This is a genomic window from Rubrivirga sp. S365 (assembly GCF_032248475.1).
In the GTDB taxonomy this organism is placed as follows: domain Bacteria; phylum Bacteroidota; class Rhodothermia; order Rhodothermales; family Rubricoccaceae; genus Rubrivirga; species Rubrivirga litoralis.
The window spans coordinates 1991625-2049146 of sequence record NZ_JAVTTN010000001.1 but is presented as its reverse complement, the minus strand read 5'-3'; the positions used below and the strand labels follow the sequence as shown (position 1 = coordinate 2049146).

General features: G+C 74.1%; 47 protein-coding genes and 1 pseudogene (2 of these 48 running past the window's edge). 25 read left to right on the top strand and 23 right to left on the bottom strand.

Annotation, left to right across the window (positions count from 1 at the left end):
• Both RQM47_RS08845 and RQM47_RS08840 read right to left on the bottom strand, forming a co-directional pair.
• Window positions 1–142 carry the start of a class I SAM-dependent methyltransferase gene (locus RQM47_RS08845; protein ID WP_314008533.1) on the bottom strand. The gene continues 605 nt to the left of window position 1, outside the view, so the window shows 142 of its 747 coding nt (coding positions 1–142); it begins with the start codon at window positions 140–142; the stop codon falls past the left edge of the window.
• Between the two features lie 76 nt (window positions 143–218).
• On the bottom strand, window positions 219–1436 hold the full coding sequence (locus RQM47_RS08840; RefSeq protein WP_314008531.1) for an efflux RND transporter periplasmic adaptor subunit: 1218 nt from the start codon (window positions 1434–1436) through the stop codon (window positions 219–221).
• Between the two features lie 457 nt (window positions 1437–1893).
• Between RQM47_RS08840 and RQM47_RS08835 the strand changes: the two genes are divergently transcribed.
• The 3 genes from RQM47_RS08835 to RQM47_RS08825 all read left to right on the top strand — a co-directional run bounded on the left by RQM47_RS08835 (window position 1894) and on the right by RQM47_RS08825 (window position 6907).
• Complete coding sequence (locus tag RQM47_RS08835) at window positions 1894–3000, top strand: META domain-containing protein (protein WP_314008529.1); 1107 nt, start codon at window positions 1894–1896, stop codon at window positions 2998–3000.
• Window positions 3001–3272: 272 nt separating this feature from the next.
• Complete coding sequence (locus RQM47_RS08830) at window positions 3273–4559, top strand: mechanosensitive ion channel family protein (RefSeq protein WP_314008526.1); 1287 nt, start codon at window positions 3273–3275, stop codon at window positions 4557–4559.
• On the top strand, window positions 4556–6907 hold the full coding sequence (locus RQM47_RS08825) for a patatin-like phospholipase family protein (protein WP_311664581.1): 2352 nt from the start codon (window positions 4556–4558) through the stop codon (window positions 6905–6907). Before RQM47_RS08830 ends, RQM47_RS08825 begins: the two co-directional genes overlap by 4 nt.
• A gap of 28 nt (window positions 6908–6935) precedes the next feature.
• On the opposite strand, the gene RQM47_RS08820 is transcribed toward RQM47_RS08825, so the two are convergent.
• Together RQM47_RS08820 and RQM47_RS08815 are read right to left on the bottom strand one after the other, a co-directional pair.
• The gene (locus RQM47_RS08820) at window positions 6936–7532 is read right to left on the bottom strand and encodes a transposase (protein ID WP_311666088.1); all 597 of its coding nucleotides are present in this window, start codon (window positions 7530–7532) and stop codon (window positions 6936–6938) included.
• Window positions 7529–7882 (bottom strand): helix-turn-helix domain-containing protein, encoded by a 354-nt coding sequence (locus tag RQM47_RS08815; protein ID WP_311666090.1) that lies wholly within the window; start codon window positions 7880–7882, stop codon window positions 7529–7531. The genes RQM47_RS08820 and RQM47_RS08815 overlap by 4 nt, the downstream gene beginning before the upstream one ends.
• 393 nt (window positions 7883–8275) lie before the next feature.
• On the opposite strand from RQM47_RS08815, the gene RQM47_RS08810 reads away from it, so the two are divergent.
• The 4 genes from RQM47_RS08810 to RQM47_RS08795 all read left to right on the top strand — a co-directional run bounded on the left by RQM47_RS08810 (window position 8276) and on the right by RQM47_RS08795 (window position 14043).
• Window positions 8276–8920, top strand: a complete 645-nt coding sequence (locus RQM47_RS08810) for a hypothetical protein (protein ID WP_311664584.1) — start codon at window positions 8276–8278, stop codon at window positions 8918–8920.
• 148 nt (window positions 8921–9068) lie between these two features.
• Window positions 9069–11729, top strand: a complete 2661-nt coding sequence (locus RQM47_RS08805) for a histidine kinase (RefSeq protein WP_311664586.1) — start codon at window positions 9069–9071, stop codon at window positions 11727–11729.
• Between the two features lie 64 nt (window positions 11730–11793).
• Window positions 11794–12624 (top strand): LytTR family DNA-binding domain-containing protein, encoded by an 831-nt coding sequence (locus RQM47_RS08800; protein WP_311664588.1) that lies wholly within the window; start codon window positions 11794–11796, stop codon window positions 12622–12624.
• A gap of 111 nt (window positions 12625–12735) precedes the next feature.
• Window positions 12736–14043: a SpoIID/LytB domain-containing protein gene (locus RQM47_RS08795; protein WP_311664590.1), complete on the top strand. Its 1308-nt coding sequence runs from the start codon at window positions 12736–12738 to the stop codon at window positions 14041–14043.
• 56 nt (window positions 14044–14099) lie between these two features.
• On the opposite strand, the gene RQM47_RS08790 is transcribed toward RQM47_RS08795, so the two are convergent.
• Window positions 14100–15470, bottom strand: a complete 1371-nt coding sequence (locus tag RQM47_RS08790; RefSeq protein ID WP_311664592.1) for an FAD-dependent oxidoreductase — start codon at window positions 15468–15470, stop codon at window positions 14100–14102.
• 42 nt (window positions 15471–15512) lie between these two features.
• A complete protein-coding gene (locus tag RQM47_RS08785) occupies window positions 15513–16616 on the bottom strand; it encodes a cation diffusion facilitator family transporter (RefSeq protein ID WP_311664594.1) in 1104 nt (367 codons plus the stop codon).
• A gap of 271 nt (window positions 16617–16887) precedes the next feature.
• On the opposite strand from RQM47_RS08785, the gene RQM47_RS08780 reads away from it, so the two are divergent.
• Window positions 16888–18057 (top strand): alpha/beta fold hydrolase, encoded by a 1170-nt coding sequence (locus tag RQM47_RS08780; protein WP_311664596.1) that lies wholly within the window; start codon window positions 16888–16890, stop codon window positions 18055–18057.
• Window positions 18058–18241: 184 nt separating this feature from the next.
• Window positions 18242–20095, top strand: a complete 1854-nt coding sequence (uvrC, locus tag RQM47_RS08775) for an excinuclease ABC subunit UvrC (protein WP_311664598.1) — start codon at window positions 18242–18244, stop codon at window positions 20093–20095.
• A 243-nt stretch (window positions 20096–20338) separates the two neighbouring features.
• Here the strand turns inward: uvrC and lepB (RQM47_RS08770) are convergent, their stop codons facing one another.
• From lepB (RQM47_RS08770) to RQM47_RS08750, 5 genes are all read right to left on the bottom strand, one after another.
• Complete coding sequence (gene lepB / locus RQM47_RS08770) at window positions 20339–21457, bottom strand: signal peptidase I (protein ID WP_311664600.1); 1119 nt, start codon at window positions 21455–21457, stop codon at window positions 20339–20341.
• 75 nt (window positions 21458–21532) lie between these two features.
• On the bottom strand, window positions 21533–22660 hold the full coding sequence (lepB, locus tag RQM47_RS08765) for a signal peptidase I (RefSeq protein ID WP_311664602.1): 1128 nt from the start codon (window positions 22658–22660) through the stop codon (window positions 21533–21535).
• 115 nt (window positions 22661–22775) lie between these two features.
• The gene (locus tag RQM47_RS08760) at window positions 22776–23528 is read right to left on the bottom strand and encodes a hypothetical protein (protein ID WP_311664604.1); all 753 of its coding nucleotides are present in this window, start codon (window positions 23526–23528) and stop codon (window positions 22776–22778) included.
• Between the two features lie 132 nt (window positions 23529–23660).
• Entirely contained in the window at window positions 23661–25457 is a 1797-nt protein-coding gene (gene lepA / locus RQM47_RS08755; RefSeq protein ID WP_311664606.1) for a translation elongation factor 4, read from the bottom strand.
• A 241-nt stretch (window positions 25458–25698) separates the two neighbouring features.
• The gene (locus RQM47_RS08750) at window positions 25699–26304 is read right to left on the bottom strand and encodes a Uma2 family endonuclease (protein WP_311664608.1); all 606 of its coding nucleotides are present in this window, start codon (window positions 26302–26304) and stop codon (window positions 25699–25701) included.
• Window positions 26305–26434: 130 nt separating this feature from the next.
• Between RQM47_RS08750 and RQM47_RS08745 the strand changes: the two genes are divergently transcribed.
• On the top strand, window positions 26435–27295 hold the full coding sequence (locus RQM47_RS08745; protein WP_311664610.1) for a DUF3667 domain-containing protein: 861 nt from the start codon (window positions 26435–26437) through the stop codon (window positions 27293–27295).
• A gap of 17 nt (window positions 27296–27312) precedes the next feature.
• On the opposite strand, the gene RQM47_RS08740 is transcribed toward RQM47_RS08745, so the two are convergent.
• From RQM47_RS08740 to RQM47_RS08730, 3 genes are read right to left on the bottom strand one after another with little or no spacing between them, the layout of a single operon-like run.
• Window positions 27313–27522 (bottom strand): hypothetical protein, encoded by a 210-nt coding sequence (locus tag RQM47_RS08740; protein ID WP_311664612.1) that lies wholly within the window; start codon window positions 27520–27522, stop codon window positions 27313–27315.
• Window positions 27509–27799, bottom strand: coding sequence for a hypothetical protein (locus tag RQM47_RS08735; protein WP_311664615.1), 291 nt, complete (start codon window positions 27797–27799; stop codon window positions 27509–27511). The genes RQM47_RS08740 and RQM47_RS08735 overlap by 14 nt, the downstream gene beginning before the upstream one ends.
• Entirely contained in the window at window positions 27792–29750 is a 1959-nt protein-coding gene (locus RQM47_RS08730) for a DNA topoisomerase IV subunit B (RefSeq protein WP_311664617.1), read from the bottom strand. The genes RQM47_RS08735 and RQM47_RS08730 overlap by 8 nt, the downstream gene beginning before the upstream one ends.
• A 305-nt stretch (window positions 29751–30055) precedes the next feature.
• On the opposite strand from RQM47_RS08730, the gene RQM47_RS08725 reads away from it, so the two are divergent.
• A complete protein-coding gene (locus RQM47_RS08725) occupies window positions 30056–30994 on the top strand; it encodes an SDR family NAD(P)-dependent oxidoreductase (protein ID WP_311664619.1) in 939 nt (312 codons plus the stop codon).
• A 72-nt stretch (window positions 30995–31066) separates the two neighbouring features.
• On the opposite strand, the gene RQM47_RS08720 is transcribed toward RQM47_RS08725, so the two are convergent.
• The 3 genes from RQM47_RS08720 to RQM47_RS08710 all read right to left on the bottom strand — a co-directional run bounded on the left by RQM47_RS08720 (window position 31067) and on the right by RQM47_RS08710 (window position 35202).
• On the bottom strand, window positions 31067–32227 hold the full coding sequence (locus RQM47_RS08720; protein ID WP_311664621.1) for a hypothetical protein: 1161 nt from the start codon (window positions 32225–32227) through the stop codon (window positions 31067–31069).
• Between the two features lie 363 nt (window positions 32228–32590).
• A complete protein-coding gene (locus tag RQM47_RS08715; protein ID WP_314008522.1) occupies window positions 32591–34780 on the bottom strand; it encodes an ATP-dependent DNA helicase RecQ in 2190 nt (729 codons plus the stop codon).
• Window positions 34781–35073: 293 nt separating this feature from the next.
• On the bottom strand, window positions 35074–35202 hold the full coding sequence (locus tag RQM47_RS08710) for a hypothetical protein (RefSeq protein WP_311664625.1): 129 nt from the start codon (window positions 35200–35202) through the stop codon (window positions 35074–35076).
• Between the two features lie 45 nt (window positions 35203–35247).
• On the opposite strand from RQM47_RS08710, the gene hisB reads away from it, so the two are divergent.
• Complete coding sequence (gene hisB, locus RQM47_RS08705) at window positions 35248–35844, top strand: imidazoleglycerol-phosphate dehydratase HisB (protein ID WP_311664627.1); 597 nt, start codon at window positions 35248–35250, stop codon at window positions 35842–35844.
• Between the two features lie 129 nt (window positions 35845–35973).
• Here the strand turns inward: hisB and RQM47_RS08700 are convergent, their stop codons facing one another.
• Window positions 35974–36297: a metalloregulator ArsR/SmtB family transcription factor gene (locus RQM47_RS08700; protein WP_311664629.1), complete on the bottom strand. Its 324-nt coding sequence runs from the start codon at window positions 36295–36297 to the stop codon at window positions 35974–35976.
• A gap of 110 nt (window positions 36298–36407) precedes the next feature.
• Here RQM47_RS08700 and RQM47_RS08695 point away from each other — a divergent pair, with 110 nt between their 5' ends.
• The 3 genes from RQM47_RS08695 to RQM47_RS08685 all read left to right on the top strand — a co-directional run bounded on the left by RQM47_RS08695 (window position 36408) and on the right by RQM47_RS08685 (window position 39100).
• Window positions 36408–36974: a YeeE/YedE family protein gene (locus RQM47_RS08695; protein WP_311664632.1), complete on the top strand. Its 567-nt coding sequence runs from the start codon at window positions 36408–36410 to the stop codon at window positions 36972–36974.
• A 4-nt stretch (window positions 36975–36978) separates the two neighbouring features.
• Window positions 36979–37572, top strand: coding sequence for a YeeE/YedE family protein (locus RQM47_RS08690; RefSeq protein ID WP_311664634.1), 594 nt, complete (start codon window positions 36979–36981; stop codon window positions 37570–37572).
• Window positions 37573–37660: 88 nt separating this feature from the next.
• Window positions 37661–39100, top strand: coding sequence for a rhodanese-like domain-containing protein (locus RQM47_RS08685; RefSeq protein ID WP_311664636.1), 1440 nt, complete (start codon window positions 37661–37663; stop codon window positions 39098–39100).
• Window positions 39101–39196: 96 nt separating this feature from the next.
• Here the strand turns inward: RQM47_RS08685 and RQM47_RS08680 are convergent, their stop codons facing one another.
• A complete protein-coding gene (locus RQM47_RS08680; protein WP_314008519.1) occupies window positions 39197–40696 on the bottom strand; it encodes a SulP family inorganic anion transporter in 1500 nt (499 codons plus the stop codon).
• Window positions 40697–41028: 332 nt separating this feature from the next.
• Between RQM47_RS08680 and RQM47_RS08675 the strand changes: the two genes are divergently transcribed.
• Window positions 41029–41439, top strand: coding sequence for a hypothetical protein (locus RQM47_RS08675; protein ID WP_314008516.1), 411 nt, complete (start codon window positions 41029–41031; stop codon window positions 41437–41439).
• 11 nt (window positions 41440–41450) lie between these two features.
• Here RQM47_RS08675 and mazG read toward each other — a convergent pair whose 3' ends face one another.
• Window positions 41451–42350 carry a nucleoside triphosphate pyrophosphohydrolase gene (gene mazG / locus RQM47_RS08670; RefSeq protein WP_311664642.1) on the bottom strand — a complete coding sequence of 300 codons (900 nt, stop codon included), beginning with the start codon at window positions 42348–42350 and terminating at the stop codon, window positions 41451–41453.
• 377 nt (window positions 42351–42727) lie between these two features.
• Between mazG and RQM47_RS08665 the strand changes: the two genes are divergently transcribed.
• The 6 genes from RQM47_RS08665 (at window position 42728) to RQM47_RS08640 (ending at window position 48659) form a co-directional block, all read left to right on the top strand.
• Complete coding sequence (locus tag RQM47_RS08665) at window positions 42728–43255, top strand: single-stranded DNA-binding protein (RefSeq protein ID WP_311664644.1); 528 nt, start codon at window positions 42728–42730, stop codon at window positions 43253–43255.
• Window positions 43256–43420: 165 nt separating this feature from the next.
• On the top strand, window positions 43421–44779 hold the full coding sequence (locus RQM47_RS08660; protein ID WP_311664646.1) for a hemolysin family protein: 1359 nt from the start codon (window positions 43421–43423) through the stop codon (window positions 44777–44779).
• Window positions 44780–44827: 48 nt separating this feature from the next.
• Complete coding sequence (locus RQM47_RS08655; RefSeq protein WP_314008514.1) at window positions 44828–45748, top strand: penicillin-binding transpeptidase domain-containing protein; 921 nt, start codon at window positions 44828–44830, stop codon at window positions 45746–45748.
• A 144-nt stretch (window positions 45749–45892) separates the two neighbouring features.
• Complete coding sequence (locus RQM47_RS08650; protein ID WP_314008512.1) at window positions 45893–47476, top strand: hypothetical protein; 1584 nt, start codon at window positions 45893–45895, stop codon at window positions 47474–47476.
• Between the two features lie 287 nt (window positions 47477–47763).
• A complete protein-coding gene (locus RQM47_RS08645) occupies window positions 47764–48210 on the top strand; it encodes a hypothetical protein (protein ID WP_314008510.1) in 447 nt (148 codons plus the stop codon).
• Between the two features lie 62 nt (window positions 48211–48272).
• A complete protein-coding gene (locus RQM47_RS08640) occupies window positions 48273–48659 on the top strand; it encodes a hypothetical protein (protein WP_314008508.1) in 387 nt (128 codons plus the stop codon).
• 189 nt (window positions 48660–48848) lie between these two features.
• On the opposite strand, the pseudogene RQM47_RS08635 reads toward RQM47_RS08640, so the two are convergent.
• Window positions 48849–49936: pseudogene (locus RQM47_RS08635) on the bottom strand (ISAs1 family transposase).
• A 220-nt stretch (window positions 49937–50156) separates the two neighbouring features.
• On the opposite strand from RQM47_RS08635, the gene RQM47_RS08630 reads away from it, so the two are divergent.
• Entirely contained in the window at window positions 50157–51743 is a 1587-nt protein-coding gene (locus tag RQM47_RS08630) for an amidophosphoribosyltransferase (protein WP_311662496.1), read from the top strand.
• Window positions 51744–51998: 255 nt separating this feature from the next.
• Here the strand turns inward: RQM47_RS08630 and RQM47_RS08625 are convergent, their stop codons facing one another.
• Together RQM47_RS08625 and RQM47_RS08620 are read right to left on the bottom strand one after the other, a co-directional pair.
• Window positions 51999–52823 (bottom strand): LytTR family DNA-binding domain-containing protein, encoded by an 825-nt coding sequence (locus tag RQM47_RS08625; RefSeq protein WP_314008507.1) that lies wholly within the window; start codon window positions 52821–52823, stop codon window positions 51999–52001.
• Window positions 52816–54024, bottom strand: a complete 1209-nt coding sequence (locus RQM47_RS08620) for a sensor histidine kinase (protein WP_311662498.1) — start codon at window positions 54022–54024, stop codon at window positions 52816–52818. The genes RQM47_RS08625 and RQM47_RS08620 overlap by 8 nt, the downstream gene beginning before the upstream one ends.
• Before the next feature lie 148 nt (window positions 54025–54172).
• Here RQM47_RS08620 and RQM47_RS08615 point away from each other — a divergent pair, with 148 nt between their 5' ends.
• Both RQM47_RS08615 and RQM47_RS08610 read left to right on the top strand, forming a co-directional pair.
• Window positions 54173–56593: a TonB-dependent receptor family protein gene (locus tag RQM47_RS08615; RefSeq protein WP_311662499.1), complete on the top strand. Its 2421-nt coding sequence runs from the start codon at window positions 54173–54175 to the stop codon at window positions 56591–56593.
• A gap of 131 nt (window positions 56594–56724) precedes the next feature.
• Window positions 56725–57522, top strand: the 5' portion of a protein-coding gene (locus RQM47_RS08610; RefSeq protein WP_311662500.1) for an efflux RND transporter periplasmic adaptor subunit. 354 nt of this gene lie beyond the right edge of the window; 798 of the gene's 1152 nt are visible here — the first part of the coding sequence; the start codon lies at window positions 56725–56727; its stop codon lies beyond the right edge, outside the window.

The following is a 57522-nucleotide window of genomic DNA, read 5'->3' as shown; positions in this document are numbered from 1 at the left end:
CGTACGTCGGCGCGGCGCGGTCGTAGAGGGCGCGGACGGCGTCGGGGCCGAGCGCGGGCGGGGCGGCCGTGCGCTGCCCGCGGCGCCACGCGAGGACGACGCCCGCGGCGGCGGCGAGGAGGAGCGGGGCGATCCGGTTCACCGGCGTCGTGCGAGGTCGGGAGGAGCGGGCACCGCCCCGCCCCGGTTTCGAAGCGGGGCGGAGTGGCGGTCCGGCGTCAGTGGCTGTGCCCGGAGAGCTCGCCGCGGCTGCGGAAGCTTTTGAGCGCGAACACGCCGTCGACGACGACGCGCTCGCCGGGCTCCAGGCCCGCCGTCACCTCGACGCGGTCGCCAGTCGCCCCGCTCAGCGCGACGGCGCGGCGAGCGTAGGTCCGCGGCTCGCCCGGGACCGGCACGTAGACGAACGCCTGCCCGCCCTCGCGCTCGACGGCCTCGGCGGGGACCGTGACCGCCCCGCCCGCGCCGCCCGCCGGGGCCTCCACCTCGAAGGCCACCGTCACGAACGTCTCGGGCCGCAGCTCGGCCGTCGCGTTCGCCACGCGGAGGCGGACAGTGGCCGTGCGCGTCTCGCCGGCCACCGCGGCGCCGACGAACTGGACGGTGCCGCGGTAGCGCCGCCCGCCCGGGGCCTCGATCACGGCCGCGTCGCCCTGGCCGATGGCGGCGGCGGCGGCCGGGTCCACGCTCGCGTCGGCGTAGACCTGGCCCGGCGCGACGACCTCGTAGAGCGGGGCGGCGGCCTGGACGAAGGCGCCGAGCTCGGCCTGCCGCGCCGACACGACGCCCGCGATGGGCGACGCGACCGTCACGCGCCCGGTCACCCCGCCCGGACCGGACGGCGCGGTGCCGCCGTGGGACCGGATCTCGCCGGCGAGCGCGGCCGCCTGCGCCTCGGTCGCGCGGGCGTCGGCGACGGCCTGTTCGAGGAGCGTACCCGAGATGAGGTCCTCGGCCGCGAGCTGGCGCGACCGCGCAAGCTGCTGCTCCGCCTGCGTCGCGCGGGCCTGCGCCTGGAGGTACTCGCCCTGGAGGCGCGCGACCTCGGGGCTCTCGATCGCCGCGACGGCGGCGCCCTGGCGGACCGCCTGGCCCTCGGCCGCCAGCAGCCGGACGACGCGGCCGTCGACGAGCGCGCCGACCTGGGCCTGCCCCGTCTCGGTCGGGACGATCCGGGCCGGTACGCGGAGCTCGTCCGCGAGCGGCCCGGCCTGGGCGGCGGCCGTCTCGATTCCGGCCGCGGCGGCCTGCGCCTCGGTGAGCGCGATCTCGCCCTGGGAGTCGTGCCCGTCGTCGCTGTGCCCGTCGTCGTGCTCGGCGTCGCCGTGCTCCTCGTGGTCTGTGTCGTCGGCGGGCGCCGCCCCGAACTCGGAGCCGCACCCGGCGAGCGGGGCGGCCGCGAGGAGGAAAAGGAGGATGTAGAGGGGCCGGTTCATCGGGGGCGGCGTCGGGGCCGCTGTGGCGTGGGAGGTCGGGCGGGGTGGCCGGGGCGCCAGGGCGGATTGCGCCGACGCCTCCGGTACGGCGCGGCCGCGCGAACGTTCGACCGTTGGAAGCGCGAGAGTGACGGCGAGCGCGCTCCCCAGGACGGCGCATGGTACCGCCCCGCCCCGCCCCGCTCACTCGCTCGGGCGGGGCGGGTCACGGGCGGGGCGCCGTCACCGCCCGAGGCGGACACGACAGGTCGTGTCCCTAACGATCCTACCCGGCCCGGCTCGCCCGGGCGGGGCGGCGCGTGGCGGCGTCGTGAACGGGGCGCCCATGCGTGGAGAAGAAGGGTCAGCCGCAAGCGGCCTCAGAAACTCCCCTTGCGGCGCTCCCATTACACGCCGTCACGTCTCCGGCCTGGGCGCCGCCCGCGGCCCGCTCCCTTCTCTCAACGTTTCCCGTCCCATGCGCCTGCTTGTTTCTCTCCTCTTACTTGGCCTCTTCGCCGCCGGCTGCGCCTCTACGGGCGCGATGGGCGACGCCGCGGACCGGGTCGTCGGCCCCACGTGGCAGCTTACGTCGGTCGGCACCGTCGCCGCCGCGGGACCCGAGGCCACGATCACGTTCGAGCCCGACGGCCGCGTCTTCGGCACGACGGGCTGCAACCGCTTTTTCGGCACGTACGACTTGGGCTCCAACGGCGCCCTCACGCTCTCTGAGGTCGGCTCGACGCGGATGGCCTGCCCGCCGATCGACATGACGCAGGAGGCCGGCTTCCTCGACGCGCTGGACCGCGCGGAGCGTGTCCTGGTCGAGGGCGATCAGCTGTCCCTCGTGGCGGATGATGAGCGGCTCCTCCGGTTCCGCTCTACGGCGGGCTCCACGGCCAACGCGACGCTCTCCGGCACCGTCACCTACCTCCCGCGCATCGCGCTCCCGCCGGACGCCGTCGTCGCCGTCCGCCTTATCGACGTGAACCGGGGCGACGCGCAGGCCCAGGCGGTCGCCGAAAACCGCGTGGAGACGGACGGCGGGCAGGTGCCCATCCCGTTCTCGCTCCGCTACGACGCCTCGCAGATCCAGCCGAGCAACCGCTACGTGGTCCGCGCCGAGATCTACGACGCCGACGGCACCGCCCTGTGGACGACGGACACGTCGTACCCGGTGCTCACCAACGGCGCGCCCTCCGACGACGTCGAGATCCGCGTGGCGCAGGTGACTGAGACCGGTGTGAACAGCGCGCTCATCGGCCCGTCGTGGCGGCTCCTCGAAATCCAGAAGCCGGGCGGGGTGGCCCTCTCGTACGAGGGCACAGCGCCGTTCACGATCTCCTTCGGGACCGACAGCCGCTACAGCGGCCAGGCCGACTGCAACCGCTACGGCGGCACGTTCGAGGTCGACCCCGACGGAGCGCTCCGCCTGTCACAGGGGCTCTCGACGCTCGCGGCCTGCCCGGAGCCGTCGGTGTCGGGCGACTTTTTCGAGGTGCTCAACAACGTCGGCCGCTACGACGTCGGCGGCGGGCGCCTGACGCTGCGCGGCGTCGACGGCGGCTCGCTCGTGTTCCAGTAGGCCGCGTCCCGTAGGCCGCGCGCGCGGCCCGTCCGCTCCGGGCGGGGTGGTCCTGTCGACCGCCCCGCCCGTCTGTTTTGCACGATGCGGGGGCGGGGCGGCACCGGGCGGGGTGGAGCGCATCGAGCGCCGCCCCGCCCGTCGGTTCTCGACTGCCCGTCCGCGACTGGGAGGGCGGGGCGGACCGGCGAGCGGTCGCCGGCTCCGCGGGGCGACGAGCGTTCCGGCCCCGCCGCGGGCCGTAGACTCGGCCACCCCGCCCCCACGAGACGATGCTCCGCTCGGTCCTACGCCAGCTTCTCGACGCGGAGCACCTGGACCGTATGGTCCTGGGCGTCCCGGTCGAGGACTGGCTGCTGCTCGCCGCCGCCCTCCTCGCGACGGGCCTGCTGCTCGCCGTCACGCGCGCCGCCATCCGCTGGCAGCTGCGCCGAGACACCCGGAGCCGGACCAACGCCTGGTTCGCGCAGGCCGTCGACAACGTGCTCGAGCGCACGCGGGGGTACTTCCTGTTCGCGCTCACGCTCTACCTCGCCTCCCGCCTCGTCGGGTGGAACGAGCAAGGGCTCACGTGGACGGCCACGCTGCTCACGCTCGCGTCGCTGCTCCAGGCGGGCCGGTGGATCACCGGGCTCATCGAGATCTGGCTCGACCGCTACCGGGCGCAGAAGCTGGACGCCGACGCCTCGGCCGTGACCAGCATGCAGGCCATCGGGATCCTGGCCCAGATCGCCGTGTGGTCGGTGATCGCGCTCATGTTCCTGGCCAACATCGGCATCAACGTGACGACGCTCGTGGCCGGGCTCGGGATCGGCGGCGTCGCGATCGGCCTGGCCGTCCAGAACATCCTCGGCGACCTGTTCGCCTCGCTCTCGATCGTCCTCGACAAGCCGTTCGTCATCGGCGACACGCTCGCGGTCGGCGACGAGATGGGGACGGTCCAGCACATCGGGCTCAAGTCGACCCGGATCCAGAGCCTCTCGGGCGAGCAGATCGTGTTCTCGAACGGGGACCTCCTCGCGAGCCGCATCCGCAACTACCAGCGGATGACCGAGCGCCGGGTCGTGCTCACGTTCGGGGTCACGTACGACACGCCGCCCGACGAGATCGCCGCGGTCCCCGGCCGCGTCCGCGAGGTGATCGAAGGGCTCCGCTCCGACGACGACACCCAGGGCGCCGCCCCGCTCGGCGGCGACCCGCCCAAGGCCGACGCTCCGGTCCCCCCGCCCGTCCGGTTCGACCGCGCCCACTTCAGGGGGTTTGGGGCCTCGTCGCTCGACTTCGAGGTGGTCTACTACGTCCTCGTCCCCGACTACGCGCGGTACATGGACGCGCAGCAGGCCATCAACCTGGGGCTCCTCCGGGCCTTCGGGGCGCACGGCGTCGAGTTCGCCTTCCCCACGCGGACACTCCACGTCGCCTCCGACGCCCGCCCCGCCCGCGACGGCTCGGCCCGCGACAACTCAGCCCGCAACGGCTCTGACGCCGAGACGCCCGACCGCCACGACGCCCGCCCCGCCGACGGCGACGAGGCGCCCGCCCCGCCCGACCCCGCATGACGCGCTTGTTTCTCGCCCTCGCCCTCGTCGCTTCGGGCGGGGTGGCGGCTCAGACGGCCACTCCCGCCCCGCCCGCCGAGCGGCCGACGGTGGGCCTGGCGCTCTCGGGCGGGGCGGCCAAGGGGTTCGCCCACATCGGCGTGCTCCAGGTGCTGGAGGAGGAGGGCGTGCCGGTCGACGTCGTCGCCGGGACGAGCATGGGGGCGCTCCTGGGCGGCCTCTACGCCGTCGGCTACACGGGCCACGACATCGAGCGGATCGTGCTCGACCTCGACGTGCCGGCCCTCCTCTTCGGGCCGAGCGGCCCGGGCGCGCTGAGCCTGGGCGAGGCCCTCGTGCCTGGCCCCACGCTCATCGACGTGCCCACGCGCGGGCTGACGCCGGTGCTCCCCGAGGGGCTCCTCACGGGGCAGCCGCTGCTCGAGCTGCTCGCGCGGCTGACGTGGGACGTCCAGGGCGTGACCGACTTCCGGGACCTCCCGCGGCCGTTCGCGTGCAACGCCATCGACCTGGTCACGGGCGAGGACGTGACGCTGGACGCGGGGTACCTCCCGCTCGCCATCCGCACGTGCATGTCGCTCCCGGGCGCGTTCCGGCCCATCCGCTACGGCGACGGCGTGTACCTCGACGGCGGGCCGGACCACATGCTGCCGGTCCCCGAGGCCGAGGCGCTCGGGGCCGACCTCGTCATCGGCGTCGACGTGAGCAGCGACGTGGACCCGGAGACCGGCCGGCTCCGCCTGTCGCCGACCGGCAACACCGTCAACCTGCTGGTCCTCTTCGAGAAGGTCACCGGCACGACGCGCCGCCGCCGGGCGATCGGCGACCGCGAGGCCACCGACGTCCTCATCCAGCCCGACGTGGCGGCCGTGGTGTCGGCCGGCCTGACGGACCCGGCCCCGTGGATCGCCGAGGGCCGCCGCGTGGCGACGGCGGCGCTCCCCGAGATCCGCGCGCTCCTCTCCCAGAACGACGTAGGCCGCGCCGCCCCGCCCCCGCCGCCGCCCGCGCCCCGGGCGGTCCGCGTGGGCGCCATCCGGTTCCGGGGCGTCGAGGGGCCGGCGCTCCGGCTCGCCGAGCGGCTGACGGCGCGCGCGCTGCCGGCCGACCTGGGGCCGGACGACGTCGACCGGCTCGTGGGTCGCCTCGTGGCGACTGGGAGCTACGACTACGTGATCCCGCGCGTCGTGCCGGACGGGCGGGGCGGGGCGGCCGTGCTGGACGTCCGCCTGGTGCCGAAGGACCCGCCGGACCGGCTGGGCTTCGGGCTCCGCTACGACGACGAGAACGGGGGCGAGCTGCTGGCCCAGCTCGCGCTCCGCCACCGGCTCCGCTGGGGCGACCGCTCGGCGTTCGCGCTCCGGCTCGGCCGCCAGTCGCAGGCGCTCGCCGCCTACACCGCCCCGCTCGGGCTGACGTCGTCGGTCGAGGCCGGCGCGCGCGTCGGCGTGACCGAGGCGCCGGTCGACGTCGTGCTGCTGGGCGAGGAGAAGGACCGCTCGACGCTCTCGCAGCGCGTGGCCGAGGCGGCGCTCGTGGGCGCGTGGGCGCCGCTCCCCAGCGTGCTCGTCGGCGCCTCCGTCGGGGGCGGGGTGGGGCGGAACGAGGTCACCGACTTCTCGGTCGACGCCAACGCCGTGTTCCCCGGCCCCGACGGCGTGCCCATCGTGCTCGACCCCGAGGGCGTGGCGCTGGGCGAGCGGTGGGCCTCGGGCACGGCCTTCGCCGAGGTCCGCACGCTGGACCGGCTGAACGTGCCCACGCGCGGCGTCCGCGTCCGCGCTCAGGTCGAGGGCGGGCGGGGCCGGCTGGACGCGACGGAGTTCGCGGACCGGATCTCGGAGCAGGCCCGCGTGCCGGCCGCGTCGCTGGGGCTGGTCGAGGTCCGCACGGGCGGGTTTACGCGGGCGCTCCTCGACGTCGAGGGGTTCGTGCCCGTCTCGCCACGTGTCTCGCTCGTCGGCCGCGCGGCCTACGCCCGCGGCTCGGGCGAGGGCCTCCCGCTCAACCGGCGGACGTTCCTGGGCGGGATGCAGACGGTGACGGTCCTGCCGGGCACGTTCCTCCCGCTCTACGGCCACGACCCCGAGTCGCTGACCGGCCCCAACGCCTGGCTCGCCGTCGCGGGCATCCAGGCGCAGGCGGGCGCCCTGTTCGCGCGCCTGTTCGCGAACGCCGGCCGCGTCTTCGGCGACGACGACGCGATCGTCGACGCCGACGGCGTGCTCGCGGGCGTCGGCCTCGACCTGTCGGCGCGGACGCCGATCGGCCCGGTCACGCTCTCGCTGGGGACCGACGCGCTTGACCGGCTCCCCGACGTGGGCGTCCGCGTAGGCTACGTGTTCTAGGGCGGACTTCGGGAGGGTACAGCGTAGCTCAGTCGGGTAGGAAGGCGTAGCCGCAGTGCGCGATCCACCCGGAGGCGTCCGATGGTGTGACCGCGGAAACGGCTTCGTCGAGCGCGTCGAGCAGCGCGTCCCGGGCGTCGGCCAGCTTCTGCTTGACGATCGCCTTCACCTTCGACCACATCGGCTCGATCGCGTTGAGATCCGGGCTGTACGGCGGCTGCGGGAGCACGCGGGCACCGACGGCCTCAACGAGTGCGATTGCAGCCGGGCTGTGGATCCGGGCGTTGTCCCAGATCACTACGTCGCCCTCCTCCAAGCACGGCACCAGGCTCTCGGCCACGAACGCCTCGAAGTGGGGGGCCTTGACGGACCCCTCGTGTGCCCGCACCGACCCGCACGTCGCGGCCATCCACCCGATGAGGTTGACCCGCTTGCCGACCCGGAAAGGGGCGACCTCGACGCACCGCGTGCCGATGGGCGCGAACCCGTACGCCGACCGCGCGCCGATCTGAATCCCCGACTCGTCGACGAAAACCAACCGCTCGGCTGGGATCGCCGCGACCTCCGCCAAGAACGCCTCGCGCTTGGCGACCACATCCGGGCGGAAGCGCTGGGAGGCGATCATGGACTTTTTTTTCGGGTGACCCGCCACAGACCCAGCATCCGCTGGACGGTCTGGCGGCTGATGGCGCGTCCGGTGTCGGCCTCGAACCGGCGGGCGATGGTCGCGTGCGGCATCGAAGGGTTCTCGGCGAGGTACCCGTCGAAGAGCGGGCGGTCGTCGTCGGTCACGAGCGGGGTATGGCCACCGCCGTGGGGCCGAGGCTCGACGGACCCCTGAATGCGGTCGAGGTGGCGGAGCCGGTGGACGGTCGAGACGGAGACGCCGAAGCGGGCGGCGACGACGGGGGCAGTGGCCGAGCGGGCGGCGTCGAGGACGCGGCGACGGAGGTCGACGGAGAGCGGGGCGGGCATGGCCGAAGCTACCCTGTCAACCCGGGATGGCTTCGCTGTACTCGGTACGGGATGCGGGTCTCGGTGGGCTCTCCGGGCTGCGTGCCCTCTACGTCCTCGGCCGCGAGGCGACCACCCCGCCCCCGCCGACGTGCGCGCCCGCCCCGCCCCGTCCGTCCGGGCGGGGTGGCGACCGGCCGGCGCCGAGCGGCGGCGCCCCTCGTGCGGGCGGGGTGGGGCACAACGGCGTCCCCACCCCTCTGAGCGGCGTCACGAGGGGCGGATCTCAGGGAATTCAGACGCCCTCTTCAACACCGCGCCCCTGCTCCACGTTGATAACTCGAATCCCCCGATCCGCTCCGTGCGGCCCTGGGACACCCCCTCCACCACAGACCCGCTGGGTCCCCCCTCCCTGTGAAGACACTCGCCTTTCCGCTCCTCGCCGCCCTCGTCGCCCTGCCCGTGCTCTCGGGCTGTGACTCGAACGACGACGACGAGACCACCTACGACGTCCAGTTTACCGCCCTCAACAACAGCGGCGTGACCGGCACCGCCGAGCTCACGATGGACGACAACGACTTTACCGTCGAGATCGACGCCGACGATCTCGACGCCACCGTGCACCCCCAGCACATCCACGGCGCGCCGGGCGGCACCGTGACCGCTCAGGCCGTGTGCCCGACGATGGCCGACGACGCCAACGCGGACGGCTTCGTGGACGTGCTCGAAGGGCTCCCGCGCTACGGCGCCATCCTCCTGCCGCTCGACGACGACATCTCGACGCAGGCGCAGAACGTCTCCGGCTTCCCCACCGGCACCTCCATCGACTACTCGGAGTCGACCTCGGTGGTCGCGCTCCGCTCCGCCCTCGTCAAGGACGACAGTGACACGAGCGACCCCATCGGCACGCTCGGTGCAGACGGGATCGTCGACCTCGACGACTACGTGATCGTGATCCACGGGACGAACGACGAGCTTCCGGCCTCGGTCGGCACGCTCCCGGGCCTCCCGAGCCAGGCCACGCTCCCGGTCGCCTGCGGCCGGATCACGCGGAGCTAACCCCCCGACGCGCTCCCAAGGCCTGCGCGCCCGGCCCCCTTCGGTGGGGCCGGGCGCGTTGTCGTTACGGGTCCGCACCCCGCCCCGCCCATGGAGCGCGCGCGAGGCCGCCGCCCCTCGCGGGGGCGGGGCGGTCTAGATTCCCCGCATGTCGCCGCCGGCCCACCGTCTGCTCGTCCGGGCGCTCGCCGTGGCGCTCGCGGCGCTGGCCCTGTACCCGCTCGCCCAGATCGGGCGCGCGTGGGTCGAGTACACGGGGACGGTCGGGCTGGGGCTCGAGGAGAGCCCGCCGCGTGGGTTCGACGGCGTCCGCTGGGAAGACGCCGCCCCGCCCACCGCGAGCGGGGCGGTCCGGGCGGCCTACGTGTTCCCGCGCGGGCCGGCGGCGGCGGCCGGGCTCCGCGAGGGGGACCGCCTGCTCACGCTCGACCTCCGCCCGGTCGCCTCGGCCGCCAGCGTCGAGCGCGACGTCGAGCGGGCGACCGGGGCCGTGCTCGCCTACGGCGTCGAGCGGGGCGGCGTCGAGCGCGCGCTTGACGTTCGCGTCGAGCGGTACCCGACGTTCCTGTACCCGGTCCAAGGGCGGCTGTGGGCGGCGGCCGGGTGGGGGTTCGCCGTCGCCGCGTTCCTGCACCTGCTGGCCTACCTCACCGTCGCCCCGCTCGCGCCGCGGAGCCCGCGCGCGCGGCGCTCGCAGCTGCTCATCGGGGCCGCGCTCGTGTGGGTGGCCGGCAACCTCGTGCGCCTGCTGTGGGTCGAGGTCTGGGGGCCGCCGCCGGCCGGACCGGCCTCGGGCGGGGCGGCGCTCGCGGGCGTCGCGTTCGACGCGCTCACGCTGGCGGCGCTGGGCGGGTGGATCGCCTACCCGCTCCTGCTCCTCGACCAGGGCATCCGCTCGTCGCGGCAGGCGGCGGGGCTGGGGGCGGGGCGGTGGGTGCTCGTCGTGCCGGCCGCCGTCCTCGGCGTGGGCGTGACGCTGGCGACCGTCGTCGGGCACGTGGGGCCGCTCCCGCCGGACGCGTTCGCGATCCCCATCCTGTTCTACGTGTGCGTCTACGTGGCCGCCGCGACCGCGCTCTCGTTCGGGCGCCCGGCGGCCGCCCCGCCCGACGCCGCCCCGCCCCCGCGGTGGAGCCGGGCGGGGAGCGCGTTCGTGTTCGCGCTCTCGGTCGCCGGCGCCGCGCTCGTCGCCGCGCGCGTCGCGCCGGGGCCGCAGGACGTGCCGACGGCGTGGTTCGTGGTCGCGTTCCAGCTGTTCTCGCTGCTCCCGGTCGCGCTCGTGTCGCTCTCGACGCTCCGCTACGGGCAGTTCGACGTGCTCCTGCTGCGCGGGCTCTCGGCCGTGGCCGTGCTCGCCGGCGCGTTCGTGGCCGTGTCGCTGGGCTCGCTCGCGCTCGACGCCGTGCTCCCGGGCGGGTCCCACCCGGTCGCGCTCGGCGTGCTCGTCGTGGTCCTGCTCCTGGTCGCCGAGCGGACGGCGCCGATGGTCCGGGAGCAGGTGCAGCGGGCGTTCCGCACCGAGCGGCAGCGGGCGCGGCGACGGCTGGACCGGCTGGGCGACCGGATCCGGTTCGCCGTCGACGTCGACGCGCTCGCGGCCGAGACGGTCGAGTCCGTAGGCCGCGCGCTCGGGGCGCGCTCGGCCGTCGTGTTCCTGTTGGCCGGGGCCGGGACGCCGGCCGAGCGGTGGGTCCGGGCGCGGTTCCGGCCCGAGGCGCCGACGTTCGAGGAGGCCGACCTCGAGCAGGTCTGGGCGCGCGTCCGCGACGAGGGCCGCGTGTGGTCGTGGAACGAGGAGCTCAACGAGTCGGCGCTGCCGCGGGGCTACGCCGAGCGGCTGGACCGGCTGGGCGCCGCCCTCGCCGTGCCCGTGACGACGGGGCAGGGCGGGGCGGTCGGGCTCGTCGTGCTCGGTCGGAAGGCCCGACGGTTCACGGTCTACAACACCGAAGACGTCGACCGGCTGAAGGCGCTGGCCGGCGGGCTCGCCCTCGCCGTCGAGCGGCTCCGGCTGCTCGAGCGCGAGCGGGCGCTCGTGCGCCAGACGGCCGAGGCCGAGCTCGCCACGCTCCGCGCCCAGATCAACCCGCACTTCCTGTTCAACGCCCTCAACACCGTCGCCGCGCTCATCGGCGAGCGGCCGGACGAGGCCGAGCGGACGGTCGAGCATCTGGCCGGCCTGTTCCGCGACGTACTTACGGCGAGCGGCCGCGCGCTCGTCCCCCTCCGCGACGAGCTCCGCCTGGTGCGCCGGTACCTGGCCGTCGAGAAGGCCCGGTTCGGCGACGCCATTGAGGTCGAGGTCGACGTCGAGGCGGGCGCGGCGGACGCCGAGGTGCCGGCGTTCGCGGTCCAGACGCTCGTCGAGAACGCGGTCAAGCACGGGGTCGAGCAGAAGCGGGGTGGCGGCCGCGTCTCGGTCCGCGCACGCGTCGAGGGCGGCGCGCTCGTGGTCGACGTCCGCGACACGGGCGCCGGGCTCGCCGTGGCGCCGCCGCCTGCGGGCGGGGCGGACGCGGGCGGGGCGGCGGGCGACGGCGCGGCCGCGGACCCCACGGCGTTCTACGGCGTCGGCCTGCGCAACGTGTCCGACCGGCTCCGCCAGCTCTACGGCGACGGCGCGCGCCTGACGCTGGCCCCGCGCGACCCGGGCACGCTGGCCTCGCTCGTCGTCCCGCTCGCGCCGCCCCGCCCTGACGCCCCGCCGGCCGCCCCGCCTGAGGCGCCGGGCGCGAACGAAGACGCGAACGGGCGAGGTGGGGCGGTTGGGGACGTGCTCGCGCCCGTGTCGCCCCGTGTCGTCCCGTGACTCGCCGCCCCGCCCGCGCGGCCTGTCCCGCCCGCCCCTCTCCCCCACCCCGCCCCTGCTGCCCATGAGTGCCCTCCGCGTGTTGATCGTCGACGACGAGGCCCCGGCCCGGTCCCGGCTCCGCCGCCTGCTCGACGGGTTCGTCGAGGACGGCCGGATCGAGGCGCCGGTCGAAGCCGCCGACGGGGTCGAGGCCCTGGAGCGGCTGGCCGAAGCCGAGCGCCCGTTCGACCTCGCGTTCCTCGACGTCCGCATGCCCGAGGTCGACGGGTTCGACGTGGTCGAGCGCGTGGCGGCGGAGCGGCGGCCGGACGTCGTGTTCACGACGGCCTACGACGAGTACGCCCTCCGCGCCTTCCGCGCGAACGCGACCGACTACCTCCTGAAGCCGATCGACGCCGAGCGGCTGGAGGAGGCGCTCGCCCGCGTCGAGGACCGCCGGGGCGACAGCGAGGAGCGCGACGAGCGGCTGGCCGCGCTCCTCGACACGCTCGACGAGCAGGCCGCCGCCCCGCCCCCGGACGGCGACACGGGGCCGCCGATCGAGCGGTTCACGGTCCAGGGCGTCGACCGGCTGGTCGTGGTCTCGGCCGGCGACGTGATCGCGGCCGAGGTGTCGGACGGCATCACGAACCTGTACGTCCGCCAGGAGGGCCGCGAGGGCGGGGCGGGCATCGGGCGGCATCTCGTCGGGTTCACGCTCGACGCGCTGGAGGCGCGGCTCGACCCGGCACGGTTCATGCGTGTCCACCGGAGCGCGCTCGTCAACCTCACGTGCGTCCGCGAGATGGTCCCCTGGTTTTCGGGCCGGTACAAGATCGTTCTCACGGGCGGCCACGAGGTGACGGCCAGCCGCTCGCGCTCGCGCGAGCTCCGCGACCGGCTCAGCCTGTAGGACCGCCGGGCGGGGCGGCCTGGGGGATTCGCTGTGCCGGCCGCCGCGCCGCGCGCCGTACACTGCCACCTGTCCCCCACCGAGGGCGCCGCCCGGTCGCCCTCCCGTCCCATGCCGTTCCGCCTCACCGCCCCGCTCCTGGTCGCCCTCGTGTTGTCCGCCGGGCCGGCCCTGGCCCAAGAGCCGGCGGTCCGCGTCCGCGTCCTCTCCCGCGAGGCGCCGCGCGCGGTCGAGGTGTCGGCCGACACCGCCCCGCTAGCCGTCGTCGTCGACGGCCGGACCGTGGGGACGCTCGGCCCGGGCGCCGCGCTCCGCGTCGTGCCGCGCGCGTCGGGCGTCGAGGTCGAGGGCGGCGGCCTGCGCGGGCGGGGCGGCCGCGTGGTCGTCGCCGGCCCGGGCGTCCGCGTCCGAGCGGGGCGAACGGACCGCCGCTACGCCGGAGCGCTGGAGGCGACGGCGGCCGGCGGGCGCCTGGAGCTCGTCAACGAGACCCCACTCGAAGCTTATGTGTCGAGCGTGGTCGCGTCGGAGTACCCGTTCCGGGAGATCGAGGGGGCCAAGGCGCAGGCCGTCATCGCGCGGACCTACGCGCTCCGCCGGGGCGGGGCGGCTGGGGCCTACGACCTCGACGACCACACGGGCTCGCAGGTGTACCGAGGCGCTGGCGCCGAGACCGAGACCTCGCGGCGGGCGGCGGCCGAGACGCGGGGCGAGGTGCTCCGCTACGGCGGCGCGCTCGCCGAGACGCCCTACTTTTCGTCGTCGGGCGGCCACACGGCCGACAACGAGGCCGTCTGGAACGGCGCCCCGCTCCCCTACCTCCGCGGCGTGGCCGACCCGTACGACGCCGCCTCGCCGCACCACGCGTGGGAGGCGACCGTCGACGCGGGCCGCCTCCACGCCGCGCTCTCGGACCGCTTCGGCGGGCGCGTGACGGGCTTCTCGGTCGTCCGCCAGTCGCGGACGGGACGCGTCCAGGAGATCGCGCTCGACGGGGCGGGGCGGCCGACGATCTCGGGGAGCCAGTTCCGCAGCGCGGTCAACGCCGTGCTCGGCGCCAAGACGATCCGGAGCACGCGGTTCGAGGTCGCCCGCGACGGGGGCGCGTACGTGTTCACGGGCGGCGGCTTCGGCCACGGCGTCGGCATGAGCCAGTACGGCGCGCGCGGGCAGGCGCTGGCGGGCCGGTCCTACCGCGACATCCTCGCCTTCTACTTCGCGGGGACGGCGCTCGCGGGCACCGGCGGCGAGCGCTACGCGACCCTCGACCGCCCCGCCCCGCCCGTGGCCCCGGCCTACGCCCCGCCAGCCTACGCCGCCCCGCCCGCGGCGAGCGGGGTGGTGGTCCGTCGGCGGCCGGCGCCGCGCCGGGAGGCGCCGGCCAGGGCGGAGCCGACAAAGCGGCGCGTGGCGTGGTAGGGGCGGGGCGGCCGTGTTTCCCGCCCCGCTCGTAGCGGGCGGGGTGGCGGCGAACCCTACCGCCCCGCCCGGCGCACGGCCACGCTCGCGGCAACCTTCAACGGGTCGACCGCCGGCGCGACCGGCGGGTTGTAGACCAAGTCGAGGTCCTCAGCCAACTCGCGCGCCGTGGCCCCGGCCTGGACGAGCGGGACGAGCACGTCGGCCCGGAGCGCGGCGCCCTCGGCCGACACGATCTGGCCACCCAGGAGCCGCCCCGCCCCGCGCTCGACGACGAGGCGGACGTCGATGGGGCACGAGCCGGGGAAGGCCGCCGTGCGCGTCCAGTGGCGGACGTCGGCGGCGACGGCGTCGAGCCCGGCGTCCGCCGCCTGGGCGAGTGACAGGCCGACGGAGCCCACCTCGATCCCGAACGCTTTGACCGCGACGCCGCCCGCGATGGGGCGGAACGTGTCGGCCCGGCCGCCGCGCGAGGCCGCGTTGCGGGCCGCCACGCGCGCCGAGCGCCGGCCGGTCGGCGCGAGCGGCCACAGGACGCGCCGGCCGTCCGGCGCGCGCGGGACCTCGGCTACGTCGCCGCAGGCCCAGACGTTGGCGAGCGACGTCTTCATGCGGTCGTCGACGGCCAGCCCGCCCATCTCGCCCACGCGGGCGCCGGCCGCGACGGCGAGCTCGGTCCGCGGCTCGACGCCGATCGACACGACGACCATCTGGCAGCCGACGAGCTCGCCCGCGTCCGTGCGGACCGCGCGCACCCGCCCCGCCCTGTCCGCGAGGATCTCGGTCGGCTTCTCAGCGCGGACCGCGACGCCGGCCGCGGCGACGGCCCGGTCCATGAGGTCGCTGGCCTCGCACGCGACCGTGTTGTTGAGGACGCGGCCGGACGGGTCGAGGATCGTCGCCTGGAGGCCACGGTCGCGGACGGCCTCCGCCATCTCGACCCCGATGTAGCCGCCGCCGGCCACGACCACGTGGCGGACGGACTCGGTCTCCAGCCAGAGCCGGACGGCCTGGGCGTCTTCCAAGTCGCGGATGACGAACACGCCCGCGGCGTCCTCGCCGGGCACGCCCAGCCGCCGCGCGCGGGCGCCGGTCGCCAGGATCACCCGGTCGAACCGCTCCTCGCGCTGCGCCCCGTAATCGAGCGCGTCGACCACGAGCCGCCCCGCCCGGGCGTCGAGCGCCGTCACGCGCTCGCGCAGGCGGACCTCGAACCCCCGGCTGCGTTCGAGTTTCTCGGCCGTGTTCACGACGAGCGCGTCCGCCCCGCCCAGGTGGCCGGCGATGTAGTACGGGATCTCGCACGTCCCGATCGAGACGTGGCGGCCCTCTTCGAACATCACGACCTCGGCGTCCGGCGCCTGGCGCTTGGCCTCGGCGGCGGCGGCGGGGCCGGCCGCGAGGCCGCCGACAACGGCGATGCGCATGGGACGGGCGGGGTGGTGGAGTCGCGGGCGGGGCGGTCGAACCTACGCCCGCTCGGCGAGCGAGTCGGCCACGTCGTCGTGGGGGACGCCGGCCGAGTGGCGGTGCGACGTGGGTTCGAGGTGCGACGTGATCTGCACGCGGCTCTGGGGGAACAGCGCCCGCTGCCGGGCCTCGACCTGGGACGCCCGCTCGTGGGCGTCGTCGAGGCGGAGCGCGTCGGGGAGCAGGAGGTGCTGCTCCAGCCACACCTGGTCGTTCACGCGCCGGTGGCGGACGTGGTGATGGCCCTGGATCAGCCCCTCGGCCTCGGCCGCCGCCAGCACGTCCAGGACGCGCGCCGTCTCGGCGTCGTCGGCGCGCTCCATCAGCCCGCCGTAGGCGTCGCGGATGAGGCGCCCGCTCGTCCACAGGATGTTGGAGCCGGCGAGGAGCGCGACGACCGGGTCCAGCCACTCGATCCCGGTCACGACGACGAGGCCGACGCCGGCGAGCACGCCCAGGCTCGTCCACATGTCGGTGAGGACGTGGTGGCCGTTGGCGACGAGGACGAGCGCGTTCGTCCGCTTCCCGACGCGCACGAGCGTCGCGCCGAGCACGAGGTTGACGAGCGCGAGCGCGGCCGTGATCGCGAGGCCCACGCCCAGGTTCTGGAGCTCCGGCCCGACGATGAGCGCCCGGATGGCTTCGTAGCCAATCGCGAGCGCGGCGACCAGGATGAGCGCGCCCTCCAGCCCGGCCGAGACGTAGGCGATCTTGCCGTGCCCGTACGGGTGCGCCCGGTCCGGCGGCTGGGCCGCGTACCACAGGCTGAACCCGGCGACGGCCGTCGCGAACAGGTGGACCACCGACTCGAGCGCGTCGGAGAAGATGGCCGTCGAGCCCGTTAGCCCGTACGCCGCGAGCTTCCCGACCAGCATGACGACCGCGACGACGAGGCTGGCCGCCATCGCCACGCGCTGCTGCCGCTGGACGTCCGCCCGCTCCGCGGCGCTCGCGGGCGGGGCGGGGCGGGGCTCGTGGCCGGCGTGGAGGAGCATGGCGCTTGGACCGCCCCGCCCGCCGGGGGGTTTCGGGCGGGCAGCGGGCAGCGACGACAACCGCCCCGCCCAGGCGTGGGCGGGGCGGCCGACGTAGCGGCGTTGCATGCAACGCCGTCGGGGCGCGGCGCACGGGCGGCGGCGGGCGGGGCGGTGACGCCATCCAGAACAGCCCCGCCCACCTCGGCCACGGCGGCCGCGGCCGAGGCGCCTGACATGGGCGGGGCGGCACTGAGCGGGGCGGTGCCTGCCCAAGCCGCCCCGCTCACCCCGGACACGACGAGTCGTGTCCCTACGGGCGCCGGTTGCCGGCCGGTTGCGCCAACCTTTCCCGCCCCGCCCCGTTTTTCCACCGTCCCTCTCTCCCCCCAAAAATCCCATGACCCTCGACCACGTCGGCATCGCGCTGTCGGACCCCGAACAAGAAGCCGTCTTCCGGCGCCTGCTCGACGCGGCGCCGTACAAGACCGAGGCGGTCGAGCGCGAGGGCGTGGCGACGACGTTCTTCGGCGACGGCGGCCAGGGCGGGGCGGCGCCCAAGCTGGAGCTCCTGGAGGCGACCCGCGACGACTCGCCCGTGGCGACGTTCGTGGCGAAGCGTGGCCCGGGCGTCCACCACCTCGCCTTCGAGGTCGGCGACCTGGAGGCCGAGATGGAGCGCGTGCGCGCGGCGGGCTTCCGCCCCCTCGCCGACGCCCCCAAGCCCGGTGCCGACGGCAAACGCATCGTGTTCCTCCACCCCAAAGACACGGCCGGCGTGCTCGTCGAGCTGGTCCAGAGCGTCCGCCCCGCCCCGGCGTGGACGACGCTGGCGACCGACACCGGCGACCGCGCCGTCCAGGTGTCGGGTCCCGACGACGGCCCGCCGCTCGTGGTCCTGCACGGGGCGCTGGGCTCGACGGAGTTGGAGACCGACCGGCTCGTCCGCGTGTGGGAGCGGACGTTCCACGTGCACGCGCTCGATTTTGCCGGCCACGGGCGGAGCGCCGCCACCCCGCCCGACGGACCGCCGACGTGGGAGACCTACACGGCCGACGCCGTCGCGCTCCTGGACTCGCTGGACCGCCCCGCCCGCGTGTTCGGGTTCTCGATGGGCGGGGCGGTCGCGCTCGCCGCCGCGCTCGCCCGCCCCGCCCTCGTCGGGCGCCTCGCCGTCCACGGCGCGAACGTGCAGTGGAACCAGGCCGAGGTCGAGGCGATGGTCGGGCCGATGGCCCCGGAGCGGATGGCCGAGGCGACCCCGTTCTGGGCGCGGCGCCTGGAGGAGACGCACGGGGCGGGGTGGCGCGGCCTCGTGGCCGACCTCGTCGCCTTCACGCGCGGCCTCCCGGACGCCTGGCTGGAGGACGCCGACCTCGCCCGGATCGCGTGCCCCACGCTGGTCTCCGCCGGCGACCGCGACCGCTACTTCGACGTCCGCCACGCGGTCGGCCTCTGGCGCGCGGTCCCGGACGCGCGGCTCCAGATCCTCCCCGGCCTCGACCACCCCATCCAGGGCGTCGACGTGCCGACGTTCGCGGGCGGGGTGGCGGACTTCCTGCTCGCGTAGCCTTCCGCCCCGCCCGCGCCGAGTGTCGTGACGCGGGCAGGGTGGCGTGACGCGCCGCCGTCACCGGCGGGCACGAACCTGGGCGGTCCCGCGTACGCCACTCCGCCCCGCCCCGCCCGTTGGGTCCGCCCGCCAGATTGGTTGCGGACGGGGTGGCCGCCCCGCCCCGTGCCCGCCCCGCCCCGTGACCGAAGCGCTCGCCGACAAGCTCAAGCACCTGCCCACGTCGCCCGGCGTCTACCAGCACCAGGACGCCGAGGGCACGACGCTCTACGTGGGCAAGGCCAAAAACCTGCGCAGCCGCGTCAGGAGCTACTTCCAGGACGGCCGCCCGCGCGAGGGGCGCATCCAGGCCCTCGTCAAAAAGGTAGTCGACGTCGAGGTCATCGTGACCGACACCGAGGCCGAGGCGCTCATCCTCGAGAACAACCTGATCAAGCGGCTCAAGCCGCGCTACAACGTCCTCCTGAAGGACGACAAAAGCTACCCGTTCATCTGCGTCAAGAACGAGCGCTTCCCCCGCGTCTTCCCCACACGCACCGTCCGCCGCGACGGCTCGCTCTACTACGGGCCGTACACGGACGCCAAGGCGATGAAGCTCGTCCTCAAGACGATCAAGGACCTGTTCAAGCTCCGGTCGTGCTCGCTCCACCTCAGCGAGGCGGCCATCGAGGCCGGCAAGTTCCAGCCGTGTCTGGACTACCACATCCAGCGGTGCGCGGCGCCGTGCGTGGGCTACGAGACCGAGGCCCACTACAACACGACCATCGAGCAGATCAAGACGCTCCTCGAAGGCAAGACCGGCGAGCTCCGGGCGCTCCTCCAGGACGAGATGGCCTCGCTCGCCGCCGACAAGAAGTTCGAGGAGGCCGCCGAGTACCGCGACCGGATCGCCGCGCTCAAGAAGTACAGCGAAAAGCAGAAGGTGGTGACCGACGAGCAGGTCGACCGCGACCTGTTCGCGCTCGCCGTCGAGCGCGAGGACGACGTGGCCGTCGGCGTCCTGTTCAAGGTCCGCGAGGGGAAGATCGTGGGCCGCCAGCACAAGGTGCTCCGCGGCATCGAGGGGGCCGAGGACGCCGACCTCATGCAGCGGTTCGTCGACGACCACTACGCCGGCGCCACGTTCTTCCCCGACGAGGTGTACCTGGCGTCGGAGCTCGCCATGCCGTCGGCCGTCGAGGAGTACCTCCGCGACGCGCGAGGCAAACGGGTCGAAGTCCGTGTGCCCCAACGCGGAGAGAAGGTCGACCTCATGAACATGGTCGAGGCCAACGCGCGCCTGCTCCTCGGCGAGTGGCAGCTCCAGAAGGAGAAGCGCGACGAGGACCGGATCCCGCGCTCGGTGATGGCGCTCCAGCGCGACCTCCGCCTGAAGAAGCCGCCCCGCCGGATCGAGTGCTTCGACATCTCGCACCTGGGCGGCACCGGCACCGTCGCGTCGTGCGTGGTCTTCCAGGACGGCAAGCCACGTAAGAGCGACTACCGGACCTACAAGATCCGGACGGTCGAGGACGGCAAGCCCGACGACTTCCAGTCGATGCGCGAGGTCGTCGAGCGCCGCTACGCGCGGCTCCTGCAGGAGAACGGCCCGTGGCCGGACCTCGTGATCATCGACGGCGGCAAAGGCCAGCTCTCGTCGTCCGTCGAGTCGCTCAAGCGCGTCGACGTGTACGGCAAGTTCCCCGTCGTGGGGCTGGCCAAGCGGCTGGAGGAGGTCTTTTTCCCGGGCGAGAGCCAGTCGACGATCATCCCCCGCACGTCGTCGTCGCTCCGCCTCATCCAGCGCGTCCGCGACGAGGCCCACCGCTTCGCGGTGACGGCGCAGCGGAAGCAGCGGCGGATCAAGGACCTCCGCAGCGAGCTCCTCGACATCCCGGGCGTGGGCGCGAAGACGGCCAAAAAGCTCCTCACCGAGCTCGGGAGCCTCAAGGCGGTCAAGGCCGCGGGCGAGGCCGAGATCGCCGCGGTCACCGGCCCGTCGGTGGCCCGCAAGATCCGCGCGCACTACGACGCCGCCCCGCCCGAGGCGGCCTGAGGGCGGGGCGGGCGCCCTGGGCGTGGGCGGGGCGGTTCCACCCGCGCGGCGCTCGCCACCCCGCCCGCATCGTCCACCACCCCTGGCTACGCCGTCCCTTCGGGGTGTCCCCTCCTGGCTGCGCCGTGTCCAGGAGGGAGACTCCTCCCGCCCCGCTCAATCTGAACGCTGATAAAGCAGAAGACCTCTTGATCCTGCACTAGGGAGCAGGCCTGTACCTGGTACCCCGTACCTCCCCGACGTCTAGCGCACCGCCGTCCCGATCCGGTCCCAGTGGGGCGCGCCGGCCGCCTCGTCCCACGAGAAGTAGACGGCGACGGCCTTCCCGATGAGGTGGTCCTCGGGGACGAACCCCCACGTCCGGCTGTCGGCCGAGTCGTCGCGGTTGTCGCCCAGGACGAAGTAGTAGTCCTGGGCGAACGTGTAGGTCTCGGCCGGGACACCGTCGACGAGGAAGCCGCGCGCCGTGCGCTCGGCGCGGTGGCCCTCGAACCGCTCGATGACCGTGCGGACGACCGGCCACGAGGCGTCGTCGAGACGGACCGTGGCGCCGGCGCGGGGGACGACGATCGGGCCGTAGTCGTCGAGGCTAAAGTGGAAGGCCGCCGGGAAGGCCGCGCTCCCGTCGCCCAGCGGGCGGACGAGCGGATAGACGGCGTCGACGCCGGGGAGCGCCCGGAGCCGGTCGGCCTGCCCCGCCGTCCCCTCGATCAGCCAGAGCCCGGCCGCCCGGCGCTCGATGCGGCCGTCGAGCCCGAGGAGCGCGTCGGGCGGGAGCGGCTGGGACAGCCGGACCTCCCACAGCTGGCGCCCCACGGGCGGGGCGGGCTGCGCCTCGGCCCCGATGCGGACCTCCTTGGCCCGGATCGCGAGCGTGTCGCCGGGGAGCGCCACGACGCGCTTGATGTAGGGCGTCCGCCGCGCGGGCTCGGGGTCGAGCCCCGGCGGGTAGTTGAACACGGCCACGTCGCCGCGGTCGGGGTCGTCGAACCCGGGCAGGCGCGCGCCGAAGAGGCGCGGCCCGTAGTGGAGCTTCGAGACCAGCACGAAGTCGCCCACGAGCAGCGTGTCCTCCATCGACGTCGACGGGATGCGGAACGCCTCGAACGCGACGGCGCGCAGGAGCACGGCCACGAGGACTGCCCCGCCCACGACGCGGAGCCACGCCCACAGCTCGGCCGCCCCGCCCCGCCCCGCGGCAGGTCTATCCTGGCGGCGGTCGGCGCCCGGCGCCACCGGAGGCGCCCCGTTCGGGCCGGGCGCGCCGTCGCCAGCGGCGAGCGGCGGGGCGGCCTCCCCCACCGCCCCGCTCCCGGGTCGGGGCGGGGCGGGCGAACGGTCGGGCGGGGTGGCGTCGAGCACGGGCGGGGTCCGGTCGGGGGCCGACGGAACGGGGCCGCCCCGCCCACTCGTTCCCACTCGTTTCCCAGCGCGGCGCTACGGGATCGGCTGGAAAAAGCGGCGGAGCCGGGGGATCGGCGGGAGGTAGCGCTCGAACGAGAGGAACGTGAACAGCGCCTTCCCCACGAGGTGCGTCTCGGGCACGAACCCCCAGTAGCGGCTGTCGACCGAGTTGTCGCGGAAGTCGCCCATGACGAAGTAGTAGTCCTGGTCGAACGTGTAGGTCGCGGACGGGACGCCGTCGATGAGCACCGCCCCGCCCTCGCCCTGCGTGAGGTCGCGGCCCTCGTAGCGGACGATGGCCTCGGCGTAGGTCGGGAGCGTCCGCTCGTCGAGCACGACGGTCAGGCCGCGGCCGGGGACCACGAAGGGCGGGACGTGGTCGGGGTTCTTCCCGAACGTCGGGTCGCGCCAGGACTCGTCGAGCACGAACGGGTCGACGCGGGCCACCTCGGGGAGCGCCTCGAGCGCGGCCACGCCCACCGGCGTCGCGAACACGTCGTACTCGCGGGGCTCGGCGATCGCGGCGCCGTCGCGGCGGTCGCTGCCGGGCAGGAGCGTCACGCCGAGCTCGGCGAGCTGCCGCGCGTTCGGGCGCGTGGCGCCGGTCGCCGTCACGCGCCACCGCTGCTTGAGCGTCGGCCCGAGCGGGACCGGCTCGCCGCCGATGTGGAGGACCTTGTCGAGGACCGCGACCGTGTCGCCGGGCGTCCCTACGATCCGCTTGATGTAGGGCGCCCGCCGCTCGACGGGCGTCGACTCGGGAATCGCCCCGCGCTCGACGTCGACGGCGGACGGGTAGTTGAACACGGCCACGTCGCCGCGCTCGGGCTCGGAAAACCCCGGCAGCCGGGTCTGCGGGAGCTCGACGCCCGGGAGGTAGACGCCCGTGAACGGGATGCCGATCGTGCTCGGCGTCCGCGGCCCGTAGTTCAGCTTCGAGACGATGAGGAAGTCGCCCACGAGCAGCGTCTCCTCCATCGACTCGGACGGGATGCGGAACGGCTCGAAGATGAACGTCCGCAGCAGCAGGATGATGACGATGGCCTTGGCCCAGAACCACAGGTTCTCCTTCATCGTCGGCTTGGCCGGCGCCTCGCGCCGCCGGCCGTCCGCCCCGCGCGGCGTCCGTTTTCGGTTCTGTCGGGTCGTGGTCGTGGCCAAGCGGGTAGGGGGCGAGCCCTCGGGGCGGACCCGGAGGGCGGACCGTGGGGGGCGGGGCGGTCGAAGCTACGGGCCGCCCCGCCCCAGGGTGCGGGCGGGGCGGACGCTGGCGGCCCTAGCGGTGGATGATCCAGCGGTCGCCGGCCGCCCCGGCCCACCGCGGCGGCCGCACCTCGCGGACGTAGAACTCGGTCCCGTTGTAGCCCGTGCGGTACCACGTCCGCCGCGCGAACGAGTGGTAGTAGTCGAGCCACGGGACCGGCCGGCGCTCGGCGGCGAGGCGCCGCGCGAGGTCGGCCTTGAGGGCGGGGAGGAACGCCGCCTGCTCCTCGTCGGCGGCGATCATGAGGCCGCGCCCGAACGGGCCGTCGAGGTCGAGGACGAGCACGGGGATCGTGTCGTTGACGGCGAACCAGTACTCGAACTGGACGTGGTCCGAGCCGCCGTAGCCGTAGCGCTTCTGGGCGTCGCCGTTCCGCGTGGGGTCGCCGAAGGCGGCCTGGAGCTGGCCCCGGAGCACGGCCGTCGACGTCGTGTCGATGGCGGCCGCCCCGCCCGTCGGCGCCGAGAGCCAGAACGCCTCGCCGTACTGCTCCAGGAACGGCCCCTGCTCCCGCGGCCGCACCTTCTCCCACCGGAGCGTGGCCATCCGGGCCACGCGGATGGCGCTGTCGGCGCGGGCCTCGTGGGCGCGCCGCGCGAGGTCCGACGCCGCCTGCCGCCGCTCGCGCGACGCCGCGTAGGCCGCCAGGTGGGGGTCCCCCGCCCCGCCCGGGCGGGGCGGGCGGGGCGGCACGCGCGGGCCGATCTCGGCGAGCGCCTCGGCCGCGCGCGCGGCGCTGCGCTGGCGCTGCAGCAGGTCGACCACGTTCTGGGCGTGGGGGGCAGGGGACCCCGGAGAGGGAAGGCAGAAGAGGACGAGCACGACGGCCGCGGAGCGGAGCCACCCCGCCCCGCCCCCCCGCTCCAGTCCCCGGTCCCGAGTCCCCATGTCCCTACCTCACTCCATCGAGAGGACCGCCAGGAACGCCTCCTGCGGGACCTCGACGGCGCCGACCTGCTTCATCCGCTTTTTCCCCTCCTTCTGTTTTTCCAGCAGCTTCCGCTTGCGCGAGATGTCGCCGCCGTAGCACTTGGCCGTCACGTCCTTGCGGAGCGCCTTGACCGTCTCGCGGGCGATGACCTTGTTGCCCAGCGCCGCCTGGATGGCCACGTCGAACATCTGGCGCGGGATGAGCTCGCGGAGCTTCGTCGAGAGCCGCCGCCCCATGTCGTAGGCCTTCTCGCGGTGGACGATCGTGCTCAGCGCGTCGACCGTGTCGCCGTTGAGCATCACGTCGAGCTTGACCAGCTTCGAGGCCCGCTCGTCGATAAAGTCGTAGTCGAACGACGCGTAGCCGCGGCTGACCGACTTGAGCTTGTCGTAGAAGTCGAAGACGATCTCGGCGAGCGGGAGCTCGTACTTGAGGTTCACGCGGTCCGTCGTGAGGTACTCCTGCGTGAGGTACGTCCCGCGGCGGTCCTGGCAGAGCCCCATGAGCGCACCCACGTACTCGGTCGGCGTGATGATCTCGGCCTTCACGTAGGGCTCGCGGACCTCGTGGATCTGGCCGGGGTCGGGCATCTCCGACGGGTTCTCGACCTCGACCGCCTCCCCGCCCGAGAGCTCGACCGTGTAGCGGACGTTGGGCATCGTGGTCACGATGTCGAGCCCGAACTCGCGGTCCAGCCGCTCCTGCACGACCTCCATGTGGAGCATGCCGAGAAAGCCGACCCGGAACCCGAACCCGAGCGCCGCCGACGTCTCGGGCTCGTACGTGAGCGCGGCGTCGTTGAGCTGGAGCTTCTCGAGGGCGGCGCGGAGGTCCTCGAAGTCGGCCGAGTCGGTTGGGTAGATGCCCGAGAACACCATCGGCTTCACGTCGCGGTAGCCGGGGAGCTGCGTGTCCGCCCCGCCCTTCTGGTGCGTGACGGTGTCGCCGACGCGCGTGTCGGCCACGTCCTTGACCGAGCCGATGAGGTAGCCGACCTCGCCCGGGCCAAGCTCCGCGACCGGCTCCATCCCCATCTTGAGGTGGCCGATCTCCTCGGCGAAGTACCGGGCGCCCGTGGCCATGAACTCGATGGCGTCGCCCTTGCGGAGCGTCCCCTCCTTGACGCGGACGTAGACGACGGACCCGCGGTAGGTGTCGAACGTGGAGTCGAAGATGAGCGCCTGGAGCGGGGCGTCGGGGTCGCCGGTCGGGGCCGGCACGCGCTCGACGATCCGGTCGAGCACGGCCTCGACGCCCTGCCCGGTCTTCGCGCTCACGTGGAGGACGTCGTCGGGGTCGCCGCCAATGAGGTCGGTGATGGACTGGGCGACCAGCTCGGGCTCGGCGCTCGGCAGGTCCACCTTGTTCAGGACCGGGATGATCTCGAGGTCCTGGCCGATCGCCATGTAGAGGTTCGAGATCGTCTGCGCCTCGATCCCCTGCGCCGCGTCGACGACCAGGATGGCGCCCTCGCACGCGTTGAGCGCGCGGCTCACCTCGTAGGTGAAGTCGACGTGGCCCGGCGTGTCGATGAGGTTGAGCACGTACCGCTCCTTGTCCGGGGCCTGGTACCCCATGCGGATGGCGTGGCTCTTGATCGTGATGCCGCGCTCGCGCTCGAGGTCCATCGAGTCCAGCACCTGCGCCTGCATCTCGCGCGACGTCAGCGTGCCGGTCGCCTCGAGGAGGCGGTCGGCCAGCGTCGACTTGCCGTGGTCGATGTGGGCGATGATGCAGAAGTTCCTGATGCGGCTCTGGTCCACGAGGGCGGGGCGGGGTGGCGCGGGTTTCGGTCAACGGTGAAACTAGCGCCGGGCGTGCCGGCCCCGGCGGAAATCCCGGTGCGCTCGGGGCGCGCGCAGGAGCGCCTGCGTGTGGGCGCGCCGGCACAGAAGCCTGGAGGCGGCCGCCCCGCCCCGCCGCGGTTGGGCCGGGGGCGGGGTGGAGCCGTTGCCCGCCGCCTCCGCCCCGCCCCCGCGGCCGGCGCACGCGGCCGGGGCGGCGTCAAGGAAGGTCGACGAGCCGGTACACGTCGGCGAGCGGGACGGCGAGGCCGAGCGCGGCGCTCTCGACGACGGCGTCGAGGCCTTCGACGAACCGGAGCGCCCCGCCCTCGGGCTGGGGCACGATCCGCGTGACCGCGGCGGCGTCGACCTCGACGATCCAATACTCGACGAGGCTCTCGATCCCAGCGTACGCCCGGAGCTTCGCGCCGCGGTCGCGCCCCACGGTCGACGGCGAGACGATCTCGACGAGGAGCGTCGGGTTGAGGAGAACGGCAGGGTTGTCGTCGGTGTACTGGGGCTCGTCGCACGTGAACACGAGGTCGGGGTAGCTGTACCGGCCGGCCTCCGTCCGTACGCGCTGATCGCCTACCCCGCCCCGCCACCCGCGCTGCGTCATCGGTCCGTGGAGGGCGGCTGAGAGGTTCAGCACGACCTGGTTGTGCGCCGGGCTCGCCCCGGCCATCGCCACCGTCCCCGTCTCGTCATAGCCGTGGACAGGAACGACCACGCCGTCCCAGTACTCGTAGCGTTCGCCCTCGGGCGCGGCGGCGTCGAAGGCGAGGTACTCCTCGACGGTCATGCGGGCGGGGCGGACAGCGGACATGGCTCCGGGCGGGGTGGGAACGTCAAGGTAGGGACCGCCCCGCCCACGCCCAGCGGAGGCGCGGGCGGGGCGGCGCCTTGACGCGGGCCGCCCCGCCCCGCATCTTCACAGGCCACTCACGGAGAGCGCCTTGATCGACACCGCCCCGCCCGCCCTCGCCGCCACGGCAGGCCACCCCGTCCCCGAACGGGACGTCGACTGCCTCCAGTGCGGGGCGGGGCGGGTCGGCGCCTACTGCCACGCCTGCGGCCAACACGAGTCGGTGGCGGACCGGCTCACGTTCCGCTCGCTGTGGCACGACTTCCGGGTCCGCCGGCTGAACCTCGACCGCGGGCTCGGGCGGACGCTCCTCGACGTGGTGCTCCGGCCCGGGTACGTCGCGCGGGCGTTCGTGGAGGGCCGGCGGCAGACGTACACGCACCCGATCACGCTGCTGTTCGTGCTGTACGCGGTGTACGCTGTGGTCGCGGGGCTCCTCGACGAGCCGCTTCAGGCGGTGATGCGGGCGCAGATGGAAGCGCAGATGCCAGCCGGAGACGAGATGACGTCGGAGATGGATGACGTCGTCAGCGTGATGTCGGAGGTGGTGCGAGTGCTCTACACCTACGGCGCGTACTTCTCCGTCCTCGTCATCCTCCCATTCGCGGGGCTCCTCCGGTGGCTCCTCGGCGACCGGGGTCGGACCGTCGCGGAATACGCCGTCTTCGCCGCCTACGTCGAGGCCGCCGTCGTCCTCCCAAGCGCCCTCGTCCTCACCCCGCTCATGGCGTTGACGGGACTGTCGTGGATCGGAATGCTCAGCTTCGTCCTGTACCTGGTCTACGCCGTGTGGGGCGTGGCGCAGTTCGTGGACGATCGCCACCCGGGCACGCTTGCCCTAGCCGGACTCTCGATGACAGTCGCCCTGGTCTTCTACTTCGGCTTGTTCATGGTCGCCGCTTTTAGCTACGGGATTTACATCGCCATCCAAGCCGCTCACGCCGCCGGCTGAGCCCCGGGCTGCCCGCCCTACTCCCCCGCCCCGCCCTCGCTCGCGTCCCGCCGCGCGCGGACGACCTCAACGGCCAGCAGCGCCAGCCCGACCACCATCAGGAGCCCCGAGAGCGCCGGCCGCCACACGCCCACGCCCCGCCCGAGCGCCCACGCGAGGACGTTCGTGAGCGCGAGCCCCACCCCGCCCGCGAGGGCGGTTAGACCGAGGCGTTCAGACCGGGTCATCCCCCCGCACGCGCCAGTCGGAGCCGTCGACGACCCGGCCGTCTTGCCAGACGACCCAATGGGACGTGTCCATCTGGAGGTTGCCGTATTCCGGCCCGTGTCGCTCCCGCCGAAGGCGCTCGACCTCAGCCAGCCGCTCGGCGACAGGGCGGCTCAGCCAGTACGCCGAATCACGCACCACCCCGCCCCGGCTGTTCCCGCCCCACCCGGCGTCGCGGGCGGGGCGGTCGTCGCCCTGGGCGGGGCGGCCGTCATCGGAGCGGGGCGGCCTAGACATCGAGGTCCTCGACGGTCGCCGCCTGCTCCATGATGAACCGGAAGCGGGGCGCCGCGTCCTTGCCCATGAGGTCCGAGATCGCCAGCTCCGTCGCCACGCGGGCGTCGTCGGGGATCGTGACCCGGAGGAGCCGGCGCTTGGCCGGGTCGAGCGTCGTCTCGTTGAGCGTCTGCGGCATCATCTCGCCCAGCCCCTTGAAGCGTTGGACTTCGATCGTCGTGCGGGGGTTCTTCTTCTGGATCCGTCGGACGATCTTGTCTCGGTCGGCCTCGTCGAGCGCCCAGTGCGTCTCCTTGAGCGCGTCGACGCGGAAGAGCGGGGGCTGCGCGACGTAGACGTAGCCGCCGTCGACGAGCGGGCGGAGGTAGCGGTAGAGGAACGTGAGCAGGAGCGTCGCGATGTGGAGGCCGTCCGCGTCGGCGTCCATCAGCAAGATCAGCTTGTGGTAGCGAAGCTTGGTCAGGTCGAGGTCCTCGCCCACGCCGCAGCCCAGGGCGTCGACGATGTTCGAGAGCTCCTTGTTGGCGAGCACCTTGGCCTTCGTCGCCTGCTCGGCGTTGAGGACCTTGCCGCGGAGCGGGAGGATGGCCTGCGTGGTCCGGTCGCGGCCCTGCTTGGCGGAGCCGCCGGCCGAGTCGCCCTCGACCACGAACAGCTCGCTCTCCGACGGGTCCGTCGAGGCGCAGTCGGCGAGCTTGCCCGGGAGGTTGAGCCGGTGGCTGACGGCGCTCTTGCGGCGGACGCTCGACGCCGCGGCGCGCGAGGCCTGCCGCGCCTTGGCCGCCTGGATCACGCGCGCCACGATCGCCTCGGCCGTCGAGGGGTGGGCGTTGAGGTACTGCTCGAACTCGGTGCGGAAGGCGCCACTCACCGCGCTTCGCACCTCGGGGTTGTTCAGCTTCTCCTTCGTCTGCCCCTGGAACTGCGGGTCGACGTGGTACAGGTTGACGACGGCGACGAGCCCCTCGCGGACGTCGTCGGCCGTGAGCTCGAGCTTGCGCTGGCCCAGGTCGTGCGTCTCGATGTAGTTGCGGACGGCCTTGGTCACGCCGTCCTTCAGCCCCTGCTCGTGCGTCCCGCCGTCGCGCGTGGGGATGCCGTTGACGAACGACGTGATCTGCTCGCGCGGCGCCTCGGTCCACACAAAGCAGATCTCGGTGCGGAGGCCGTCGGCGAGCTCGTCCTGGCGGATCACGAACGGGTCGGGGTGGACGCGCCGCGTCTCGGCCTCTTTCACCAGGTGGTCGAGGTACTCGACGATGCCGCCCTCGTGGTGGTACTCGACGCGTTCGCCGGCCTTCTCGTCCTTGAACACGATCCGGAGCGCCCCGTTGAGGTACGTCTTGACCTCCAGGTTGCCCTTGATGGTCTCGGCGTCGAGGTCGGTCGTCTCGAAGATCTCGGGGTCCGGCGTGAACGTGATCGTCGTACCGCTCCCGCGGACGTTCTGGCGGAGCGTCTTCAGCTTCGAGACCGGGAGCCCGCGCGCGTACCGCTGCTCGTAGAGCTTGCCGTCGCGCTTGACCTGCGCCACGAGGCTTTCGCTGAGCGCGTTCACGACCGACGACCCGACGCCGTGCAGCCCGCCCGAGGTGACGTAGCTGGACCCGTCGAACTTGCCGCCGGCGTGGAGCGTGGTGAGGATGACCTGGAGCGCCGGCACCTTTTTCGTCGGGTGCTTGTCGACCGGGATGCCGCGGCCGTTGTCGCTCACCGAGACGGTCCGCCCGTCGCGGTGCAGGACGACCTCGATCTGGGTCGCGTAGCCATTCGTGGCCTCGTCGACCGCGTTGTCGACGATCTCCCAGACGAGGTGGTGGAGCCCGGCCTTGCCGGTGCCGCCGATGTACATGCCGGGCCGCTTGCGGACGGGCTCCAGGCCCTCCAGGACCTGGATGTCGGCGCCGGTGTACGTGTCTGCGGCGACCGGGCGGTTCTGAACTTCTGCCATAGCGTGCGTGGGGGGACGTTCGGGACCAAGGTAACGGGGGCGCTGTGACATCCGCGCGGCACGGGGCAGGGTTCAGGGTTCAGGGTTCAGGGTTCAGGGTTCAGGGTTCAGGGTTCAGGGTTCAGGGTTCAGGGTTCAGGGTTCAGCAAAGATGACGGCCGCCCCGCCCGCAGTGTCAAGGGCGGGGCGGGGTGGTTGTCCCCGCGTTGTCCACCGCCCCGCCCGAACCAAGCAACCTCGAACCCACACAGAGCAACTCCGCCCCGCCCGCGCCGTCCTAGACCGCCCCGCCCGCCGCCCCGCCCGTGGAGACCGACCCGCGCCTCGAACCCTCTCGCCGCCCCGCCCCCGCGGTCGACCTTGCCGACCGGCCGACGGCGCTCGTCACCGGCTCCAACGGCGGCGTCGGGCTCGCGCTCGCCCAGAAGCTGGGCCGGGCGGGGTGGCGCGTGCTCCTGCACGGCCGAGACGGCGACAAGCTCGCGCGGGCGCACGCCAGGATGGACGTCGGCGCCCCGCACGAGGCGTTCCAGGCCGACCTCGCGAACCCCGACGCCGTCCGACGCCTGGCCGACAGCGTCCGCGAGGCGACCGACCGGCTCGACGTGCTCGTCCACAACGCGGGGCTCGTGCGGCCGTCGCGGGAGCGGACGGCGGGCGGGGCGGAGATGACGGTGGCCGTCAACGCGCTCGCGCCGTTCGTGCTCACGGAGGCGCTCCGCCCGCTCCTGGAACGCACGGCGGCCGATCACGACGGCGCCCGCGTCGTCACCGTCTCCAGCGAGGCCCAGAAGGCGGCCCGCCTGCCGGCGGCGAGCCCGGAGGGCGTGGCCGAGGTGCTCCGCGGCACGGGCCGCGAGCGCTACTCGTCGATCCGCGCCTACGCCCAGAGCAAGCTGGTCGCCACGGTCTGGACGCTAGAGCTCGCGCGGCGCCTGGAAGGCGCGGGCGTGACGGCCAACGCCTGCCACCCGGGCGTCGTCCGCACGGGCGTGTTCGGGGGCGTGGGCGGCGTCGTGGGGCTGCTCGCGCAGGCGGCGTCGCCCCTCTACCTCTCGCCGGAGCAGGGCGCTGAGAGCCCGTTCCTCCTCGCGACGGCCCCGCGCTACGGCCAGCGCACGGGCCGCTGGGTCACGCGCGGGCGGTTCCGCGGCCCCCACGAGGCCGCGCCGCCGGGCCAGGCCGCCGACCCGGCCGTGGGCGGGGCGGTGTGGGACGCGCTCGCCCGACTCGCCGGAGACTGACCGCCCCGCCCCGCTCGTCTGCCGACGTTCCAGCAGCGCCCTCCGAGACCGCCCCGCCCGCGCCGCGCTCCGTCAGGCCCACTCGACGGGGACCAGCCGGTCGTTGGGCCGGAGCTCGCGGCCGACCTTGCTCTCCGGCCGACCGTCGAGCTCTACGACGTCGGCCGTAAAGTCGAACGACGCGAGGAGGCCGTCGGCCTCGCCCTTGTTGTGCCCGAGCAGGCTCGACCCGACTCCGTAGCCGGCGACCGGCACGCCGGCCTGCTCGAACCGCTCGATCTTGTGCGGCGTGAACCCGCCGCTGGCGATGATGCCGACCGCCTCGAAGCCTTCCCCGTCGAGCGCCTCGCGGAGCCGCCGCACGAGGGGCGGGTTGACGCCGGTGAGCGCCGCGTCGGGCTCCCGGCGCGCGCGCTCGGCCAGCGAGCGGTCGACGAGCTTCTCGCTCGTGTCCACGCGGACGCCGCTGAGCGCGCCGTCCCCGAACGCCTCCCGCATCGCTCGGGCGACCGCGAGCGCGTCGGCGACGACGTCGTTGCGGTAGTCCACGAGGCTGACCACGCCCACGCTCGGCTCGTGCGCGCGGACGTACCGGGTAAAGGCGAGCGTCGCCTCGACCACGTCGCCGCCGAACGCCGCGATGAGCGCGTGCGGCATCGTCCCGGCCCCGCGCCCGCCCCACCACGCGCCGCCCGCGTCGCTCGACACGCTCCCCGCCCCGCCCACCATCGCGGCGTAGCCGTCCGGCGTCTGCACGCGCCAGTCGTCGTGGCGGGCGCCCATGAAGATGACCGGCTTGCCGGCCGCCGCGTCGATCACGCGCCGCACGTTCGAGGCCACGAGCGAGCGGCGGGCGAGCGTGCCCAGGAGCGGCGTTTCGAGGTGGGCGAAGGCCCGGTACGGCCCGCGGAGGAGCATCACGGTCTCCCACGGCTCGACCGAGTCGCCGTCGAGCAGCGTGTCGACGGCCACGGACGACGGCGCGTACCCGTCGGCAAGCTGCGTCTCGATCAGCCGCACGCCCTCGAACGCCCCGGCGACGACGCCCGCCCGCTTGGAAAACACCTGCATCGTCACGTGCGGATCGCGGCCGGCCTGGTCGAGCGTGGCGGCGGCCCGGACGAAGTAGCGGTCGGACAGCCACCCCTCGCGGATGCGCGGGTCAAAGTGGAAGACCGAGGCGGGAAAGCGGTCGAGGGCGCGGCGGAGGGCGGCGGCGCGGTCGTCGGGCATGGCGGGTGTGGGCGCGGGCAGCGGGGACGCGCGGCCGGCGGAGAAGTGCCATCGCCACCCCGCCCGGTCCAGGCCCGCGCCAGCGGCGGACGCGGGGGCGGGGCGGTGCCGCTCGCCGCCCCGCCCCGGGTGCCTCCCGCCTCGCACGGCCCCAGAGTGCAGCGGCAAGAGGTCTCTCGCGTGGAGGGGGAGACCGGCGCTCGATTCGACAACCACCCCTATCCCCTCCTGGCTAGGAGGGGGACTCTTCCCGCCCTGCCCAGTCTGTACGCCGATAAAGCAGAAGGCCCCTCGCTCCTGCACGAGCCTCCCCGCCCAGAGCGCGGGGGCGGGGTGGAGAAACGCGCTCCCCGGGCGGGGCGGTCAGGCCGCCTCCGCCACGATCCGCAGCACGTCCGCCCCGTAGGCGTCCCACTTGGCCGGGCCGACGCCCTTGACCGCCAGCATCTCGGCGTCCGTCGTCGGGCGGTGCGCGGCGAGCGCGCGGAGCGTCTTGTCGTTGAAGACGACGTAGGGCGGGACGGCCTTTTCGGTCGCCTGCTCCGTCCGCCACGCGCGGAGGGTCTCGAAGAGGGCCTCGTCCTCGGCGCTCAGGTCGTCGGCCTCTACGCCGCCCGAGGACCGCGCCGCCCCGCCCGAGCGACGGCCCGAGCCGAAGGCGGGGACCTCGACGTCAATGGCCTCGCGGTGGTCGAGCGCCTGGTCGCCCAGCGGCGTGAGCTCGATGACCGGGTACTCGTCGCCGCCGATGCGGAGGTAGCCCTTGAGCAGGAGGTCCTTGTAGATGCCGTCGGCGGCGCCCTGGCCGATCGTCTGGAGCCGGCCGTAGTACGGGTGCCGCTCGTACTTGTCCATGCCCTTGGCCTTCGACCCGGCCAGGATCTTGGCGAGCGTGACGCGGCCGACCGGCCACCGCAGGCGGCGGACGGCGTCCAAGAGCCCCAGCGCCACGCGCGAGTTCATGGGCAGCGCGTCCCAGTCCGGGAGCTCGTCCGGCGCGTCGCCCTTGAGGCGGGCGTTCGTGCGGCAGGCGTCGCAGCACTCGGCCGGGTCGACGTCCGTCGCCGCGTCGTCGCCGAAGTGGTCGAGGATCGTGCGGCGCCGGCAGTCCGACGACTGCGCGTAGCGGACGATGCCGAGGAGGCTGGCCGACTGGTCGCCGCTGTGCTTCTCGATGGACTTGAGCGCCTGGCTGACGGCCGTGGCGTCCCACGCCTGCGGCACCCACCGCCCCGCCCCCATCCGGTCCTCGCGCTCGGCGAGCGCCCCGGCCCGGCGGAGCCGGCTGAGCACGTTGGGGAGCTTGGCCCCGTGGATGCCGAGCGCGTCCGACATGCGGAGCAGGAAGTCGCCGTCCGTCTCGGCGCGCTCGCCGTCCTCGGGCGGGGCCGCGTTCTTGGCGGCGCGCTTGACGTAGCCCCAGACGCGGCGGAGGTCGTCGACGGTGGGCGCGCCCTGCTCGATAAACCACTCTTTGAGCTGGCGGTCCTGCGGCGCGTAGAGCAGGAGCGCCGTCGCGGGCCGCCCGTCCCGCCCCGCCCGCCCCGCCTCCTGGTAGTAGGCTTCGAGGTTCGAGGGGATCGACCAGTGGGCCACGAACCGGACGTCGCCGCGGTCGACGCCCATCCCGAACGCGTTCGTGGCGACGACCGTGTCGAGGCGCCCCGCGATAAACTGCTCCTGGACGTGGCTCCTCTCGGCGTCGGGGAGCCCGGCGTGGTAGGCCTCGCACGGGCGGCCCGTCTCGTCGCGGACGAACTGGGCCACGGCCTCGCAGTCCTTCCGCGTGCCGACGTAGATGAGCCCGGCCTCGCCCTGGTGCTCGTCCAGGAACTGCTTCAGCACGCGGCGCTTCTGCTTTTTGGTCGCCGTCTGCTTCACCTCGAACCGGAGGTTCGGCCGGTTGAAACCGGTGACGAGGTGGGCGGGGTGGCGGAGCTGGAGTTGGGCCGCGATGTCGTCCTGGACGCGCGACGTGGCCGTGGCCGTGAGCGCCACGCACGGCGGGCTGCCCATGGCCTCGCGGGCGGCGGCGATGTTGAGGTAGTCGGGGCGGAAGTCGTGGCCCCATTGCGACACGCAGTGGGCCTCGTCGACGGCCAGCAGCGCGACGTGCGCCTCGCGCAGCGACCGCTGGAACGACGGCACGCGGAGCCGCTCAGGCGCCGCGTAGATCATGGCCAGCTCGCCCCGGCGGAGCCGCGCGAGCACGTCGCGCTGCTCGTCGGCCGTCTGCGACGAGTTGACGTAGGCCGCGGCCACGCCGCGCCGCGTGAGCGCGTCGACCTGGTCCTTCATGAGCGCGATGAGCGGCGAGACCACGACCGTCACGCCGTCGGGCTTGAGGAGCGCGCCGAGTTGGTAGACGAGGCTCTTGCCGGCGCCCGTCGGCATGACGACGAGCGTGTCCTGACCGTCGAGGACGGGCCGGAGCGCGTCGGCCTGGCCGGGGCGGAGGTCGTCGAACCCGAAGTGCTCGCGGAGCGCGCGCCGCACGGCCTCGGGCTGGTATCCGGGGGCAACGGGCGGGGCGGCGGTCGGGGCGGCGGGCACGGGCGGGGCGGTCGGTTCGGGGGCGGGCACAGGGTACGAAACGGTCGGCCCCGCTACAGAGTGCGGCGGCCGGCTGACAGGTCGGGTGTCAGCGGGCAGAGATGCCCGCCCCGCCCATGCTGTGGGCGGGCACACTGGGCGGGGCGGGCACGCTGGGCGGGACGGATTCGTAGGGACACCGCGCGTGGTGTCCGCATTCGCCCGGCGGCGCACCACGCCACGGGCGGGGCGGCGGCGTCCAGAACCGCCCCGCCCTTGGGGTGCGCCTGCGTCGGACCCGGCGCGTCGTGTCCCTACGGGTGCCCGTCGTCAGGCCGCGCCGCGGCGGGCGGGGCGGCGCCCTCCGCGACCGCCTCGCCCGTCGCCGAGCTTCCGGCCGTCTTCCGCCCCGCCCGCGTGCCGGGGCCGGGCGGGGTGGGCATCTTCCGCCTTCCGCCTTCCGCCTTCCGCCTTCCGCCTTCCGCCGCATGCCCGACCTCCCCGCCCGCACCGCCACCGTCGAGCGCCAGACCGCCGAGACGACCGTCCGCCTCACGCTCGACCTCGACGGCGGCACCTACCGGAACGCGACCGGCGTCGGGTTCCTCGACCACATGCTCGACCTGTTCGCCCGCCACGGCCAGTTCGGGCTGACCGTCGAGGCCGAGGGCGACCTCCACGTCGACGACCACCACACGGTCGAGGACGTCGGGATCTGCCTCGGGCGCGCGCTCGGGCAGGCGCTCGGCGACAAGACCTACGTCGCCCGCTACGGCGAGGCGACGGTCCCGATGGACGAGGCCCTCGCGCGTGCCGTCGTCGACCTCTCGGGCCGGGCGTACCTGGTGTTCGAGGGAGACTTCCGCCGCGACACCGTCGGCGACCTCTCGACCGAACTCGTCGAGCACTTCTGGTGGAGCGTGGCCGAGCACGCCCGGCTCACGCTGCACCTGGACGTGCTGCGCGGGCGGAACGACCACCACAAGGTCGAGGCCGTGTTCAAGGCCGCCGCCCGCGCCCTCCGCGCCGCCGTCGCCCGCGACGCGACGGGCGACCGGCTCCCGAGCACCAAGGAGGCGCTGTAGGCGGAGTCGTGGAGGCAGGCAAGGGACAGGTCGAGCGCACCCACCCCGCCCCTTTGACGGGAGCGGGGCGGGGACGAGCGGCCACCCTGGGCGGGGTGGCGAGCGCGGGGCGGGGCGGCTCGCCGCCGCTTACGACGCCGGCCCGTCCTCCTCGTCCGTGAGCGCGTCGCACACGAGGTCGCAGAGCGCCCTCAGCGTGGGGTCGGTGATCCGGTAATGGACGTGGAGCCCGTCGCGGCGGCCGGCCACCACGCCGGCCTCGGCGAGCTGGCGGAGGTGCTTCGACGTGTTGGCGTGGCTCTGCCCGGTGTCGGACGCGAGCTCCTGGACCGTCCGCTCGTCGGCGTCGTAGAGCGCGCGCAGGAGGCGGAGCCGCGTTGGGTCGCCGAGCAGGCGGAACCGGGCCGCGGCGGCATCGAGGAGCGTGGACGGGACGAGCGGGACGTCGGGCATGGGGCGTCGGGGCGAGCCGGAAGCTAGGGACGGGGGTCTTTGTCGTCCCTTCGAGAACAAGTGGACAACCGGTCAGTTGTACGATCAACCAACCAGTTGTGCGCTGCCCCATGAACGCCGTCTCCCCCCTCCCCTGGTACGTCGCCGGCCCGCTCATCGGGCTCATCGTCCCCGCCCTCCTCGTCGTCGGCGGCAAGGTGTTCGGCCTGTCCGCTAACCTCCGCCACGCCTGCGCCGCCCTCCCGGCGGGCCGCGCCCGCCCCGCGTTCCTCCGCTACGACTGGCGGAGCACCGGGACGTGGAACCTGGTCTTCGCCCTCGGGATCGCCGTCGGCGGCTTTCTCGGCCTCCGCGTGTTCGCGGACCCAGCCGCCCCGCTCGCGCTCTCCGCCGACACCGTCGCCGCGCTCGCGGACCTCGGCGTGACCGACCTCGCCGGCGTCGTCCCGGCCCAACTCATCTCGTGGGCAGGGCTCGCCACGCCGGCCGGCGCGCTCATGGTGCTCGGCGGCGGGTTCCTCGTCGGGTTCGGCGCCCGGTGGGCCGGCGGCTGCACGAGCGGCCACGCCATCTCCGGGCTCGCCGACCTCCAGGTTCCGTCGCTCGTCGCCGTCGTCGGCTTTTTCGTGGGCGGCCTCGCCGTCGTCCACCTCCTCCTCCCCGCCCTTCTCGGATAAGCCCATGCGCACCGACATCCCCACCCCGCTCGACCGCGGCGACGGCGCACCCCGCCGGGCGGCCAGCCTCCCCCCCACGCTGGGTTCGTCCGACCCCGGCGAGTGCCTCGACGCCGAGCAGGTCCCCGCGGCGCTGCGCCCGCGCGCGCTTGCCGAGGGGAACGCGCCGCTCATGCTCGCGCTCTACGGCGCCCTCGGCGCCGCGCTCGGGCTCGTGTTTACGCAGGCACAGGTGATCTCGTGGTTCCGCATCTACGAGATGTTCCGGTTCGAGTCCTTCCACATGTACGGCGTCATCGGCTCGGCCGTCGCGACGGCCGCGCTGGGGCTCTGGGCGATCCGCCGGTTTGGCGTCACGACGATCCACGGCGAGCCCATCGCCGTCCAGCCGAAGGCGTGGGGCGGCTCGCGCGTGCCCGGCGCCCGCTACTGGATGGGCGGGCTCACGTTCGGGGCGGGGTGGGCGCTCCTGGGCGCGTGCCCCGGCCCGCTGTTCGCCCTCCTGGGCGGGGGCGTGACCGTCATGGCCGCCGCGCTCGCCGCCGCCCTCGCGGGCACCTGGGCCTACGCCCTCCTCCGCGACCGCCTGCCCCACTAGTCCTCTCCCCGCCCCGCCCTCCCGCCGGGCGGGGTGGCCGCCACTGTCTGCCCGACTCCACCCCGCCCCGCCCGACCTCAAAAGACCCATGCTGCTCCGCCAAATCCACGACCCCTCGCTCGCCCAGTACGCCTACCTCGTCGGCTGCCAGAAGACGGGCGAGGCCCTCGTCGTCGACCCCGAGCGCGACGTCGACCGCGTCCTCGCGCTCGCCGCCGAGGAGGGGCTGACGATCACGCACGTCGCCGAGACGCACATCCACGCCGACTTCCTCTCGGGCGCGCGCGACCTCGCCGAGCGCACCGGCGCCCGGCTCTACCTCTCGGCCGAGGGCGAGAGCGCGGGGTGGGGCTCGGACTGGGCCGAGGGCCGCGACGACGTCACGTTCTTGCGCGACGGCGACACGTTCGCCGTCGGGAACGTCGAGGTCCGCGCCGTCTACTCGCCGGGCCACACGCCCGAGCACCTGGCCTACCTCGTGACCGACCACGGGGGCGGGGCGGACGCGCCGATGGGCCTCCTCTCAGGCGACTTCGTGTTCGTCGGCGACCTCGGCCGGCCGGACCTGTTGGAGCAGGCGGCCGGCCAGGCCGGCGCGCAGGAGCCCGCCGCCCGCCAGCTCTACGCCTCCGTCCAACGCTTTCTCGACCTCGACGACTTTGTTCAGGTGTGGCCTGCCCACGGGGCCGGCAGCGCGTGCGGGAAGGCGCTCGGGGCGGTGCCCCAGTCGACGGTCGGGTACGAGCGCCGCTTTAACGGCGCCATCGACGCGGCGCGGCGCGGCGAGCCGGCGTTCGTCGAGGCCATCCTGGACGGCCAGCCCGAGCCGCCGCTGTACTTCGCGCGGATGAAGGCCCAGAACCGCGACGGCGTCCCCCCGCTGGCGGCGCTCCCGACGCCGCGCGCGCTCGCGCCGGACGAGCTGGCCGCCCCGCCCGCGGGGGCCGTCGTCGTCGACACGCGGCCGGATCGGTCGGCGTTTATGGCGGCGCACCTGCCGGGCGCGCTCTACGCCCCGCTCGGGTCCACGTTCTCGACCGTCGTCGGGTCGTACGTGACCGACCCCGAGACGCCGCTCGTGCTCGTCGTCCCCGAGGGCGGGGTGGGCGAGGCCGTCCGGGCGCTGGTGCGGATCGGGCTCGACCGGGTCGTGGCGTACGCCACGTACGAGACGCTCGCGGCCTACGCCCACGGCGGCGGCGACACGGCCGCGATCCCCGAAGTCGACTTCGAGGCCGTCGCTGGCCGTGCGGGCGGGGCGGCCGTGCTGGACGTCCGCCGCCAAGCCGAGGTCGACGCGGGCCACGTGCCCGGCGCCGCCCACATCGCCCACACCCGCCTCGCGGACCGGCTGGACGAGGTCCCCGACGGGTCCCCGCTCTACGTCCACTGCCAGAGCGGCGCCCGGGCGGCCGTCGCGGGCGCATTCCTGGCCTCGCGCGGCTACGACGTGGCGTACGTGAACGACGGGTTCGCGCACTACCGCGAGGTCGGCCCGGTCGAGACCGGCGAGCCGGCCGGCGTCTGATCCACCCCGCCCCACCTCGCACCGACGCGTCTGTCGCAGCGGGCGGGGCGGGACCTAGGCGATCCACCCCGCCCAGAGTTGCCCGGGGCAGGGCGGCTAGTGGAGCGCGAGCTCGGCGCCCGGCTTGTCGTGCGTGCCCAGCCGCTCCAGGAGCGACGCGCTCCGCTCATTGAGGCCGACGACCTCGACCTCGACGCCGCGCTTGCGGTAGCGGAGCACGGCCTTGTCGATGGCGGCGACGGCCGAGCCGTCCCACACGTGCGACTGCGACAGGTCGAGGACCACGCGGTCGACGTCCTCGTCGTAGTCGAAGAACTCCAGGAAGCCGTTGACCGTCACGAAAAAGAGCTGGCCGGTCACGACGTACGTGTGCTCGCGCCCGCCCGAGCTCTCGCGGACCTCCATAAACGCGTGGTCGGCGACGGCCCGCGCAAAGAGGAGCGCGCTGAGCACGACGCCCACGAGCACGCCGATCGACAGGTCGTGCGTGTAGACGACCGTGGCGACGGTCACCAGCATCACGGCCGTCTCGCCCTTGGGCGCGCGGCGGATGGCGAGGATCGAGCCCCAGTCGAATGTCCCGATCGAGACCATGATCATGACGGCCACGAGCGCGCCCATCGGGATCATCACCAGCCAGTCGCCCAGGACCAGGATGAACACGAGCAGGAAGGCGCCGGCCGAGAACGTCGAGAGCCGGCCCCGCCCGCCCGACGACACGTTGATGACCGACTGCCCGATCATGGCGCACCCGGCCATCCCGCCGAAAAAGCCCGTGATCACGTTGGCGATGCCCTGGCCGCGCGCCTCGCGGTTCTTGTCCGAGCCCGTGTCCGTCCGCTCGTCGACGATCTGCGCCGTCAGGAGCGACTCGATCAGGCCCACGAGCGCGAGCGCAAACGAGATCGGGAAGATGATCTCCAGCGTCTCCAGCGCGAACGGGACCGCCGGGAGCGAGAAGAACGGGAGCTCGGTCGGGAGCGCGCCCATGTCGCCGACCGTCTTGAGCCCGAATCCGGTCATGAGCGACACGAGCGTGAGCACGACGATCGCGATGAGCGGCGAGGGGATGGCCGTCGTGAGCCGCGGGACCCCGTAGATGATGGCCAGCCCGGCGGCCACGAACGCGTACATCGGCCACCCCGCCCCGGCAAACTGCGGGAGCTGCGCCATGAAGATGAGGATGGCGAGCGCGTTCACGAACCCGACCATGACGGCCTTGGGCACGAACTTCATCACGCGCCCCAGCCGGAACGCCCCGAACGCGAACTGGATGACGCCGGTCAGGATCGTCGCCGCGAACAGGTACTCGAGCCCGTAGTCGCGGACGAGCGTGATCATGAGGAGCGCCATGGCGCCCGTGGCCGCCGAGATCATCCCGGGCCGGCCGCCCACGAACGCCGTCGTGACCGCGATCGTGAACGAGGCGTAGAGCCCCACCTTCGGGTCCACGCCGGCGATGATCGAGAAGGCGATGGCCTCGGGGATCAAGGCCAAGGCCACGACGACGCCGGCCAGCAGGTCGGCGCGGACGTTCCCGAACCACTCCTCGCGGAGCACGGCGGGCGAGAAGGAGGCGGGGAGGCGGAGCGTCACAGGCGGGGCGAGGTTCGCGGGCGGGGCGGCACAGAAACGGGACCCGCACGCGGTGCAGGTCCCGGGGCGCCGGGGGTATCGGCGGCTGGAGCGGGAACCTACGGCCCAGGCCAAATCCCTCCGCCCCGCCCCGCCCGTCTTCCCCTGGGTTTGACGGCTACACCTCGGACTCTTAATGTGTTGCGGCACAACAATCAGACCAGCGGGCTTCAGCGAACGCATCACGCCTCGTCGGGGAGTACGTTTGGGCAGAGCCGACGCCGCCCGGCGACGCCCCGCGCCCCCGTTAGCGGGCCGTCCGCCCCCGCCCCGCCCCCTGCCCCACCGGCCCTGTGACCCCTCGAGACGCCGAGACGGCCGTGTTCCCGCTCCACGAGTACGGCATCGCCCAGCCGACGGGCCGCGTGCAGGCGCCGGACATCGTCGCGCTCAGCCTCGCCCTGACGAGCCACGCCGACTGGCGCCCCGGGTTTACCGAGGTCTGGGACGTCCGCTTCGCCGAGAGCGTCGACCTCGTCCCGAAAGACGTCCCGACGATGCTGGACGTCGAGCGGAGGACGCGGGAGGCGCTCGACGGGAGCACGACGGTCATCGTCGCCACGCGGCCGCTCATCCTGTTCTCAGTCAAGTTCTACGCCCGCCTCGTCAAGCCGCTGGGGCGGACGGTCGTCGCCGCCGACTCGTCGCAGGCGGCGGCGGCACTCCTCGGCGTCGACGCGCTCCCCGACCTCCGGGCGCGCTAGCTCCGCCCGCCTCACCCCGCCCCACCCGCGGCGCCTTCCGTGGCCGCGCCCCGCCGCTCGGCGGCCTTGGCCTCGTCCCACAGCGCGTCCATCGTGTCCAACCCGGCCTGGGCGGGGCGGGCGCCGCGCTCGGCGAGGGCGGCCTCGACGTGGCGGAACCGCCGCGAGAACTTGGCGACCGTCCGGCGGAGCGCCGTTTCGGGCACGACGCCCCGGAGCCGGGCGTAGTTGACGACGGCGAACAGGAGGTCGCCCACCTCGTCCTCGAGCGCGTCCGCCGTCTCCGCCGCGCGGACCTCGGCGGCCTCCTCGTCGACCTTGGCCCACGCGCCCTCGGCGTCGGGGAAGTCGAACCCGACGGCGGCGGCCTTGGCCTGGACCCGCTCGGCGCGGAGCAGGGCTGGGAGCGCGTCGGGCACGCCGTCGAGCGCCGACGGCGCCTCCGCCCCGCCCCCATTGGCAGCCCCGCCCGCGGCCTCGGCCCGCTCGGCGCGCTTGACGGCCTCCCAGGTGCGAGCCACGTCGCCCGCCCCGCCCACGACCTCGTCGCCGAAGACGTGCGGGTGGCGGCGGACGAGCTTGGTCATCTCGGCCCGCATCACGTCGGCCACGTCGAACGTCCCCTCGGTCTCGGCGATATGGGCGTGGAAGAGGACGTGGAGGAACAGGTCGCCCAGCTCCTTCTGCATCTCGGCCGGGTCGCCGGCGTCGACGGCGTCGACGAACTCGTAGGCCTCCTCGATCGTCAGGTGCTTTACGCTGTCGTGGGTCTGCTCACGGTCCCACGGGCACTCGCGCCGGAGCCGCCGGACGATGGCCACAAAGTCGGCGTAGAGGGCGGGGTGGGCCGCGGCGCGGTCGGCGTCGCTCAACCCGAGGGCGTCGAGGTCGTAGGGGAACGGCGTGGGCACGGCGGAAGGCGGAAGGCGGAAGGCGGAAGGCGGAAGATGCCCACCCCGCCCGGTCACGGCACGCGGGCGGGGCGGGAGACGGCCGGAATGTCGGCGGACCGCGGGCCAAGATCCCCACCCCGCCCGCGCGATTGCCATTGGGCGGGGCGGGTCCGGGCGGGGCGGCACCGGGCGGGGCGGCGGGACTCGCGTGGTGACGCGCCGCTGGCACCCGCGCTCGGTATTTTCGCCGACGCACGGTTACCCCGCCGCCCCGGCGGTGTCTATCCTTGCCCGCCGCGGTCGACCGACCGCGGCGCCCGAACGGCCGGCCGACGTACGGACCGGCGGATTCATGTTCCAGGGAGCGCCACCCCGCCCCCGCACCCCCCAGCCTCATGGCACGCGGAGTCAACAAAGTCATCCTCATCGGCAACCTCGGGCAGGACCCCGAGCTCCGGTACACCGGCAGCGGCACGGCCGTCTGCAACATGCGCCTGGCCACGTCCGAGTCCTACAAGGACCGCGACGGCAACCAGGTCGAAAACACCGAGTGGCACACGGTCGTCGCGTGGGCGCGGCTGGCCGAAATCTGCGGCGAGTACCTCAAGAAGGGCTCCCAGGTCTACTTCGAGGGCCAGCTCCAGACCCGCCAGTGGGAGGACCGCGACGGCAACTCGCGGTACACGACCGAGGTCAAGGTCCGCGAGATGACCATGCTCGGGGGCCGCGACGGCGGCGGCGGCGGCTACGACTCGAACGACGGCTACGACCAGTCGCCCCGCCCGCAGCGCCAGCCCCAGGGCAACGCCCAGGGCAACGGCGGCGGGCGCCCGCAGGGCGGCGGCCGGCCCCAGCAGCAGCAGGCCCCGGCCGGCGGCGGCGACGACTACTCGTTCGAGCCCGACGACGACCTCCCCTTCTGATCCGGCCGGACACGCGCTCTCGCTGGGCGGCGGCCTCCGGGCGGCCGCCCGGCGTCTGTTCGGGCGCCCCGCCCGAACCTCTCGGCGCTAGGTTGGTTTGCCCCACCCCGCCCAGGGCCGCACCCGCGCCCCGGGCCGACCGTCGCACTGCCCGGTCCTCCCGCCTTGGACCCCGCCTCTAGTCCGGCCCTCGCGGCCGCCCTCCTCGCCGACGCGCTCCCCAGCCCCGTCGCGCTGGCCGTGCAGATCGGCGTGTTCGTGCTCCTCCTCGTCTTCTCCGCCCTGTTCTCGGGGTCCGAGGTGGCGCTGTTCTCGATCACGCCCGGTGAGCGCGAGGGGCTCCTCGAGTCGGGGTCCTCGGCGTCCGCGCGCGTGGCGCGGCTGCTGGACCGGCCGCGGCGGCTGCTCGTGGCCGTCCTGCTCCTGAACACGGTGGTCAACGTGGGCGCGGCCATCCTGTCGACGCAGCTCGTCCTGGCGGCGGCGACGGGGTTCGGGTGGAGCCCGACGGCCGCGATCGTGGCCAACGTGGTCGGGCTCACGTTCGTCCTCCTCGTCGTCAGCGAGGTGGCCCCGAAGCTGGTCGCCAGCCGGCAGCCCGTGTGGTTCGCCGAGCGCGTGGCCGGCCTGCTCACCCCGCTCGTCGCCGCCGTCGCCCCGCTCGCCGACCTGCTCGCGAACATGGCCTCGGGGCTCCAGGCCCGGTTCCGGTCCGAGGCCGAGCCGCTCTCGTCGAGCGACATCAAGACGATGGCCGACGTGGGCGAGGCGCAGGGCTCGCTCGAGGAGGAGGAGCGGGCGCTCATCCACTCCATCGTCGAGTTCGGCGAGACGACCGTCCGCGAGGTCATGGTCAGCCGCGTCGACATGACGGCGCTGAGCGCCGACGCCTCGCTCGACGAGGCGCTCGACATGATCCGCGAGAGCGGCCACAGCCGGTTCCCGCTCTACCGCGACCACCTCGACAGCGTGCTCGGCGTGGTCTACGCCAAGGACCTGCTCCCCCACGTCGACGGCGAGGGCGGGGCGGCGACCGTCCCCGACTGGGTGGCCCTGGCGCGGAAGCCGCTCTACGTGCCCCCGACCAAGCCGCTTGACGACATGCTCGCCGACTTCCAGCGGACGAACACGCACATGGCGATCGCCGTCGACGAGTACGGCGGGACGGCCGGGCTGGTCACGCTCGAGGACCTCCTGGAAGAGGTGGTCGGCGAGATCCGCGACGAGCTCGACAGCCCCGAGGACGACACGCTCGTCTACGCCGTCGAGCCCGGCGTCTGGCGCGCCGAGGGGCGCGTCGACCTGGACGACCTGGCCGAGGTAGTCGGCGTCGACCTGGACACGGGCGCGTTCGACTTCGAGACGCTGGGCGGCCTCATCCTCCACCTCGTCGGCGACATCCCCTCGGCCGGCGACGAGGTCGACTACGAGCGGCTCCGGCTCCGGGTCACGGCCGTCGAGGACAACCGGATCGGCGAGGTCCGCGTCGAGGTCCTGCCGGTGCCCGAGCCCGAGGGCTCCTGAGCGGGTGACGGGTGACGAGCTTGTCGCCTCCACCCCGCCCCGCCCGCCGTGCGTCTTCTCCTCACCGCCCTGATTCTCGCCGCCTGCGGGTCGCCGCCCCGCCCCGAGCCGGCGACCGTCCCGCCCGCGGCTCACGCCGCGGCGGGCGGGGTGGCCGACACGGTCCGCGCCGACTGGGGCGGGGCGTTCGAGCGGCGCGGCCTCACGGGCACGTTCGTGCTCTACGAGCCCGGAGCGGGGCGCAACCCGCCGGGGCGCAACCCGCCGGGGCGCAACCCGCCGGGGCGCAACCCGCCGGGGCGGACCAGCCGCTACAACCCGGACCGCGCGGCCGAGCGGTTCGTGCCGGCCTCGACGTTCAAGCTCTACAACGCGCTCGTGACCCTCGAAACGGGCGTCGTGGGCGACCCCGACTCGACGTTCGTGTGGGACGGCGTCGAGCGCAGCGTGCCGGCGTGGAACCGCGACCAATCGCTCCGGGACGGGATGCGAAACTCGACGGTCTGGCTCTACCAGCGCGTCGCGCGCCGCGTCGGGGCGGGGCGGTACCGGGCGGCGTTCGCGCGCGAGCCCTACGGGAACGGCCTCGTCGGCGACTCCGTGGAGACGTTCTGGCTGCTTGGCCCGCTCGCGGTCTCGGCCGACGAGGAGGTGGCGTTCGTGGACGGCCTCCGCCGCGGCGCCCTCGCGTTCTCGCCCGAGACGCAGGCGGCGGTCCGCGACCTGGCGCCGGTGCTCGTCGACACGGCCGGCGTGCGGCTGCGGGCCAAGACGGGCCTCGCGCTCCGGGCGGGGCGGCCCGACCTCGGCTGGCTCATCGGATGGGTCGAGCGGCCGGACGGCGACGTCGTGTTCGCGCTCAACGCCGAGGCCACCGGCCCGGGCGCCGCCGACCTGGTCCCGGCGCGGCTGGCCGTCGCCCGCGAGATCCTAGAGGGCGAGGGCCTCCTGCCCCGCCCCGCCCGGTAGCGCCCGCCCCGCCCGGTAGCGCCCGCCGAGACCGGCCGGGAGCCCGCCCCGCCCTCGGCGCCGGGGCGGGGCGGCAGACGACGGGCCGCCGGGGGCGGGGCGGCGTGCTAGCTTCGGGCTTCACGCTCCGACAACACGCTGCCTGTGGCCGACTCCACCCCGCCCCCGTCCGACGCCGCCGACCGCGGCATCTGGTCCTCGAAGCTCGGGTTCGTGCTCGCCGCGAGCGGCTCGGCCATCGGGCTCGGCAACATCGTCTTTTTTGCCTCCAACGCCTACCAGTTCGGGGGCGGGGCGTTCTACCTCCCCTACTTCATCGCCCTCTTCGTGATGGGCATCCCGGTGATGATCGCCGAGTTCTCGATCGGGACGCGGACCGGGCGGAGCTTCCCGATGGCGCTCCGAGCGCTCGTCGGCAAGCGGGGCGAGTTCGTCGGGTGGTGGTCGCTGACGAGCGCGCTCTTTATCACGATGTACTACGTGGCGCTCTTGGGGTGGGCGCTGTGCATGATGGTCGCGGCGCTCGGCGGGCTCATGGAGCCCGGGGCGACGGCCCCGTTCGAGCCGTTCCTGGAGCCGACGTCCGGGCCGAACGCGCAGGTCTACTTTTTCAAGATCCTCGCCACGTGGTGGCCCATGCTGGCCGTGATCGCCATCTGGGCGATGACGCTGCTCGCGCTCTGGAAGGGGACCGAGACGATCGAGAAGACGGTCCGCGTGGCGGTCCCGCTCATGTGGCTGTTCATGATCGTCCTCATCGTCCGCGGCGTGACGCTGCCGGGCGGCACGGACGGCGTGATGTACCTGTTCACGCCCGACCTCTCCGGCATCTCGAAGCCCGACGTGTGGAAGGGCGCCTTCAGCCAGATGTTCTTCTCGCTCTCGCTGGGCCTGGGCACCATGACGGCCTACGCGAGCTACCTGCCCAAAGACTCGGACCAGGTCAACAACTCGTTCATGGTGAGCCTGCTCAACTGCGGGTTCGAGTACATCGCCGGCATCGCCATCTTCTCGATGCTCTTCGCGTTCTCGCTCAACCCGGCCGGGTCGTCGATCTCGCTCTCGTTCTTCGTCATCCCGCAGGGGATCTCGGCGTTCCCGTTCGCGGTGAAGGCGTTCGGGTTCGCGTTCTTCTTCCTCATCGTCATGGCCGGCGTGACGAGCGCGATCTCGCTCGTCGAGGGGATGGCCTCGGCCATCATCGACAAGACGGGCGCCCGGCGCGCGACGGCCCTCGCGTGCGTGGCCGTGCCGGGCGTGGTCGGCTCGCTCATCGCCACGCTCCCGATGATCGTCGACCCGGGCCTCGGCGAGAACGGGACGGTCGGCCTCAACTTCCTCGACATCCTCGACCACTGGGCGTTTGGCTACAGCCTGCTCACCGTCGGGCTGATCGAGACGATCCTGCTCGGGTGGGTGTTCGGGGCTGCGAACCTCCGGGCGTTCGTGAACGAGCACGCCGCGCTCCAGCTCGGCGCGTGGTTCGACGTCCTGCTCAAGTTCGTCATCCCGGCCATCCTGGCGACGGTCATCGTGTGGAACCTGTGGATCGACCTCGTCGACGGCCCGCTCTACGGATCGACCTATCCGCTGGGCGCCGTCGACTGGTTCCCGGTCGTGATCCCGCTGGCCTGGATCGTGGGCACGCTGGCCGTGGCGACCTACTTCACGTCGCGCGACTCGGCGCCGGAGCCAGCCGAGCCGGCCGTGGCCCAGTTCGAGCACTAGGGCACCCTTCGGGTGGGTACAGGGTACCGAGTACGAGGTACGGACCGATCTGACCTCGGCGCACACGTACCCCGTACCCTGTACCTACCCGCACGTTAGCTCTAGGCGGGCGGGGCGGTGCCCGTGCGTTGGCCCACCCCGCTCTCTGCACGGCAGGCTGGCTCTTTCGCGTCGACCGCCCCGCCCGCAGTCGATGTGGGCGGGGCGCCGACCGCCCGGGCGGGGCGGAGTAGCGGGGGGCGGGGCGGAGTAGCGGGGGGCGGGGCGGCGGTGTTAACCTGGCCTCCATGCGCCACCCCGCCCGCCTGCTCGCCGTCCTCCTCGTCGCCCTCGGGGCGAGCCTGGCCGCCCCGCCCGCGCTGGCCCAGAGCGTGGTCTCGGTCGAGCCCGAGGCCCCGACGGTCGGCGAGCCCGTCTACGTCACGTTCTCGGAGCCCGTCGACTCGGTCACCGTCGTGTACCGACCGGGCGCGATCTCGGCCGTGAGCGAGACGTTCACGCCGGGCTCGGCGGCGTTCGAGTTCACGCCCGACCGAGCCGGCGTGGTGTCGGTCGCCGCCGGCAAGGCGTCGCAGAACCTGTCGGTCCGGTTCCGGTCCGCCCCGCTCGCCGGCCTCCTCGTGATGGTGCTCGCGGGGCTCGTCCTGTTCGGCGGCGCCGCCGTCTCGATGCGCGCGCTGCTCTCGGACGGCCACCGGATCGAGGTCGACCCGGCGCTCCGGCCGGACACGTGAGCCGGGGCGGGGCGGGACCGGCGAACGACCGAGCGCGCACGCCCGGCCGCCCCGCCCGCGCCGTGCTTCTCGCCGCGCTCCTCGCGGGCGGGGCGGTCGGCGCCCCAGGCGCCGCAGCGCAGGTGCTGGCTGACACCACGGGCCGCCCCGCCCCGGCGAGCGCGGCGCCCCCACCGCCCCGCCCGGCGGACGACTGGCTCGGCCGTGACAAGGCGCTCCACGCCGGCGCGTCCTTCCTGCTCACGCTGGGCGGCCAGTACGTCCTCGTAAACAAGGCGGGGCTGTCGGACGACGGCGCGCTGCCGGTCTCGGCCGGCGTCGCGCTGGGCCTCGGGCTCCTCAAGGAGACGGCCGACGCGAACCGCGAGGTCCACCCGCTGTTCTCGTGGCGCGACCTGGCCGCCGACGCGCTCGGCGTGCTGCTGGCGGCGCTGCTGATCGAGCTGTAGGGGCTCGCCTGCGGCTCGCGGGACTGGGGACTGGGGACTGGGGACTGGGGACTGGGGACTGGGGACTGGCAAGATGGCCGCCCCGCCCCGCTCGTGGCAGGGGCGGGGTGGTGAATTGCCCGGAATGGTCCACCCCGCCCTTTGGAAAACCGTCTGATAGGATTCTCCCTCCCCCACCGGGCAGGGCTGTTAAGTTCTGAGGATCGAGAGCATCTCTCGCACCCGGCTCGCCAGCCGCGACCGTGCCGCCGTCGGCGACCACTCCCCGTTGTGCCGCAGTACCGACAGCGTCACGCCCCGGATCAGCGACAGCACCGCCGCACCGGCTTTCGAGCGCACACCCCCGGTGTCCTCTCGCTGGAGCGCATCCTTGCACCAGTGGACCCGGTTCTCGACGTGCCAGTGCCACCGGACGACCTCCGCCAGCCGGGCGGCTCCGTCGGTCCGGCTCGTCACGTACAGCCCGGTCCGCTCGTACGCCTCGCCGTCGCGCACGCCTGAGCGCGTCACCCGCACCACACGTCCGACCTCGGGCCAATCGTCGTGCCACGCCGGTGGGGCGTAGACCTCGACCACCCGCCGGACCACGCGGCCCCGCGTCCGTTCGGTCGTGTCGCTCACCGACAGCGGCTCGCCGTCGGTCTGCGCCTCGCACTCAGCGTAGAGCCGGCGGCAGTTCCGCTTCAGTTTGACGAGCCAGTCGCCACCGGCGTCGCGGACCGCGCGGAGCGTTTTTTTGAGCAGTGCAGCGCGTCGAGCGTCACCGTGGTGTCCGTCAGGTCGAGCGCTGCCGCGAGGTCGGCGATCAAGTCCTGCGCTGCGGCGATCTCGCTGGTCTCGCCGTTGCGGTAGGCCGTCGCCGAGGCGACGAGCCCGGAGCGGACGCCGTAGGCGGAGACGAGCGCCACGAAGTCCTGCTGCGCGGCGCCGTGGCCGGAGACGGTCGAGCGGACGGCCTTGGCGTCGACGGCGAGGACCTCGCCGTCGGGGAGCCGGGCGGTGGCCCAGGCGCGGAAGGCGGCCGAGAGCGCGGCGGGGTCGACGGCCTGCAAGACGGCCCGGACGGTGACGTGGGACGGGAGCGCGTGGCGCTTGAAGCCGAGGTGCTCGCGGAGCGCGTCGGCGTTGTCGCGGAGGAAGCGGCTGATGGGCCGGTAGCCGTGGTGGCCGCTCATCGTGGCCATGACGGCGCCGCCGAGGATGGCGTGGAGCGGGTGGCGGAGCCCCTGGGGGCGGCGCGGGTCGGGGACGGTCGCGAGGTGGTCGAGCAGGGTCATGCGCAGAACTTACCAGCCCTGCACCGGGGGAGGGGACTCGAAGCGGGTTACCAAACAGTCTCTGACTCCGTTCGCGCGGCGCGTTCCCCGAGTCCCTCATTCCCCTGGTCCCCAGTCCCGCGAGCGGAGCGAGCCGCTTGAATCTTTCCCCGGGCGCGCACCCGCGGGCCGGGCGGGGCGGTTAACCTGGCCCTCCCCCACCCCGCCCCCGGCGTTTCCTGTGGACAAACCGCGCGACCACTGCGGCCTCTTCGGCGTCTTCAACCACCCCGACGCCGCCCGGCTCTCGTACTTCGGCCTCCACGCGCTCCAGCACCGGGGCCAGGAGTCGGCCGGCATCGTGACGAGCGTCTACGACGAGTCGAAGGGGCGCAAGGTGATGCCGGTCGAGAAGGACTTCGGGCTCGTGCTCGACGTGTTCGACGAGGAGGAGGTGTTCGAGCGGACGCTCGTGGGCGACGCGGCGATCGGCCACACGCGGTACTCGACATCGGGGAGCGCGACGAACCCGGCCAACATCCAGCCGTTCGTCGTCCACTACCAGGAGGGCAACCTGGCGCTGGCCCACAACGGGAACCTCTCGAACGCGCGGTCCATCCGCGACCGACTCGTCGAGCGGGGGACGCTGTTCAACTCGTCGTCGGACACCGAACTCATCCTGCACCTGGCGGCCCAGAGCACGGAGACCGGGCCGGTGGCCCGCATCGTCGACGCGCTCCACGCCTGCCGCGGCGCGTTCTCGCTCGTCATCCTTACCGACGACGCGCTGATCGCGGCGCGCGACCCGAACGGGTTCCGCCCGCTCGCGCTGGGCCGGCTCGACCCGGCGCCGGGCCGCGCGACGCCGGCCTGGGTCGTGGCGTCGGAGTCGTGCGCCTTCGACATCGTCGGCGCCGAGTACGTCCGCGACGTCGCGCCGGGCGAGATCCTGGTCATCGACCGGGCCGGCGTCGAGCGCGTGGCCGAGCACGCCGCGGGCGGGGCGGGCGGCGACGGCGCCCTCTACCCCGGCCCGGCCGGCGGCGAGGGCGGGGCGGCGACGGCCGGGTTCAACGGCGTGTGCCTGCCGCGGCGCCACGGCGTCAGCCAGTGCGTGTTCGAGTACGTCTACTTTTCGCGGCCCGACTCGAAGGTGTTCGGGGCGACCGTCGACAAGGTCCGGCGGAAGATGGGGAAGCGGCTGGCCCACGACGCGCCGGTCCCGCTCGTGCCCAAGGGCGAGGGCAAGCGGCCGCTCGTGATGTCGGTCCCCGACTCGTCGAACACGGCGGCCATCGGCTACGTGTCGGAGTCGAACAAGACCGGCCGCCGGTGCAAGCTGGACATCGGCCTCATCCGCAACCACTACGTCGGGCGCACCTTCATCGCGCCCGGCCAGCAGGCGCGCGAGCAGCGCGTGCGGACCAAGTTCAACGCGGTCGCGGGCGTGCTCAAGGACCGCGTCGTGGTCATGGTCGACGACTCGGTCGTGCGGGGGACGACGGCCCGGCAACTCGTCCAGATGGTGCGCGACGCCGGCGCGGCCGAGGTCCACTTCCGCTCGGCGTCGCCGCCCGTGATGTGGCCGTGCTTCTACGGCATGGACTTCCCCTCGCGCGGCGAGCTGGCCGCCAACGCCCACGGCTCGGTCGAGGCGATTGCCGAGTGGCTGGGCGTAGACTCGCTGGGCTACCTCTCGGTCGAGGGCATGCTCGACGCCGTCGAGGAGGCCCACGACGGGCGCGAGCGCTACTGCCACGCGTGCTTCTCGGGCGAGTACCCGGTGCCCGTCGAGGCGGACGTGGCGAAGGAGGAGAACGACTGGTAGCCGCCCCGCCCGGGCGGGGCGCCGTTGCCGTGCGGGGGCGGGGCGGATCATCCTGGGGCGGGGCGGCTGCGTGCGGCCTTTCGGCTGTTCTCACGACCCGCCCCTCACCCTGGCTGCGCCGACGCTGCGCGGCGTCCCTCTCCCAGCGGGAGAGAGGACGCCGTAGAGGCCGCTTGGGCGGGGTGGGGGATGGCGCACGAACTCAAAGATTCGGTATCAGAGCGCTCGCCCCTGCAGTCCTGTCCGACGCCCCCGTCACCCCGCCCCGCCCACCCCGAGCCGCCGCGCGAACGCGTCGCGCCGCGACCGGCTGAGGCCCAGCCGCGTCCCATCCCTCAGGCGCACCGCGTAGTCCCCGCCCGGCGCCGTCAGGAGCGCCTCGACGCGGTCGACCTGGACGATCGTCGAGCGGTGGACGCGGAAAAAGAGCGCCGGGTCGAGTTGCTCCTCCAGCGCCCGCATCGTCTCGCGGATCACGTGGACCTCCCCGCCCGCGTGGACCTCGGCGTACGGGCCGTCGGACACCACGTAGTCGACGTCGGCGACCGGGACGAGGCGGACCTGCCCCCGCCCCTCGACCGCGATCCGCTCGAGGTACGCCGGCCGCTCGGGCGGGGCGGCTCCGGGCTCGGCACCGAGGAGCACCGCCAGCCGGCCCCGGAGCGCGTCGACCTCGCGGAGCCGGACGGCCTCGCGCGCGCGGCCCAGCGCCTGCCGGAAGCGGTCGTCGTCGAACGGCTTGAGGAGGTAGTCGACCGCGGCCACATCGAACGCCGCGAGCGCGTGCTGGTCGTACGCCGTCACGAACACGGTCGCCGGCATCGCCTCCGGCCCGACCTCGCGGGCCACCTCGAGCCCGCTCAGCCCCGGCATCTGGACGTCGAGGAAGACGACGTCGACCGCCCCGGCGGTCTGCGCCCCCGCGGTCTGCGCCCCGCCCGCGAGCGCGGCGACGGCCTGCCGCCCGGTCCCCGCCGTCCCGACGACCTCCACGTCGGGCTCGGCGGTGAGCAGGTCGAGCACGCGCTGCCGGGCCAGCGGCTCGTCGTCGACGACCAGGACGCGGAGCGGCTCAGCCACGGCCGGTCGGGACGGGCGGCGCGAGTGCGGCCTGGCCGTCGCCCCCGGCCGCCAGGCGGAACGGGACCACGACGCGGGCTATGACGCCGCCGCCCGAGCGCGCGGCGAGGTCGAGCCGGCCGTCCGCCCCGAACAGGGCGTCGAGCCGCGCCCGCGTGTTCGGCAGGCCCACCCCGCCCGGGCCGGTCCCGCCCGAGCCCGCCCCGCCCACGTCCGCTCCGGTCAGGTCCGCCCCGCCCAGGCCCGGGCCGTCGTCCTCGACGGTCAGCACGAGCCGGTCGCCGTCGCGGCGCGAGCCCACGCGGATCGTCCCCACGCCGTCCTCGATCCGGCCGACGCCGTGGCCGACGGCGTTCTCGACGAGCGGCTGGAGCACGAGCGGCGGCACGAGCGCGCCGAGCGTCCCCGGCGCCCACGCCTCCTCGACGTCGAGGCGCCCCTGGAACCGGACCCGCTGGACGTCGAGGTAGTCGCGGAGGAACGCGGCCTCGTCTCGGAGCGGGATGAGGTCGGGCGGGGCGTCGAGCACGCGCCGGAGCAGCGACGAGAGCCGGGCGACGAGCGTCCGCACGCCGGCCGGGTCGCGCTCGACGAGGGCCGAGACGGCGTTGAGCGTGTTGAACAGGAAGTGCGGGTGGAGCTGCATGCGGAGCGCCGAGAGCCGGGCCTCGGCGAGCTGGGCCTCGAGCCGCGCCCGCTCGGCCACGTGCCGCTCGGCCTCGACCTGGCTGTCGTGGACCTGGACCAGCGCCGCGCGCGCGTACCCAGCCGCGACGAGCGCGAGCGCGATCACCAGCTCGTCCAAAAACCACAGGCCCCCGACCGCCCCGCCCAGCGACCACTCCCGGCCCGGGCGCGGGGGACCGGAGAGGGCGGGGCGGAGCAGCCCGCGCGTGACGGCCTCGACGGTGAGGGCCACGGCGGCGGCCACGACCACCTGCCCCGCCAGCCGCCCCGCCCACGCGCCCCGCCCGACGGGGTAGCGCCCGACGAGCCAGACCACGGCCGGCGTCGCGAGCGCCCACAGCCCGTACTCGGCCATCGCCCCGAACGCCTCGGCCGCCCCCAGCGGGTCCTCGCGCCACGGCCGGAACGCCTCGCGGACGACCGAGAGCACGCCGAGCACGAGCCAGAAGCACGCCACGGCGGCGGCCTCCGCGCGGCGGGACCAGGGGCGGGGCGGGGAGGCGGGCGTCTCCATGCGCTCAATCTAGGCGGAGGCGCAGCATGGGCGGGGCGCGCTCGTGGGCACCACGGTGTCGCTCGTGACGCGCCCGTGCACCTCGTGCCGGACGCCGAATCCTCCACCCCGCTCCGTCATACGCTCTCCCCCACCCCGCCCCCGCCCGATGGCCCGTCTGCTGTTCGCCGCCCTCCTCCTCGCCGCCGCCCCGCTCGCGGCGGCCCAGACCGGCACGCTCACAGCCCGCGTCGTCGACGCCGAGAGCGACCAGCCGCTCCCGACCGCGACGGTGGCCCTGTACCCGGCGGGCGGGGCGGACTCGACGTTCGCGGGCGGGGCGGCGGCCGACATCGACGGGAACGTCCGCGTGACGGACCTCGCGGTGGGCACCTACGACGTCGTCGTCAGCTTTGTCGGCTACGACGACGCGCGCCGCGCGGACGTCGAGGTGGGCGCGGGCGGGGCGGACCTGGGGACGGTCGGGCTGGAGCCCAGCGCCGAGGCGCTCGCCGAGGTCCAGGTCACGGGCCGGCGGCCCCAGGTGCAGACGCGGATCGACCGGACCGTCTACGACACGGCCGACGACCCCGTGGCCGAGGGCGGGAGCGCGGTCGACGTGCTCGCCACGCTGCCCTCGGTCGACGTCGACATCGACGGGAACGTGTCGCTGCGCGGGGCCGGCTCGGTCGCCGTGTTCGTCAACGGCCGCCCCGCCCCGGTCTCCGGCGACTTTGTGGCGTCGTACCTCGCGAGCCTCCCCGCCGGCTCCATCGAGCGCGTCGAGGTGATCCCGAACCCGTCGGCGGCCTTCGAGCCCGACGGCGTGGGCGGGATCATCAACATCGTCCTCAAGGACGACGCCGACCTCGGGCTCGGCGGCACGGTCACGGCCGGGGCCGATACGCAGGGCGGCTACGACGGGACGGTCGCGCTGACGTACGGACGCGGCCCGTGGTCGCTGGCCGGCACCTACGGCTACCGCAACGACGCCCGCGCGGGCTCGGGGACCAGCTTCCGCATCAACCGCTACGAGGCCGCCGCGACCACGCTCGACCAGGAGGAGGTCGAGGACCGGACGCGGACGTCGCACCTCGTCAACCTCTCGGCCGACTACAGCGTTTCGCGCGCCACCACGCTCACGTCGCAGTTCCAGGTCGGGACGCGGGGCGGCGACGAGGTCGAGACCAACACGACGCTCCGCCGCAGCGCCTCGGGCGACCCGCTCCTCGAGTACGAGCGGATTTCCGAGGAGCTCGACGACGGCCTCTCGTTCGACGCCCGGCTCGGCCTCCTCCAGACGTTCGGGGAGGGCCACCGGCTGACCGTCGAGGGGCGCGGCGAGGTCTCGGACGAGGGCGAAGACCAGCGCTACAGCGCGACGCTCCTGGGCGGGGCGGGCGCGCTCGACGCCCCGCAGCGGGTCGACGAGGACGAGACCGAGCGCGAGCTCTCGCTCCAGGTCGACTACACGCGCCCGCTCGGCGCCTTCCGCCTCGACGCCGGCTACAAGGGCGAGTTCGAGGCCCAGTCGAGCACGCTCGTGTCCGAGTCGCTCGCCGAGGGCGGGGCGTACGTCCCCGACGCCGACGTCAACAACCAGTTCGACTACGACCAGACGGTCCACGCGCTCTACGCCCAGGTCGCCGCCGAGCGCGGGCCGTGGGGGGCGCAGGCCGGGCTCCGGTTCGAGCAGGCCCAGACCACGTTCTTCCTCCTGACCACCGACGAGGCGTTCGACAACGACTACGCGAGCCTCTTCCCCAGCGCCTTCCTCTCGTTCGCCCCGTCCGAGGCGACGACGCTCAAGGCCAGCTACAGCCGCCGGATCAACCGCCCGCGGACGTGGTCGCTGAACCCGTTCCCGTCGTTCGACGACCCGCTCAACGTCCGCCAGGGCAACCCGGCGTTGCAGCCCGAGTACGTCGACGCCTTCGAGCTGGGCGTCACGCACGTGACCGGCTGGGGCTCGGTCTCGCTCACGCCCTACGCCCGCCGCACGACCGACATCATCCGCCGGATCTCGACCGTCCGCGACGACGGCGTGACGGTGCGGACGTTCGAGAACCTGGACACGTCGGACTCGTACGGCGCCGAGTTCGTGACGTCGTTCGAGGACGTGGGCGGGCTGGGCGGCTACCTCAGCCTGGAGGCGTTCCGGCTCCAGACCGAAGGCACGACGGCCGACGCCGACCTCTCGAACGACGCGTTCGGCTGGGGCGGCCGCCTCAACGCGAGCTACGGGCTCGGCGACCGGACCGGGCTGGGAGACCTCGACCTCCAGGCGACGGCCCGCTACTCCGCCCCGCTCGACACGGAGCAGGGCCGGGTCGGCGCCCGGACGTTCATCGACGTCGCCCTCCGCCAGAAGCTCCTGGACGACCGGGCCGCGCTCACGCTCCAGCTCCGCGACCCGCTCGGGCTGGCCGGGTTCTCGTACACGCTCGACCAACCCGCCCTCTACCAGCAGTTCGAGCGCGACTGGGGCGCCCAGCAGATTGGCCTCACGTTCTCGTACCAGTTCGGCCGCCAGGAGGCGCGCCGCGAGGAGCGCGGGCGGGGCGGCGACTTCGAGGGCGAGGAATTTTGAGCGGGACGAGGAACGGGTGACGAATTGAGAACTTGACCCCCCGCCCCGCCCAAACCGCTACCCTGGGACGTTCCGCCCCCGAACGCCGCGCCGACGGCGGCGGTACGCCCCACCCCACCCACCCCGCCCCCGTGGCCCTTACCCGCCCCCAAAAGATCGGTCTCTGGGTCGGCGTCGCCGTCGTCGCCGTCGCGCTCCTGCTCGTCCCCCGCTTTGTGGGCGGGGAGGCCGAGGCGGAGCCGCCGTCGGGCGGGGCGGACAGCGGGCGGGGCGGGGGCGACACGCTCGCCGTCACCGTCGCCCCGGTCTCGCAGGAGCTCCTGGAGGACAAGGTGACGACGACCGGCACGCTCCTCCCGTGGGAGGCCGTCGACCTCCGGGCCGAGGTGGCGGGCCGCGTGACGGCCCTGAACTTTAGCGAGGGCAGCTCCGTCCGCCAGGGCCAGACGCTCGTCTCGCTCGACACCGACGTGCTCCAGGCCCAGATCGAGGGGGCGCGGACGCGCCGCGACCTCGCCTCGGTGCAGGCCCAGCGGCGGCGCGAGCTGTTCGAGATCGGCGGCCTGAGCCGCCAGGCGCTCGACGAATCCGAGAGCGAGGCGCGCGTGCTCGACGCCGAGCTGTCGCAGCTCTCGGCCGAGGTCCGCCGCCGCCGGATCGTGGCCCCGTTCTCGGGGACGATCGGGCTCCGCGAGGTGAGCCCCGGGGCCTACCTCTCGCCCGGCGACCGCGTCGCCACGCTGCGCGTGACGAGCCAGCTCCGGCTCGAGTTCACGGTCCCCGAGCGCTACCTCGGGCAGGTCCGCGAGGGCGAGCCCGTCCGGTTCTCGGTGCCGGGCCAGCCCGACCCGTTCGTGGCGACGGTCTACGCGACCGAGCCGGCCGTCGACCAGGCCACGCGCGCGTTCACCGTCCGCGCCCGCGTCCGC

What these genes read in the sequence shown, in the direction of transcription:
- RQM47_RS08840 (WP_314008531.1), bottom strand. Translation starts at nt 1,436, where the DNA reads ATGAACCGGCCCCTCTACATCCTCCTTTTCCTCCTCGCGGCCGCCCCG.
- RQM47_RS08835 (WP_314008529.1), top strand. Translation starts at nt 1,894, where the DNA reads ATGCGCCTGCTTGTTTCTCTCCTCTTACTTGGCCTCTTCGCCGCCGGC.
- RQM47_RS08830 (WP_314008526.1), top strand. Translation starts at nt 3,273, where the DNA reads ATGCTCCGCTCGGTCCTACGCCAGCTTCTCGACGCGGAGCACCTGGAC.
- RQM47_RS08825 (WP_311664581.1), top strand. Translation starts at nt 4,556, where the DNA reads ATGACGCGCTTGTTTCTCGCCCTCGCCCTCGTCGCTTCGGGCGGGGTG.
- RQM47_RS08820 (WP_311666088.1), bottom strand. Translation starts at nt 7,532, where the DNA reads ATGATCGCCTCCCAGCGCTTCCGCCCGGATGTGGTCGCCAAGCGCGAG.
- RQM47_RS08815 (WP_311666090.1), bottom strand. Translation starts at nt 7,882, where the DNA reads ATGCCCGCCCCGCTCTCCGTCGACCTCCGTCGCCGCGTCCTCGACGCC.
- RQM47_RS08805 (WP_311664586.1), top strand. Translation starts at nt 9,069, where the DNA reads ATGTCGCCGCCGGCCCACCGTCTGCTCGTCCGGGCGCTCGCCGTGGCG.
- RQM47_RS08800 (WP_311664588.1), top strand. Translation starts at nt 11,794, where the DNA reads ATGAGTGCCCTCCGCGTGTTGATCGTCGACGACGAGGCCCCGGCCCGG.
- RQM47_RS08795 (WP_311664590.1), top strand. Translation starts at nt 12,736, where the DNA reads ATGCCGTTCCGCCTCACCGCCCCGCTCCTGGTCGCCCTCGTGTTGTCC.
- RQM47_RS08790 (WP_311664592.1), bottom strand. Translation starts at nt 15,470, where the DNA reads ATGCGCATCGCCGTTGTCGGCGGCCTCGCGGCCGGCCCCGCCGCCGCC.
- RQM47_RS08785 (WP_311664594.1), bottom strand. Translation starts at nt 16,616, where the DNA reads ATGCAACGCCGCTACGTCGGCCGCCCCGCCCACGCCTGGGCGGGGCGG.
- RQM47_RS08780 (WP_311664596.1), top strand. Translation starts at nt 16,888, where the DNA reads ATGACCCTCGACCACGTCGGCATCGCGCTGTCGGACCCCGAACAAGAA.
- RQM47_RS08750 (WP_311664608.1), bottom strand. Translation starts at nt 26,304, where the DNA reads ATGTCCGCTGTCCGCCCCGCCCGCATGACCGTCGAGGAGTACCTCGCC.
- RQM47_RS08740 (WP_311664612.1), bottom strand. Translation starts at nt 27,522, where the DNA reads ATGACCCGGTCTGAACGCCTCGGTCTAACCGCCCTCGCGGGCGGGGTG.
- RQM47_RS08735 (WP_311664615.1), bottom strand. Translation starts at nt 27,799, where the DNA reads ATGTCTAGGCCGCCCCGCTCCGATGACGGCCGCCCCGCCCAGGGCGAC.
- RQM47_RS08730 (WP_311664617.1), bottom strand. Translation starts at nt 29,750, where the DNA reads ATGGCAGAAGTTCAGAACCGCCCGGTCGCCGCAGACACGTACACCGGC.
- RQM47_RS08720 (WP_311664621.1), bottom strand. Translation starts at nt 32,227, where the DNA reads ATGCCCGACGACCGCGCCGCCGCCCTCCGCCGCGCCCTCGACCGCTTT.
- RQM47_RS08710 (WP_311664625.1), bottom strand. Translation starts at nt 35,202, where the DNA reads ATGCCCACCCCGCCCGGCCCCGGCACGCGGGCGGGGCGGAAGACGGCC.
- hisB (WP_311664627.1), top strand. Translation starts at nt 35,248, where the DNA reads ATGCCCGACCTCCCCGCCCGCACCGCCACCGTCGAGCGCCAGACCGCC.
- RQM47_RS08700 (WP_311664629.1), bottom strand. Translation starts at nt 36,297, where the DNA reads ATGCCCGACGTCCCGCTCGTCCCGTCCACGCTCCTCGATGCCGCCGCG.
- RQM47_RS08695 (WP_311664632.1), top strand. Translation starts at nt 36,408, where the DNA reads ATGAACGCCGTCTCCCCCCTCCCCTGGTACGTCGCCGGCCCGCTCATC.
- RQM47_RS08690 (WP_311664634.1), top strand. Translation starts at nt 36,979, where the DNA reads ATGCGCACCGACATCCCCACCCCGCTCGACCGCGGCGACGGCGCACCC.
- RQM47_RS08685 (WP_311664636.1), top strand. Translation starts at nt 37,661, where the DNA reads ATGCTGCTCCGCCAAATCCACGACCCCTCGCTCGCCCAGTACGCCTAC.
- RQM47_RS08665 (WP_311664644.1), top strand. Translation starts at nt 42,728, where the DNA reads ATGGCACGCGGAGTCAACAAAGTCATCCTCATCGGCAACCTCGGGCAG.
- RQM47_RS08645 (WP_314008510.1), top strand. Translation starts at nt 47,764, where the DNA reads ATGCGCCACCCCGCCCGCCTGCTCGCCGTCCTCCTCGTCGCCCTCGGG.
- RQM47_RS08620 (WP_311662498.1), bottom strand. Translation starts at nt 54,024, where the DNA reads ATGGAGACGCCCGCCTCCCCGCCCCGCCCCTGGTCCCGCCGCGCGGAG.
- RQM47_RS08615 (WP_311662499.1), top strand. Translation starts at nt 54,173, where the DNA reads ATGGCCCGTCTGCTGTTCGCCGCCCTCCTCCTCGCCGCCGCCCCGCTC.